The following is a 51,903-nucleotide window of genomic DNA, read 5'->3' as shown; positions in this document are numbered from 1 at the left end:
CATCTCTGCCTCGCCTTAGGGCCGACTCACCCTACGCCGATGAACGTTGCGTAGGAAACCTTGCGCTTACGGCGAGGGGGCTTTTCACCCCCTTTAACGCTACTCATGTCAGCATTCGCACTTCTGATACCTCCAGCATCCGTCTCCAGACACCTTCACAGGCTTACAGAACGCTCTCCTACCACGTGCAATAAATTGCACATCCGCAGCTTCGGTAACTGGCTTAGCCCCGTTACATCTTCCGCGCAGGACGACTCGATCAGTGAGCTATTACGCTTTCTTTAAATGATGGCTGCTTCTAAGCCAACATCCTGACTGTTTTAGCCTTCCCACTTCGTTTCCCACTTAGCCAATTTTAGGGACCTTAGCTGGCGGTCTGGGTTGTTTCCCTCTTGAGTCCGGACGTTAGCACCCGGTGCTCTGTCTCCCAAGCTGTACTCGTCGGTATTCGGAGTTTGCATAGGTTTGGTAAGTCGCCATGACCCCCTAGCCTAAACAGTGCTCTACCCCCGACGGTAATACTTGAGGCACTACCTAAATAGTTTTCGGAGAGAACCAGCTATTTCCAAGTTTGTTTAGCCTTTCACCCCTATCCACAGCTCATCCCCTAATTTTGCAACATTAGTGGGTTCGGACCTCCAGTACCTGTTACGGCACCTTCATCCTGGCCATGGATAGATCACTTGGTTTCGGGTCTACACCCAGCGACTGTTCGCCCTATTCGGACTCGATTTCTCTGCGCCTCCCCTATTCGGTTAAGCTTGCCACTGAATGTAAGTCGCTGACCCATTATACAAAAGGTACGCAGTCACCCCTTACGAGGCTCCTACTTTTTGTAAGCATACGGTTTCAGGATCTATTTCACTCCCCTCCCGGGGTTCTTTTCGCCTTTCCCTCACGGTACTGGTTCACTATCGGTCGATGATGAGTATTTAGCCTTAGAGGATGGTCCCCTATATTCAGACAGGGTTTCTCGTGCCCCGCCCTACTTGTCTGCAGCCTAGTACCACCGATCGGTTTTCACATACGGGACTATCACCCACTATGGTTGGCCTTTCCATGCCATTTTGTTAACCGGTCGACTATCACTGCAAGGCTCTTCCGAATTCGCTCGCCACTACTATCGGAATCTCGGTTGATGTCTTTTCCTCTGGGTACTTAGATGTTTCAGTTCTCCAGGTTCGCTTCGCATACCTATGAATTCAGTATGCGATACCTATTGCTAGGTGGGTTCCCCCATTCAGAAATCTCCGGATCAAAGCTTATTTGCCAGCTCCCCGAAGCTTATCGCAGGCTATCACGTCTTTCGTCGCCTATCATCGCCAAGGCATCCACCATATGCTCTTAGTCACTTGACCCTATAACTTTGACGTCTCTTGCGAAACACAAAGCTCTAGAACTTCAAAGACTGGTGAGGTCTTACACCTCACGCGTTATGCCGTAATGTGAATATCTTTGGCTGTATCTTTCGACACAGCTTTGAGAATATTCGTCATTACTAAATATCTTTGCTTTCGCAAAATATTTGTTTTGACGCAATCAAAAAGTTGCTGATGGCACGGTGCATTAACCTTGGTTAATGCTTTCCACCAGCAACGCTGATTTCGACTCTATGAATTTTTAAAGAACAGCCTATTGATCAAAGATCAATATAAAAGCAGTCTGCTTCAGACTGCTTTTATATTGAATTTCTGTTTTCGCCTTCTCAACCCATGCTTTGTAGCACTTGCTGAGCCCACGATTATAGCATCACTGGACGCTATCATTTTTAACCTGGTGGAGGATGACGGGATCGAACCGACGACCCCCTGCTTGCAAAGCAGGTGCTCTCCCAGCTGAGCTAATCCCCCGGGATTGTCAATCCAGATGTTGGATTCAGTACCGAAGTACTGGTGGGTCTAGTTGGGCTCGAACCAACGACCCCTGCGTTATCAACACAGTGCTCTAACCAGCTGAGCTACAGACCCATTCCAATTTCTTGCTCGCATCGATTTCTCAATACAAACCCGTTTTGGCTTGTTCCAACAACCGATAAGTGTGGACGTTCAACTTAAAGCAGCATTTTTCCAGAAAGGAGGTGATCCAGCCGCACCTTCCGATACGGCTACCTTGTTACGACTTCACCCCAGTCACGAACCCCGCCGTGGTAAGCGCCCTCCTTGCGGTTAGGCTACCTACTTCTGGCGAGACCCGCTCCCATGGTGTGACGGGCGGTGTGTACAAGACCCGGGAACGTATTCACCGTGACATTCTGATCCACGATTACTAGCGATTCCGACTTCACGCAGTCGAGTTGCAGACTGCGATCCGGACTACGACTGGCTTTATGAGATTAGCTCCCCCTCGCGGGTTGGCAACTCTTTGTACCAGCCATTGTATGACGTGTGTAGCCCCACCTATAAGGGCCATGAGGACTTGACGTCATCCCCACCTTCCTCCGGTTTGTCACCGGCAGTCCCATTAGAGTGCTCAACTAAATGTAGCAACTAATGGCAAGGGTTGCGCTCGTTGCGGGACTTAACCCAACATCTCACGACACGAGCTGACGACAGCCATGCAGCACCTGTGTTACGGTTCTCTTTCGAGCACGAAACCATCTCTGGTAACTTCCGTACATGTCAAAGGTGGGTAAGGTTTTTCGCGTTGCATCGAATTAAACCACATCATCCACCGCTTGTGCGGGTCCCCGTCAATTCCTTTGAGTTTCAACCTTGCGGCCGTACTCCCCAGGCGGTCAACTTCACGCGTTAGCTTCGTTACTGAGTCAGTTAAGACCCAACAACCAGTTGACATCGTTTAGGGCGTGGACTACCAGGGTATCTAATCCTGTTTGCTCCCCACGCTTTCGTGCATGAGCGTCAGTACAGGTCCAGGGGATTGCCTTCGCCATCGGTGTTCCTCCGCATATCTACGCATTTCACTGCTACACGCGGAATTCCATCCCCCTCTACCGTACTCTAGCTTTGCAGTCACAATGGCAGTTCCCAGGTTGAGCCCGGGGATTTCACCACTGTCTTACAAAACCGCCTGCGCACGCTTTACGCCCAGTAATTCCGATTAACGCTTGCACCCTACGTATTACCGCGGCTGCTGGCACGTAGTTAGCCGGTGCTTATTCTTACGGTACCGTCATGACTCCGGGGTATTAGCCCAGAGCTTTTCGTTCCGTACAAAAGCAGTTTACAACCCGAAGGCCTTCATCCTGCACGCGGCATTGCTGGATCAGGCTTTCGCCCATTGTCCAAAATTCCCCACTGCTGCCTCCCGTAGGAGTCTGGACCGTGTCTCAGTTCCAGTGTGGCTGGTCGTCCTCTCAGACCAGCTACAGATCGCAGGCTTGGTGAGCCTTTACCCCACCAACTACCTAATCTGCCATCAGCCGCTCTAGTAGCACAAGGCCCGAAGGTCCCCTGCTTTCATCCGTAGATCTCATGCGGTATTAGCTACTCTTTCGAGTAGTTATCCCCCACTACTAGGCACGTTCCGATGTATTACTCACCCGTTCGCCACTCGTCAGCATCCGAAGACCTGTTACCGTTCGACTTGCATGTGTAAAGCATGCCGCCAGCGTTCAATCTGAGCCAGGATCAAACTCTATAGTTCGATCTTGAATTTAAAGTCTTTCGACTGCTCACTCACTTGACGGAATTAAGAAGAATAAATTCTTCCATAATTACTGTTTTCGTGAGCGCTTGATACTCCGAAGAGTTTTGTTCCGAAGAACTGGCTGCTTGCCATCAAACGCCCACACTTATCGGCTGTATTTTTTTAAGGATCTGAGAACTCAAACAGCTTTAAAACCACTTGAATTTCGTTGCTTGCTGTGATCAGCGAAGCCTTAGATTGTAGCACTGTTTTCACAGTACTTTTAAAACGTTTTTGCGTTTTCTTCTCACCCCTCTTGCGAAGAGAGAGAAGAAAACGCCTGGCGTGAGCCAGGCGTTTTGGCGTAAGAGCCTGACGATGACCTACTTTCACACGGGAACCCGCACTATCATCGGCGCTAAGTCGTTTCACGGTCCTGTTCGGGATGGGAAGGAGTGGTACCAACTTGCTATGGTCATCAGGCATAAACTTTTTGTCAGATCGATCGCTTATTTTCTCGATTAACTTCTTAATCGATTGCTTTCAATCCAACGAATTCATAGAGTCTTAATCAGCTTATTCGATTGCGCCTATTTGGCATAACTTGAATGATCGTTTTCACAATTCATTCTGTCTTTTATTTTCTGAGCTAAACCCAAAGTTATAGGGTCAAGCCTCTCGGGCAATTAGTACTGGTTAGCTTAACGCATTACTGCGCTTCCACACCCAGCCTATCAACGTCGTGGTCTACAACGACCCTTCAGGGGGCTCAAGGCCCCGGCAGATCTCATCTTGAAACGAGTTTCCCGCTTAGATGCTTTCAGCGGTTATCTCTTCCACACTTAGCTACCCTGCGATGCCACTGGCGTGACAACAGGTACACCAGAGGTGTGTCCACTCCGGTCCTCTCGTACTAGGAGCAGGCTTCCTCAAATCTGCAGCGCCCACGGAAGATAGGGACCAAACTGTCTCACGACGTTTTAAACCCAGCTCACGTACCTCTTTAAATGGCGAACAGCCATACCCTTGGGACCGACTACAGCCCCAGGATGAGATGAGCCGACATCGAGGTGCCAAACACCGCCGTCGATATGAACTCTTGGGCGGTATCAGCCTGTTATCCCCAGAGTACCTTTTATCCGTTGAGCGATGGCCCTTCCATACAGAACCACCGGATCACTATGTCCTGCTTTCGCATCTGCTCGACTTGTCAGTCTCGCAGTTAAGCACGCTTATGCCATTGCACTATCGTCACGATGTCCGACCGTAACTAGCGTACCTTCGAACTCCTCCGTTACGCTTTGGGAGGAGACCGCCCCAGTCAAACTGCCTACCATGCACTGTCCCCGATCCAGATAATGGACCAAGGTTAGAACCTCAAACGCACCAGGGTGGTATTTCAACGTTGGCTCCATGTGATCTAGCGACCACACTTCAAAGCCTCCCACCTATCCTACACAGATCCGTTCAAAGTCCAATACAAAGCTACAGTAAAGGTTCATGGGGTCTTTCCGTCTTTCCGCGGGGAGATTGCATCATCACAAACATTTCAACTTCGCTGAGTCTCAGGAGGAGACAGTGTGGCCATCGTTACGCCATTCGTGCAGGTCGGAACTTACCCGACAAGGAATTTCGCTACCTTAGGACCGTTATAGTTACGGCCGCCGTTTACTGGGACTTCAATCAAGAGCTTGCACCCCATCATTTAATCTTCCAGCACCGGGCAGGCGTCACACCCTATACGTCCACTTTCGTGTTTGCAGAGTGCTGTGTTTTTATTAAACAGTCGCAGCCACCAATTTTTTGCAGCCCTTTTTAGCTCCGTTTGTTCAACTTCACTGACTTAGGGCACACCTTCTCCCGAAGTTACGGTGTTAATTTGCCGAGTTCCTTCTCCTGAGTTCTCTCAAGCGCCTTAGAATACTCATCTCGCGCACCAGTGTCGGTTTGCGGTACGGTCGTCAATAGCTGAAGCTTAGTGGCTTTTCCTGGAAGCAGGGTATCACTCACTTCGTGTGCAAGCACACTCGTTATCACGCCTCATCTTAGCTCTCCGGATTTGCCTAAAGAGCACGACTACACGCTTGAACCAACATATCCAACAGTTGGCTGAGCTAACCTTCTCCGTCCCCACATCGCACTATTGATCGGTACAGGAATATTGACCTGTTTCCCATCAGCTACGCATCTCTGCCTCGCCTTAGGGGCCGACTCACCCTACGCCGATGAACGTTGCGTAGGAAACCTTGCGCTTACGGCGAGGGGGCTTTTCACCCCCTTTAACGCTACTCATGTCAGCATTCGCACTTCTGATACCTCCAGCATCCGTCTCCAGACACCTTCACAGGCTTACAGAACGCTCTCCTACCACGTGCAATAAATTGCACATCCGCAGCTTCGGTAACTGGCTTAGCCCCGTTACATCTTCCGCGCAGGACGACTCGATCAGTGAGCTATTACGCTTTCTTTAAATGATGGCTGCTTCTAAGCCAACATCCTGACTGTTTTAGCCTTCCCACTTCGTTTCCCACTTAGCCAATTTTAGGGACCTTAGCTGGCGGTCTGGGTTGTTTCCCTCTTGAGTCCGGACGTTAGCACCCGGTGCTCTGTCTCCCAAGCTGTACTCGTCGGTATTCGGAGTTTGCATAGGTTTGGTAAGTCGCCATGACCCCCTAGCCTAAACAGTGCTCTACCCCCGACGGTAATACTTGAGGCACTACCTAAATAGTTTTCGGAGAGAACCAGCTATTTCCAAGTTTGTTTAGCCTTTCACCCCTATCCACAGCTCATCCCCTAATTTTGCAACATTAGTGGGTTCGGACCTCCAGTACCTGTTACGGCACCTTCATCCTGGCCATGGATAGATCACTTGGTTTCGGGTCTACACCCAGCGACTGTTCGCCCTATTCGGACTCGATTTCTCTGCGCCTCCCCTATTCGGTTAAGCTTGCCACTGAATGTAAGTCGCTGACCCATTATACAAAAGGTACGCAGTCACCCCTTACGAGGCTCCTACTTTTTGTAAGCATACGGTTTCAGGATCTATTTCACTCCCCTCCCGGGGTTCTTTTCGCCTTTCCCTCACGGTACTGGTTCACTATCGGTCGATGATGAGTATTTAGCCTTAGAGGATGGTCCCCCTATATTCAGACAGGGTTTCTCGTGCCCCGCCCTACTTGTCTGCAGCCTAGTACCACCGATCGGTTTTCACATACGGGACTATCACCCACTATGGTTGGCCTTTCCATGCCATTTTGTTAACCGGTCGACTATCACTGCAAGGCTCTTCCGAATTCGCTCGCCACTACTATCGGAATCTCGGTTGATGTCTTTTCCTCTGGGTACTTAGATGTTTCAGTTCTCCAGGTTCGCTTCGCATACCTATGAATTCAGTATGCGATACCTATTGCTAGGTGGGTTCCCCCATTCAGAAATCTCCGGATCAAAGCTTATTTGCCAGCTCCCCGAAGCTTATCGCAGGCTATCACGTCTTTCGTCGCCTATCATCGCCAAGGCATCCACCATATGCTCTTAGTCACTTGACCCTATAACTTTGACGTCTCTTGCGAAACACAAAGCTCTAGAACTTCAAAGACTGGTGAGGTCTTACACCTCACGCGTTATGCCGTAATGTGAATATCTTTGGCTGTATCTTTCGACACAGCTTTGAGAATATTCGTCATTACTAAATATCTTTGCTTTCGCAAAATATTTGTTTTGACGCAATCAAAAAGTTGCTGATGGCACGGTGCATTAACCTTGGTTAATGCTTTCCACCAGCAACGCTGATTTCGACTCTATGAATTTTTAAAGAACAGCCTATTGATCAAAGATCAATATAAAAGCAGTCTGCTTCAGACTGCTTTTATATTGAATTTCTGTTTTCGCCTTCTCAACCCATGCTTTGTAGCACTTGCTGAGCCCACGATTATAGCATCACTGGACGCTATCATTTTTAACCTGGTGGAGGATGACGGGATCGAACCGACGACCCCCTGCTTGCAAAGCAGGTGCTCTCCCAGCTGAGCTAATCCCCCGGGATTGTCAATCCAGATGTTGGATTCAGTACCGAAGTACTGGTGGGTCTAGTTGGGCTCGAACCAACGACCCCTGCGTTATCAACACAGTGCTCTAACCAGCTGAGCTACAGACCCATTCCAATTTCTTGCTCGCATCGATTTCTCAATACAAACCCGTTTTGGCTTGTTCCAACAACCGATAAGTGTGGACGTTCAACTTAAAGCAGCATTTTTCCAGAAAGGAGGTGATCCAGCCGCACCTTCCGATACGGCTACCTTGTTACGACTTCACCCCAGTCACGAACCCCGCCGTGGTAAGCGCCCTCCTTGCGGTTAGGCTACCTACTTCTGGCGAGACCCGCTCCCATGGTGTGACGGGCGGTGTGTACAAGACCCGGGAACGTATTCACCGTGACATTCTGATCCACGATTACTAGCGATTCCGACTTCACGCAGTCGAGTTGCAGACTGCGATCCGGACTACGACTGGCTTTATGAGATTAGCTCCCCCTCGCGGGTTGGCAACTCTTTGTACCAGCCATTGTATGACGTGTGTAGCCCCACCTATAAGGGCCATGAGGACTTGACGTCATCCCCACCTTCCTCCGGTTTGTCACCGGCAGTCCCATTAGAGTGCTCAACTAAATGTAGCAACTAATGGCAAGGGTTGCGCTCGTTGCGGGACTTAACCCAACATCTCACGACACGAGCTGACGACAGCCATGCAGCACCTGTGTTACGGTTCTCTTTCGAGCACGAAACCATCTCTGGTAACTTCCGTACATGTCAAAGGTGGGTAAGGTTTTTCGCGTTGCATCGAATTAAACCACATCATCCACCGCTTGTGCGGGTCCCCGTCAATTCCTTTGAGTTTCAACCTTGCGGCCGTACTCCCCAGGCGGTCAACTTCACGCGTTAGCTTCGTTACTGAGTCAGTTAAGACCCAACAACCAGTTGACATCGTTTAGGGCGTGGACTACCAGGGTATCTAATCCTGTTTGCTCCCCACGCTTTCGTGCATGAGCGTCAGTACAGGTCCAGGGGATTGCCTTCGCCATCGGTGTTCCTCCGCATATCTACGCATTTCACTGCTACACGCGGAATTCCATCCCCCTCTACCGTACTCTAGCTTTGCAGTCACAATGGCAGTTCCCAGGTTGAGCCCGGGGATTTCACCACTGTCTTACAAAACCGCCTGCGCACGCTTTACGCCCAGTAATTCCGATTAACGCTTGCACCCTACGTATTACCGCGGCTGCTGGCACGTAGTTAGCCGGTGCTTATTCTTACGGTACCGTCATGACTCCGGGGTATTAGCCCAGAGCTTTTCGTTCCGTACAAAAGCAGTTTACAACCCGAAGGCCTTCATCCTGCACGCGGCATTGCTGGATCAGGCTTTCGCCCATTGTCCAAAATTCCCCACTGCTGCCTCCCGTAGGAGTCTGGACCGTGTCTCAGTTCCAGTGTGGCTGGTCGTCCTCTCAGACCAGCTACAGATCGCAGGCTTGGTGAGCCTTTACCCCACCAACTACCTAATCTGCCATCAGCCGCTCTAGTAGCACAAGGCCCGAAGGTCCCCTGCTTTCATCCGTAGATCTCATGCGGTATTAGCTACTCTTTCGAGTAGTTATCCCCCACTACTAGGCACGTTCCGATGTATTACTCACCCGTTCGCCACTCGTCAGCATCCGAAGACCTGTTACCGTTCGACTTGCATGTGTAAAGCATGCCGCCAGCGTTCAATCTGAGCCAGGATCAAACTCTATAGTTCGATCTTGAATTTAAAGTCTTTCGACTGCTCACTCACTTGACGGAATTAAGAAGAATAAATTCTTCCATAATTACTGTTTTCGTGAGCGCTTGATACTCCGAAGAGTTTTGTTCCGAAGAACTGGCTGCTTGCCATCAAACGCCCACACTTATCGGCTGTATTTTTTTAAGGATCTGAGAACTCAAACAGCTTTAAAACCACTTGAATTTCGTTGCTTGCTGTGATCAGCGAAGCATTGGATTGTAGCACCACTTTAGGGCACTCAAATCAAAGATTCTTGAAACCTTTTGTTAGAGCTCTTGGAGAGCTCTAACAAAAAGAAAAAGCCTTTCGGCTTTTTCTTTGATTTGGCGGAAACGGAGGGATTCGAACCCTCGATGAGGCTCTACACCCCATACTCCCTTAGCAGGGGAGCACCTTCGGCCACTCGGTCACGTTTCCAGTATGTCGCTATTGTAAGCAGCTTTTTGAGACGTTTTTGAAAAGTCGCAAAAATTATTCCGTTTTATCCAAACCGAAGGCTGTGTGCAAGGAGCGCACAGCCAATTCCAGGTACTTCTCGTCGATCACGACCGAAGTCTTGATTTCAGAAGTAGAGATCATCTGAATGTTCACGCCTTCCTTACTCAAAGTGCGGAACATCGTCGATGCAACGCCTACGTGGCTACGCATGCCGATACCAACGATGCTGACCTTGGCGATGTTGGGATTGCCCACTACTTCAGAAGCGCCCAGAGCAGGAGCTACTTTTTCGCTCAGCAACTCCAGCGCACGCTGGTAGTCACCTTGGCTAACGGTGAAGCTGAAGTCAGTCTTACCGTCTTTAGAGATGTTCTGGATGATCACATCGACTTCGATGTTGGCATCAGCCACTGGGCCCAGGATGCCAGCAGCGATACCGGGGGTGTCGGGCACGCCCAGCACGGAGATCTTGGCTTCACCACGGTTAAATGCGATGCCGGATACGACAGCCTTTTCCATTTTTTCGTCTTCCTCAAAAGTAATCAGGGTGCCGGACTTGGCTTCTTCTTGCAGATCGATGTCCCAAGGGGTGAAGCTAGAGAGCACGCGCATAGGCACTTTGTACTTGCCAGCAAACTCTACGGAGCGGATCTGCAGCACCTTGGAGCCAAGGCTTGCCATTTCCAGCATTTCCTCGAAGCTCACGGTACCCAGGCGCTTAGCCGCAGACACCACACGGGGGTCGGTGGTGTAGACACCATCCACATCGGTGTAGATCAGCACTTCAGCAGCCTTCAGCGCTGCGGCCACAGCCACAGCCGAGGTGTCAGAGCCGCCACGACCCAGCGTCGTGATGTTGCCATCAGGATCGATACCCTGAAAGCCCGTCACGATCACCACTCGGCCTGCATCCAGATCAGCGCGAACACGCTTATCGTCAATGGATTCAATGCGAGCCTTGGTGAAGCTGCTGTCTGTGCGCACCGGTACTTGCCAGCCAGCGTAGCTGACGGACTCAACACCTTCAGCCTGCAAAGCAATCGCCAGCAGGGCTGACGACACTTGCTCGCCTGTGGAGGCCAGCATGTCGAGCTCACGGTAGTAGGAATTCTTGGCTTGACTGGGAGCCAATTCGCTGGCCAAACCCAGCAGACGATTGGTTTCGCCACTCATGGCGCTGGGAACAACCACCAACTGGTGACCTGCCCGAGCCCACTTAGCCACGCGCTTGGCGACATTGCGGATGCGCTCTGTCGAGCCCATCGAGGTGCCGCCGTATTTATGAACGATCAGTGCCATTGGATACTAAAGGGTGACGAAACAGCTGCCACGGCGCAGGTCACAGAGGTTTTGGCGCGCCGGCGATTTTTCGTGCAAGTAAGAAGACCAAAACCTAGGAATTGTACCAATCAAGAGCCGCACCCCGGCGCTCAACAAAGCCCCGCCCCACCTTGATATGGATACGGTGCCCTCGTGTAGTACAAACCCTCAGCTGATGCATGAGCTGCGAAAGCTGGGCCGCCGTAGGTGTTGTGCCATAGCTAGAGCGCAGCCAATAGCGCAGAACATTGCCCAATCGCACCGCATTTAAAGCCTGCAACGCCTTAATAGACGGAGGAATACCTACCGCCAGAGAATCAGCCGCCGCCTGCTCATCGAGCAATTCAGACGCTTGTGCGCAATGCGCACTGCTGCGAGCAAACGTGCTGCGAAACTGCGGAAAGACCTGTTCCAATACCGGAAGCAATTGCGCACGGATGCGGTTGCGCGTGTAGGTTTCATCAGTATTGGTCGGGTCTTCAACCCAACTCACACCACGAACACGCAGCCAATCTCTGAGGGTTCGAGCAGGCGCCGCCAACAAAGGCCTAAACCATTCAAGCTGCGCCCGCTGCCAATGCGCAGGCATGGCCGCCAAGCCCGCCACCCCAGCGCCGCGTGACAGCGCCAGCAGCAAAGTCTCCACCTGATCGTCGGCATGCTGAGCCAGCGCCATAGAGCGCACAGGCTCTTGCGCTACGCCATCCACTGCCAGCCAATCTTGCTGAGCGGCATGAATCAGCGCTTGGTACCGTCCTTGACGGGCTGCATCTTCCGGGCTTTGACCGGCTGCATTTCTCGCATCAATCGCGCAGACCTTGAGCGCAATGCCGTGCTGAGCGCACAACTGCTCGCAATGCTTTTGAAAATCATCGGCCGCTGCCTGCAAACCGTGGTGCACATGAATCGCCCTCACCTGCCCCGGCCAGCGCGCATGGCAAGCCAGCAGCAAGGCGGTTGAGTCAGCACCACCGCTTAACGCCACCGCCAGCGGCAAAGGCGGATGGAAAGCGGCAATCGCAGCATCGACCTGCGCAGACGAAGCGCTCAACAAGTCAGCATCAGACTTGGTTTGCATTGCAAATAGACTCCAGATTCATATTTCGATAGCAACTAGTCAAGGAAACATAAGGACTAGAGGCCAATTTCACTTAAAAATTCAGCATTACCCAGCGGGAAACAAGCACAAAAGCAAATGGCTCCCGAAGGAGCCATTGTGCGCAAGTAACCACTAAGCAGCGGCTTAGCTGTTATCCGCCTTGGTATCAGAGAACTTGCCGTAGCTCTGAATACGCTCGTAGCGGCGGTCTTGCAGCTCTTTGGGCTTCAGATCAGACAGCTGACGCATAGCATCGCCCAGGGCTCGCTTGAGGAAAGCGCCCATTTGCTTGGTATCGCGGTGTGCGCCACCCACGGGCTCGTTGACGATCTTGTCGACCAGACCCAGCGCCTTCAGGCGGTGAGCAGTGATACCCATGGCGTCCGCCGCTTCTTGAGCCTTTTCGCCTGTCTTCCACAGAATGGAAGCGCAGCCTTCAGGGCTGATGACGGAGTACACGGAGTACTGCAGCATGAGCACTTGATCAGCCACCGCAATCGCCAGCGCGCCACCCGAGCCACCTTCACCGATGATGGTGGTGATGATGGGGGTTTGCAGCTGAGCCATCTCATAGATGTTGCGACCAATCGCTTCGGATTGACCACGCTCTTCCGCGTCAATGCCGGGGAAGGCGCCGGGGGTGTCCACAAAGGTGAAAACGGGCAGCTTGAACTTCTCAGCCGTCTTCATCAGACGCAAAGACTTGCGGTAGCCCTCAGGGCGCGTCATACCAAAGTTGCGCAGTGTGCGCTCCTTGGTGTCGCGGCCCTTTTGGTGGCCAATCACCATGCAAGGCTGGCCGTTGAAGCGGGCCAGACCGCCGATGATGGACTGGTCATCCGCAAAGTGACGATCACCGTGCATTTCGACAAAGTCGGTAAAGCACTCACGCACATAGTCGAGCGTGTAAGGGCGCTCCGTATGACGGGCAATCTTGGTAATCTTCCAAGGGGTCAGATCACTGTAGATGTCCTTGGTCAGCTGCTGACTTTTTTTGCTCAGCTGATCAATCTCTTCCGAGATATCGACTGCGCTTTCGGTCTGCACATAACGCAGTTCTTCAATTTTGGTTTCGAGTTCTGCAATAGGCTGCTCAAAATCCAGAAAGTTCTTTTTTGCCAACGTATTTCTCCTTGTGCCAGCCTGTTGCAACACTTGCAATCGGCCAGTGGATAGATGTCATCAAGCCACAGGCTGCGCTTCGAGCGAGCGCCAAATATACCAAGTTGCCACCGTGCACCACGGTTTCCAAGCCTCGGCGACCTCACGGGCGTCACTGCGACTGACAGGGTCGCCCGAAAAATAATTAAGCGAGATGCCCTGTATCAAACCGGGATCATCCAGCGCCAGCACATTGGGGCGTGCCAGGTAGTAAATCAAAAAGTTCTCAGCCGTCCAGCGACTGAGACCGCGAATGGACATGAGCTCGGCAATGATTTCGTCATCACCCATCTCAGGCCACTGCGCCATGCGCAGGCGATTTTCGGTGAAGTGCAGCGCCAGATCGACCAAATAGTCCACCTTGCGCGCCGACAAACCCGCGCCGCGCATATCGTCCACCTTGAGCTTGAGCACTTGCTCAGGCTGCATCTCAACGAGCAGCTTGGCAAACTTGTTCCACAGCGTCTTGGCGGATTTGGCCGAAATTTGCTGACCCACGATAGAGCGAGCCAACGTGGTGAAGGCCTGGTCCGAGCAATGCTCCTGACCGCTTGGCAGCAGCGCTTGGCTGCTGAGTTGCGGAATCAAGCGTTTGAGCACGCGATCACGGCGCATGAGCTGGCGGCAAGCCTCTTCCCAGTACGCGGGAACGCCTTCAGGCAAAGCCAGATGGACCTTGGGCGCTGGCGCTTTAGCCACGGCGGGCTTGGCTGCCGCTTTATTAGCTGCAACCTCAGATTCAGAATGGGACACCACACCAGAGGCACCCAAAGGAGCCACAGGCAGAGGCGCTGCAGGGCCCATGGGGACAGGCAGATCAGCCACCAAAGGCAGCTGCTCAAAATCCATGGTGTCCAGATGCTTGACCGCGCTCATGCACGGCCCTTCGCAGCAGGCACAGTGCACATTGGCACAGTGTTGATGAAACTTTGCATCACGCCTTAACCCTTAGCCGCAGCTTCCCAAGTCGTGCCAGCGGCAGAGTCCTTGAGGACAATGCCCTGCTCCAGCAGTTCTTTGCGGATGCGATCGGCCTCAGCCCAGTTTTTGTCAGCCTTGGCGGCTGCGCGTGCAGCAATCTGCGCCTCAATGGCGGCAGCATCCACGCCTTCAGCGCCAGCTTGCAAAAACTTCTGAGGCTCGCCTTGCAGCAAGCCCAAGCTTGCGCTCAGCGCCTTGAGCAAGCCAGCCACTTCGGGCGACTTGCTGCGATTAACTTCAGCGGCCAAGTCAAACAATACGGCCACCGCTTCGGGCGTGCCAAAGTCCTCATCCATCGCGGCCTTGAAACGTGCAGCGTAAGGATTGTTCCAGTCCACCTGCACGGCAGCGGGCGCTACCAAATCCAGAGCGGTATAGAGGCGCTTGAGGGCCACACGCGCATCATCCAAGTGCACGTTGGAGTAGTTCAGCGGGCTGCGGTAATGGCTGCGCACCACGAAGAAACGAATAGTTTCCGCGTCGTACTCTTTAAGCACATCACGAATGGTGAAGAAGTTGCCCAGCGACTTGGACATCTTTTCGTTGTCCACGTTGATGAAGCCGTTGTGCATCCAGGCCTGGGCAAACGGCTTGCCGGTGGCGCCTTCACTCTGGGCAATTTCGTTTTCGTGGTGGGGGAACTGCAAGTCAGCACCGCCGCCATGAATGTCAAAGCTCTCGCCCAGCAGCTCGCAGCCCATGGCCGAGCATTCGATGTGCCAGCCGGGACGGCCTTCGCCAAATGGGCTTTGCCACTTCACATCTGCAGGCTCATCGGCCTTGGCAGACTTCCACAGCACAAAATCCAGCGGGTCGTGCTTGCCATCAGCCACCGCAACACGTTCACCCGCATTCAGCTCATCCAGCGACTTGCCAGACAACTTGCCGTAGCCGGGGAATTTGCGCACGGCAAAGTTCACATCACCATTGCCCGCCTGATAGGCCAAGCCATTGGTCTGCAACTGACCAATCATGCTCAGCATCTGCGGCACATATTCGGTGGCGCGCGGCTCTAGCGTGGGGCGCTCAATGCCCAGCGCATCGGCATCCTGATGCAGCGCGTCGATCATGCGATCAGTCAGACTGCGGATGGTTTCGCCGTTTTGCACAGCACGCTTGATGATCTTGTCATCAATGTCGGTGATGTTGCGCACATAGGTCACTTGGTAACCTGTCGCACGCAGCCAGCGCTGCACCACGTCAAATGCCACCATAGAGCGCGCATGGCCCAGGTGGCAAAGGTCGTAAACCGTCATGCCACAGACGTACATACGCACATGGCCCGGCTCAATCGGCGAAAACGATTCCAATGCACGCGACAGCGTGTTGTAGATACGCAAACTCATGAATCTTGAAATAGGGAGAGAGGGTGGCGACTAGCAGCACTTGTATGCCTGTCATGCATAAACCGTGCCGGCCATACCCTAAAACTGAAAAATGCACACTAGCAACCAGACACATTCCGGTCAGACCAGACGCCTAAGCGCAGCGCACCCCTCAGCTACAATTCCTCTCAGTATAAGCCCCGCCGCAGGGCAGTTCTTGCGGCCTATTGAAAGCACCTACATGCCTGTACGCAACTTGTTTAGTACCGCAGCGCGCATGGCCGCTTTGGCCATCATGCTGACCGCTGGCAGCGCCTATGCCGATGATTATTCGGATGTGGCCCAGTTGCTCAAAAGCGGCAAAACCCAGCAAGCGCTGCAAAAAGCCGATACCTATTTGGCCAAGAATGCACGTGACCCGCAGATGCGTTTTCTGCGCGGCATTGCACTGACCAATGATGGCAAGACGGAAGAAGCGATCAGCAGCTTTCGCCAGCTGACCGAGGACTACCCAGAGCTGCCCGAGCCCTATAACAACTTGGCGGTGATCTATGCCCGCCAAGGCGATTTGGAACGCGCCCGCACCGCACTCGAATCCGCCGTGCGCAACAACCCTAACTACGCTGTGGCGCATGAGAATCTGGGCGACATCTACGCCCGCCTCGCCTACCAGTCCTATGCGCAGTCTCTGGCCAAGGGCGGCCGCCCCGCCGCCTTGAACCCTAAGCTCAAGCAACTCAAAGACATGTTGCAGCCTGCAGCCACCCTCTCGGCACCTGCCAACGTCTCTGCACCTGCGGCTCCCACAACTCCAGCAGCCCAGCCTGCACAGCGCCCCCAAGGCGCAGCGAACTAAGGATCATCACATGCTGAACTTTCGTCGAAATAGCCTTAAAGCCCTTTTATCTATTGGACTAACAGTTACAGTTTTTGCAGCACCCAGCTTAGCGCAAGCCCAGTCCAAGGTACAAATCAAAACCAGCATGGGCGATATTGTTCTTGAGCTCAACGATGCCAAAGCTCCCAAAAGCGCGGCCAACTTTCTGCAATATGTGCGCGATAAGCACTATGACGGAACCATCTTTCACCGCGTCATGGATGGCTTCATGATTCAAGGCGGCGGCATGGATGCCAACATGAATGAAAAAGCCACCCGCGCGCCTATTGCGCTAGAAGCAAGCAACGGCCTCAAAAACGACCGCGGCACCATCGCCATGGCGCGCACCGGCAACCCAAACTCGGCCACCTCGCAGTTTTTCATCAACGTGGTGAATAACGACATGCTCAACGCCCCCAAGCCTGATGGCCACGGCTACGCCGTGTTTGGCAAGGTCACCAAGGGCATGGATGTGGTGGACAAAATCCGCGCAGTGGCTACGGGCAACCGCGGCATGCACCAGAATGTGCCCACAACGCCGGTGACAATCCTCTCGGCCACCGAAATCAAATAAACCAGCTGTGCGGCATTGAGACAAACGCTTAAGTGCCAGTCTCAGTGCCAGCGCCAGCCTTTCCCCTTAATCCTCAAGAAAGACAGACATGAGCAACCCACAAGTCGAACTGCACATCACCATCAACGTGGCTGACACCGCTACTCAAGGCGTGATCACACTGGAACTGGACGCAGTGAACGCGCCAAAGTGCACAGAAAACTTCCTGAGCTACGTTAACAGCGGCTTCTACAACGGCACCGTATTCCACCGCGTCATCAAGAACTTCATGATCCAAGGCGGCGGCATGACTGCTGACATGAAGCAAAAAGAAACTCAGGCACCTATCGAGAACGAAGCCAAGAACGGCTTGAAGAACGACAAGTACACCATCGCCATGGCACGTACTGGCGACCCCCACAGCGCTACCGCTCAGTTCTTCATCAACACTGTGGACAACGCTTTCCTGAACCACACATCGCCCACCCCCAAGGCTGGGGCTACGCCGTGTTTGGCAAGGTGGTCAAGGGTGAAGACACTGTGGAAGCCATCAAGAAGGTTCGTACTTCGCGCAAGGGCGGCCATGACGACGTGCCTTTTGAAGCAGTGGTGATCGACAAGGCTGTTGCCCTGTAATTGACACCCCCTGAGCCGCTTTGCGGCTTCCCCCCTCTCTTCGGGATAGGGACGACGGCCTCGCCGCGAGGCGGCTCTTGCTTGCCGCCCTCGCGTGAGGCCGTTATTGTTTTCAGGCTGCATCTCCGTTTACCCATGACTGAAACTTCAGATCCCCGCACTTCAGATCCCCGCACAATTGCACCTCAGGTGGCACAGCTGCAAGGCGCGCCCCACTGGCGCACGATTGACTTTATTTCTGACCTGCACCTGCAGCCATCCGAGCCGCAAACCGTGCAGGCTTGGCGCGACTATCTGCAGCGCAGCTCAGCAGATGCCATCTTCATGCTGGGCGATTTGTTTGAAGTCTGGGTGGGCGACGATGCGCTGGATGAGCCCGGCAGTTTTGAAGCCGAGTGCGCGGCGCTGTTGCGCGACGCTGCGCAAAAGCGCCCCTTGTTCTTCCTTGCAGGTAACCGCGACTTTTTGATTGGCGATGAATTTTTCAAGCGCAGCGGCATCACAGGCTTGGCGGAGCCCACCGTGCTGCACTGGGCTGGCCCAAACATTTTGCTCAGCCATGGCGATGCACTCTGCCTTGATGATGTCGAATACCAGCAGTTTCGCGCCGTATCGCGCAGCGCCGCTTGGCAGCAGCAATTGCTCGCCCAGCCGCTAGCCGTGCGCCGCGCCATTGGCAAATCGGCCCGCACAGAGAGCGAGCAGCGCAAACAAAGCGGCACACCTTATGCAGATGCCGACGCGCAAATGGTCGCCACCTGGATGCAGGCTGCGCAAGCTCCCTGGCTGATTCACGGCCACACCCATCAGCCCGCAGACCATGCACTTAGCAAGACGTTAGGCAAAGATCAATGGCGCATTGTGCTGAGCGACTGGCATATCGACGCCGACACGCACCGCGCTGAAGTACTGCGGGTCACGCCCGAAGGCAGGCAACGCCTTGCGCCTGAGCGGGCCTAGCTTTCTTAATTTGCTACAACTTTGAAAGCTGATAGTCATTGATATTCATAGAGTTCAACATTAAACATACTGAAAATCTATGAATAAAGAAGACAAGCAGCTATCGATTTCATAAGACTGACTTGAACAATAAAAGCCCGAAGCCCTTTGCCTCGGGCTTTTTTATGGGTCAGTAATTTGACTCGCTCACCAAGAGCTACATAAAGCCGCTCTACACACCAGTAGAAAATCTAACGATTGAGCCTTCAGAATGCTCAAAAGTCGCGGACTCCGCACACCAAATAACATGAATAATAAAAAGGTCATTAGTCAAAACAGTACTTTCAGCACATTCTGAAAGTCAATAAATTTCTTAAAAATCAATTGATTAGAGCTTTTATAGATTTCATAGTCATGCCTTATTCGATCGAAAGTTATGCAAGTCATCTATAAGATATCTTTTATTAGAGTGTTCCCTCTCGCAGGCTTCAAATCGCTTTTAGAATTCGTCCATGCTTTGAAGCGATGGCTGCCCATTTAGTGGCAGACAAGACTGGAATCTCTCCCCGCACGGAACCGGTCTTGCAGCTTCAAAACAGTGAGGCGGAGGAGACATTTAGAGGAGTGCCTGGCAATGATCAGGCATCTGGAGACCTAAGCCTGCGCCTACTGGTGCAGGCTTTTTTTTGCCTACTCGCGCTTTCCTCTCGCGCCCTCAGTCATTGCCGATAAAGGCAGAATACGGGGGTGGCTATTCCCCAATCATTCATCCAAGAGTTGCTTTCCCGCGTCGATGTCGTTGATATCGTGGGTCGCTATGTGCAACTCAAAAAGGGCGGCGCCAATTTCATGGGCTTGTGCCCGTTCCATGGAGAAAAGTCGCCCTCCTTCACCGTCAGCCCTAGCAAGCAGTTCTTTCACTGTTTTGGCTGCGGCAAGAACGGCAATGCCATCGGCTTTCTGATGGAGCATGCCAGCATGGGCTTTGTCGAAGCCGTGCAGGAACTCGCCAACCAGTGCGGCCTGCAAGTGCCGCAAGACGATATCAGCCCCGCCGAGCGCCAGCGCCAAGCCCAGCAAAAGCAAAAGGCCGAGAGCCTGAGCGATTTACTTGAAAAAGCAGGCGAGTCGTATTGCAAACAACTCAGAGGCGCACCCAAGGCGATTGAGTATTTAAAAAAGCGCGGCGTTTCGGGCGAAGTCTCCAAACGCTTTGGTCTGGGCTACGCACCTGCAGGCTGGCATGGGCTGGCTAGCGTCTTTCCTGAATATGACAACCCGCAGCTGGAAGAAGCAGGCCTGGTCATCGTCAGCGAAGAAGACAGCCGCCGCTACGACCGCTTTCGCGACCGCCTCATGTTCCCCATTCGCAATGTCAAAGGCGAATGCATAGGCTTTGGCGGGCGCGTGTTTGGTGATGAAAAGCCCAAATACCTGAACTCACCTGAAACCCCGGTCTTTCACAAAGGCCGCGAGCTGTATGGCCTGTTCGAAGCCCGCACCGCCCTGCGCGACATGGGCTATGCCCTTGTCACCGAAGGCTATATGGACGTGGTGGCCTTGGCTCAGCTCGGCTTTGCCAATGCCGTAGCCACATTGGGGACAGCCTGCACGCCTGAGCATGTGCAAAAGCTGTTTCGCTTTACCGAAGCCGTCGTCTTCAGCTTTGATGGCGACAATGCCGGGCGCCGCGCAGCGCGCAAGGCGCTGGATGCTGCGCTGCCACTGGCAACCGATACGCGCTCCATCAAGTTTCTGTTTTTGCCGTCCGAGCATGACCCGGATACCTTTATCCGTGAATTCGGCAGCGAGGCCTTTGCCCGCTATGTAGGTGATGCCACACCCCTGAGCCGCTTTTTGATTGAGTCTGCCAGCGATGGCTGTGATCTCGGCCAGACCGAAGGCCGCGCCCGCATGGCGAGCAACGCCCGCCCGCTGTGGTCGCTGCTGCCTGATGGCGCGCTCAAACGCCAACTGCTGTCTGAAATTGCATCGCTAGCGCAGCTAAGCACACAAGATCTGACCGATATTTGGGCGCAAGAGACGGCACGCACCGCCCCAATCGAGCGCCGCGCACCTGCCGCCTCTAACAGCCAAGCGCCGCAATGGGATGCCCCGCCCAGCCACTGGGACAACACCCCTGACTGGGGAGAATCCAGCGCCCCCGCCCAATACGCTTACCAGCCGCCACCCAACAGCGGCGGTAACTGGGCTGGCCGCAAAGAGTTTGGCCGCCCACGCAAACCCTGGGGCAAAAAAGGTGAAGACTGGAATCCGCCACAACTGGGGCCACGCCCCACGCCTGTCAGCCGGGAAGATCAGGCGGCGCGCCTGTTGATGTGTCACATGGAGTTCATGGAAGAGATGACCCATGAAGACTTTGATGCGCTTGCGCGCTGCAATCAAAGCCACGCCCCCTTGTTTCGCTGGCTGGAAGCCCAATTTACTGAATCAGGCCCGCGCTCTTGGGCCCTGCTGCGCGAGCAATTACAAGGCACGCCCTGCGAGCCACTGGCTAACAAATTAATGGGCGGCGGGGCGCATTCCCAACCCGAAGGCGAAATCGATGAATTACGCAAGGAATTGCGTGGCACTTTGAATCTAATTCTGGTCGATCACCTCAAGCGCGAGGAAGGGCAAGCTCTTAAAGAGATAGCTACAGACCCAACTGCAGCAAGGAGATATATCGAATTTCAGGAGCGGCGAAAAAAATTATCTGTAATTATTAGCACCAGCTCTTGACATCTTTTTAAAAGGTATAATTTATATATCTATAGGCAAGAGCGACAGCAACACCTCCGACCCGGGCCCCGTGACTAAGTCACGAGATTGCAGCAACTGCATGGCCCAATATTCGCAAGGATTGCATACCAAATGATCGCCCCAACATCTTGCCTGGGAGTCATCGGCTTCCAATGGATTGGCTGAGCCAGTCCATGCGCCAGCATGTGTGGCGCTTGTTTGCAAATTTCGTTTTCCTTTGTGTGTTTGTGTGTGTTCGTACCCCGAGAGGTGTTCATGCCCGTTTCAAAGTCCGAGAAGTCCAAGCAGGCTCCAGCAGCTTCCGCGAAGCCCAAGACCTCTAAAACTTCTACCTCCACTGCAGCGCCCGTCAAGGCCAGCGCCAGCAAGCCTGCTGTGAAGAAGAGCGCCGCAACTGCGGCCGATGCAAAGAAAGACACCACCGTGGTTACCAAGTCACAAGCCGAACTCAAAGCCATGGCCGATGCGCTGCTGGCTCAGGCAACTCCTAAGCGCAGCCGCAAGAAGGCTGAAGACGACGAAGGAGCCGCCGCTCCAGCAGCCAAGAAGACTGTCGCCAAGAAGGCCCCGGCCGCGAAGAAAGCTGCTGCCGTCAAAGCTCCTGCCGCTAGCGCTGAGGCTGACAAAGCCCCCGCCAAGCGCGGTCGCAAGCCCAAGGCCAAAGAGTCCGGCGAAGGCATGGATGATGCAGACCTGTCGGATATTGACAGCGATCTGGAAGGCGAAGTTGAAGAGGAAACATCGACTGGTGCGGCTGCCGCGCCTGTCGAAAAGGTTAAGCCTCTGCGTATGAAGATCAGCAAGGCCAAAGAGCGCGCCTTGATGAAGGAATTTGGTCTGGACGAAACCGTTCTGACTGAAGACGAATTGAATACCCGCCGTCAGCGCCTGAAGACGTTGATCAAGCTGGGCAAGACCCGCGGCTACCTGACCCACGCTGAAATCAACGACCACTTGCCCGACAAGCTGGTCGATGCCGAAACGCTGGAAGTCGTGATCTCCATGTTGAACGACATGGGTGTGGCGGTGTACGAGCAAACGCCCGACGCCGAAACCCTGCTGCTGAACAACACCGGCCAGTCCGCTGCCACCGAAGAAGAAGCGGAAGAAGCGGCCGAAGCTGCGCTGTCTACCGTGGACTCGGAATTCGGCCGTACCACCGATCCCGTTCGCATGTACATGCGTGAAATGGGCACGGTTGAGCTGCTGACCCGCGAAGGCGAAATTGAAATCGCCAAGCGTATCGAAGGCGGCCTGATGGACATGATGGAAGCCATCTCGGCTTCCCCTGCCACCATCGCCGAAATCCTCAACATGTCTGAGGAAATTCGCGAAGGCAAGGTTGTCATCACTACTGTGGTCGACGGTTTCGTCAATGCGAACGAAAACGATGACTACGTGGCCGAAGAAGACTTCGACGAGTACGACGAAGAAGACGACGACGACGGCAAGGGCGGCTCCAAGGCCCTGACCAAGAAGCTCGAAGAGTTGAAGGTTGAAGCGCTAGTTCGCTTCGACAACATGCGCGAGCAGTTCGACAAAATGCACAAGGTGTATGACAAGGAAGGCTACGGCACCGAGGCATACATGAAGGTGCAAAAGGCCATCACTGAACAGCTGATGACCATCCGATTCACAGCCAAGACCATTGAGAAGCTGTGCGATCTGGTGCGCGCCCAAGTGGACGACGTGCGCAAGAAAGAGCGTGAGCTGCGCAAGATCATCGTGGACAAGTGCGGCATGTCGCAGGAACAGTTCATCAAGGACTTCCCGCCAAACTTGCTGAATAAAGAGTGGGTTATCAAGCAAGTCGCTTCAGGCAAGCCTTACAGCGCCGTGCTGGCTCGCAATATTCCGCCCGTGCAAGAGCTGCAGCAAAACCTGATCGATCTGCAAGCCCGCGTGGTTGTGCCGCTGGATGAACTCAAAAGCATCAACAAGCGCATGAACAATGGCGAGCGCTCCAGCCGCTTTGCGAAAAAGGAAATGATCGAGGCCAACTTGCGTCTCGTGATCTCCATCGCCAAGAAATACACCAACCGTGGTCTGCAGTTCCTGGACTTGATTCAGGAAGGCAATATCGGTTTGATGAAGGCCGTGGACAAGTTTGAATACCGCCGCGGCTACAAGTTCTCGACCTATGCCACATGGTGGATTCGTCAGGCCATCACGCGCTCCATCGCTGATCAGGCCCGCACGATTCGCATCCCTGTGCACATGATCGAGACCATCAACAAGATGAACCGCATCTCGCGCCAGCACTTGCAAGAGTTTGGTTTCGAGCCCGATGCGTCCATCTTGGCAGCCAAGATGGAAATCCCAGAGGACAAGATCCGCAAGATCATGAAGATCGCCAAGGAGCCGATTTCGATGGAAACACCCATCGGCGACGACGACGATTCTCACCTGGGCGACTTCATCGAGGACGGCAACAACACCGCTCCTATCGATGCTGCCATGCAAGCCGGCCTGCGCGATGTGGTCAAGGACATCCTCGATGGCCTGACTCCCCGCGAAGCCAAGGTGCTGCGTATGCGCTTCGGTATCGAAATGTCCACCGACCACACGCTGGAAGAAGTGGGCAAGCAGTTTGACGTGACACGCGAACGTATCCGTCAAATCGAAGCCAAGGCACTGCGCAAGCTCAAGCACCCTTCGCGCTCCGACAAGCTGCGCAGCTTTATCGACACGCTGTAAAGCCTGCACCTGGAGTCAGCCTGCTGATTCCTCGTTGCCAAAAGCCCCAACTTGCCCCAGGTTGGGGCTTTTTTATTGGAGCCATCGAAGTAACGCTCCAGCGTCTCAAGCACAAGCAAAAACACTCCCCACAAGGCTATGCTTCGATGTATGAACTCTGCTGCAGCCGCCACTACCCGCCCTCTCTCAATCGCCGTAATGGGGGCAGGCTCCGTCGGCTGCTATTTTGGCGCCCTGCTCGCCCAAGCAGGCCACGCAGTCACACTCATTGGCCGCGTAGTGCATATGCAGGCCATCAACGAGCATGGCTTGAGGCTAGAGACGGCGACACAAGACGTTTATGTGCCGGTAGCCACCAGCACATCGGCCGATGCCGTCTCGGGTGCTGATGTGGTGTTGCTCTGCGTTAAATCCACAGACACAGAAACCGCCGCAGCGCAGATCAAGCCTCACCTTGGCGCACACACCCATGTGCTGAGCCTGCAAAACGGTGTGGACAACGACCAGCGCTTGCGCCAAGTTCTAAACACGCAACTTGGCAGTCAGCCCATAGCCGCAGCCGTAGTCTATGTGGCCACCGCTATGGCAGGGCTTGGCCATGTGCGCCACTTTGGCCGGGGCGAATTGGTCATCGCGCCCTGCCCGCTAGGCAATGTGATTGCCCAGCAGTTCAGCGCCGCGAACATACCCACCCAAGTATCAGATGCAGTGCAAGCTGCGCTCTGGCAAAAACTCATCATTAACTGCGTGTACAACGCACTCTCTGCCCTCACTCAGCAGCCTTATGGCTGGTTGGTAGCACAAGAGGGTGTACCTGCCGTCATGCAAGACATTGCCCATGAATGCAAGGCCGTGGCACTGGCCGATGGCGTGCAGTTACCCGCCAATGTAGATGAGGCCGTGGCCACCATTGCGCGCACCATGCCCCTGCAGCTATCGTCCACCGCACAAGATTTGGCGCGTGCCAAGCCCACGGAAATCGACCATCTCAACGGCTATGTGGTGCGCCGCGGGCAGGCGCTTGGCATTGCCACACCAGCCAATCGACTGCTGCAAGTGCTGGTACAGCTCAAACAGACTGCTGCAAAAGCAGAATAACTATGATTTTCATAGCTTCAATCGCTTATCAATAAAGCGATTTCGTGTGTTTGTTGTTCAAAATAATCAATAAGCCAGTGCTAACACAGTCTGCAAACCGTGCCATATCGGCCTGAAGCCTGCCCACGCTCTCTTTGTATTGCTATAAACCCTGAAGCAGCGCGAATCTGACTGAGGATTCGTGGCTGCTCTGCAACACTTCACGCTAGTTTGCGATGTTATCGCCTTAAGGCATTGCAGTAGAAGATTTGAAGCTACTAAACTTGTAGCAAGACAAATTAGTCGCTATAGTCTTTTGACCGTAGCATGCACTCACCAGTGCAACCAGATCTACAACATCATTGCGCAAGGAGAAGCGTCCATGAGCTCCAAAGAAAACGCCGCCATCAACCAGCTGTTCGAGAAGCTCGAATGTCGTTATGCGCTGCGCGTGCTGTGGGCTCTGCGGGATGGACATCCCCAGACCTTCCGCTTGCTGCAAGACAGCGTCGGTGGCATCACCCCAATACCTTGAACACCCGTATCAAGGAGTTGCGTGAGTGCGGCCTGCTGGAGCACGGCAGCGACGGCTATACCGTTACTTTGACAGGCCAGGACCTGCTCAAGCGCCTGTCTGACGTGCAAGCCTTTGCCAACCGCTGGGTTGCCGCACGCGCCAAGAAGTAAACCTTGCCGCTGATGCGGCCGGCTCACCTATCATCCTAGGGCCCCAAGCATGCTTGGCCGGCCCTTTTTCAATCGCTTTTTCTGCTTTGCGCTGAAAGGAAATACATCATGGCTTTCAACACTACCGCCTCAGGCCTGCAATACGAAGACACCGTGGTCGGTGAAGGCGCCGAAGCCATCAGCGGCGCTGACGTGAAAGTGCACTACACCGGCTGGCTGTACCAAGACGGCGTGCAAGGCGCCAAGTTTGACTCCAGCAAAGACCGTCGCGAGCCTTTTGAATTCACACTGGACGATGGCATGGTCATCCGCGGCTGGGACGAAGGCGTGCAAGGCATGAAGGTGGGCGGCAAGCGCACCTTGATCATCCCTGCAGAGCTGGGCTATGGCGCCCAAGGCGCTGGCGGCGTGATCCCCCCCAATGCCACACTAAAGTTTGACGTAGAACTGCTGGGCAGCAAGGCTGCGCCCGTACTGCAAATCGAAGACACCGTCGTGGGCGAAGGCGCTGAAGCCACTCGCGGCGCACGCGTGACCGTGCACTACACCGGTTGGTTGTACAAAGACGGCGTGCAAGGCGCCAAGTTTGACTCCAGCAAAGACCGCAATGACCCCTTCGTGTTCCAACTGGGTGCGGGCATGGTCATCAAGGGCTGGGACCAAGGCGTGCAAGGCATGAAGGTGGGCGGCCAGCGCACCTTGATCATTCCTGCAGAGTTGGGCTACGGTGCTCGCGGTGCTGGCGGCGTGATTCCTCCTAACGCAACTTTGAAGTTTGATGTGGAACTGTTGGCTGTCTAAGCCTTCGTTTGCGCAATGACAAAAGCGGCTTTCGAGCCGCTTTTTCTTTGTCCAAATGTTCAGGTCGGGACTATTCAGCCTCAGCTGCAAACAACACCTTGTGCAGCGGCGCATAAGCCTTGTCGCCCACCGCATCACGGATACGCGGGGCAATCTCCGCGAGCTGCTCGTAGCCCATTGCGGCTTCAACAGCCAAATTCAGCCTGAAACCTTTTAGCCCCAACCCACCAGTGATAGAGACAGCGACAGGATATGCCTGCTGATAACGGCGCTTTGTGCTGGCCGGGTCTACATTGGCAGGGGCCAAGGACGGCACAGCACTCTTGCTGACCTGCGCTGGAGCAACCATAGCAGCACCCCCAGCCATGGCTGGAGCTTCTTTTTGCACAAGCCAGCCCTTGCTTACCAGAGCCAGAACATCGTCCTTACTCACGCCCATGGCCGCTGTCGCTTCAAGCACCTGCGCCAAACTACGAAAACCATCAAATAGCAAAAAAGCCGAGCGAAGCCGCTGGCTTAAATCTGCATGGCGCTCTTTGAAGGCCTGCTGCCCTTCAGGTGTTTTAATTAAATACATCAACCCATGCCTCTACTGGTCTTTTGTTCTGAAAAGCTTTACTCCAGAGTGGCAGCGATGCCCAAAACTGCAAAGCGGGTTTACCTGCAAGTAAAAGTGGGCGGCAATGGCATTACTTTGATAAAAACAAGCCAAAAGTCCAATGCAGACAAGCATGAGTAGCTATCAATTTTGTATTTTTTTAGCTTTCATTCGGCGCAACTCCCAGCCACTCACGACCAAGATCACCATAAAGCCGGCAGGCACACCAAACACTCCGGCCGATATGGGCTGAATGCCCCACCAAAGAGCTTCACCACGAACCGAGGCAGGCAACACGCCTTGCAGACCCTGCACATTAGCGAGCATGTAATACACGGTGACCGCCAGCCCCAATAGCATTCCTGCCACTGCACCACGCCGTGTGGTGCCGCGCCAAAAGATGCCCATCAACATGGCGGGGACAAAGGCCGATGCTGCCAACGAGAACGAAGCCGAGACCATCGGCAAAATGTCTGACGAGCGCCTCGCTGCCACAAAAGCCGCTGACAGCGCGACCAGCAGCAACGCAAACTTGGACAGAATCACCCGCTGCTCAGGCGAGATGCGGCGTTTGCGAGAGGTGTCTGAGCGCTGGCGCTCTTGAAAATACAAATCGCGCACCAGCGCATTGCTAATCGTCAAAAGCAAGCCATCAGCCGTCGACAGCGCCGCAGCCAGCCCGCCAGCAGCTACCAAGCCCGAGACCACATAAGGCATGCCACCCAACTCAGGCGTGGCCAGCATGATGAGATCGCCGCCCATGCGAATCTCAGCAAACTGCAAAATGCCGTCGCGGTTGATATCTTCTACCCCCAGCAGCGAGCCATCGACTCTGGACCACTGCGCCATCCAGTTTGGCAAAGCATCAAAATGTGTGCCCACCAAGTTATTCATCACCTCGTACTTGACCAGCACGGCCAGTGCCGGTGCGAAAAGGTAGAGCAAGCCAATAAAGAATAGCGACCAAGCTACAGAGCGGCGCGCAGCCGACACTGTTGGCACGGTGTAATAGCGGGTGAGCAAATGAGGCAGGCCCGCCGTGCCCACCATCAGGCAAAACATCAGCGCTAAGAAATTGCGGCGACTGAGTTCATAAGTCTGCTGCTCCTCAGGCGTGCCATTCGGATCACCTGCAAAGGGCTGGCTTTGCAGCGGCATGCCGCCTAGCGGCCTGGCACGCTCGTGGGCTTCACGCAGCTCTCGCGTCCAGCGCTCGCGTGCTTGCGCTTCATCCTTGGGCATAACGGCCAGCTCGCGGCTGGCGGACATGATGGCGCTGATATTGCCGCTGCTGGTACGCAGCTCCCGAATATGTTCACTCAGTGCTTGGCGCTCGGCCATCAGCACATGGGGCACATCGCGCAACTTGGCCTGCAGCAGCTGTGCGCGAGCCTCATAAGCTTCAAGCACCGATTTTTCAGCTTCAGACGCCAGCAATTGCTGCTCCAGCAGCGTGATCTTGCCCAGTTGCTGGGTATAGGCTGCTGGTGCCCAAGGGTTGCCCAGTTGCTTATAAGCCAGCCAAGACACAGGCAGCATAAAAGCCAGCAAGATCACCACATATTGCGCCACTTGGGTCCAAGTAATCGCACGCATACCGCCTAAGAAGGAGCACAACAATACGCCGCCCAGCCCCAGCATGATGCCGATCTCGAACTGCACGCCCGTTAGCCGCGCGGCAATCAGGCCCACGCCGTAGATTTGCGCCACCACATAGGTAAACGAGCAAGTAATAGCCGCCAACGCCGCAATGATGCGTGGCCAACGCCCGCCAAAGCGCGCCTGAAAAAAGTCAGGCACGGTGTAGAGATTCATGGCCCGCAGGTAAGGGGCAATCAGCATGCCGACGAGGCAAAATCCGCCCGTCCAGCCCAGTACGTAAGCCAAGCCACCGGGCTGGGTTCCCGAACCTGAAAAACCTTGTAAATACAGAGCGCCTGACAGGCTAATAAAGGATGCCGCACTCATCCAGTCAGCCGCGCCCGCCATACCGTTGTAGAAGGCGGGTATACGCCGCCCCGCCACAAAGTACTCCTCTGCATTGCTCGTGCGCGTATAGACACCAATGCCGGCATACACCATCACGGTGCTAAACAAAAAGATGGGCCCTATCCAGTGACGTGACAGTCCGCGACCCTCGGCCCAGAGCATGGCCAGCACAAAGCCCAGCACACCCAGCACATACAGAAAAAGAATGCGGTGCAGTCGCCAGTCTGAGGCGCTGCCCAAAGAGCTACCAGTAGAGCCGCTTGGAGCAACCCGCTCAGGCATGAAAGTCTGTGGCGGATGAAGTTGCGTCCCCCACCAAGGTCGCTTGATGAACCTTGTCACGTGCTTGTTGGCGCTCAAAATAATCCATGGCCACACAATAGACCACGATGATGAGCAAGAACATCAGGATCGCCCCTTGGGCCACCATCCAGTAAGCCGCAGGCCAACCCGGCATCAGCGCCTGAATATCTCGGGCGAAATAGCTGGTGCCAAATGAAAACACCACCCAGACCGTCAGCAGCAAGGCTTTAAGTCTTAGGTGGTGTGTTTCAAGCAAATCCGGCGGGAAAATAACTTCTGGCGAAGTAACTTCAACCGGCTTGCCTAGTGGGTCAAAAGCATCGAATGCCTGCAATGAGACATTGGACACTACATCGTCATGCTGAGGCGCTTGCTGCGTCTGCATGACGATGTTGCAGCCTTACTTAGCCAAGCGTTGCCAAGTGGCAACCACGCTGTCGGGGTTCAGGGAGATCGACTTGATACCCTTTTCTGCCAGCCAAAGAGCGAAGTCGGGATGGTCGGAAGGGCCCTGACCGCAGATACCCACATACTTGCCTTGCTTGAGGCAGGCGCCAATCGCCATCTCCAGCATCTTCTTGACGGCGGGGTCGCGCTCGTCAAAGTCAGCGGCCAGCAACTCCAGACCCGAGTCGCGGTCCAGACCCAGTGTCAGCTGAGTCAAGTCGTTAGAGCCAATGGAGAAGCCGTCGAAGTATTCGAGGAATTCGTCCGCCAAAATAGCGTTGGAAGGCACTTCGCACATCATGATGAACTTCAAGCCGTTCTCACCGCGCTTGAGACCGTTCTCAGCCAGCAACTCTGTCACGCGCTTGGCTTGACCCAGGGTACGCACGAAGGGGATCATGATCTCGACGTTCGTCAGGCCCATGTCTTCGCGCACGCGGTGCAGGGCTTCACATTCCATCTTGAACGCTTCGCCGAACTCCTTGGAGATGTAGCGAGCTGCGCCACGGAAGCCCAGCATCGGGTTCTCTTCTTCGGGCTCGTAGCGGCTGCCGCCAATCAGTTTGCGGTATTCGTTGGACTTGAAGTCCGACATGCGCACGATGACGGGCTTGGGCCAGAAAGCGGCGGCAATAGTAGCCACGCCTTCAGCAACCTTGTCCACGTAGAAAGCGCGAGGCGATGCATGACCACGGGCTACGGACTCCACGGCCTTCTTCAGATCGGCATCTACAGCGGGGTAGTCCAGGATGGCCTTGGGGTGCACGCCAATGTTGTTGTTGATGATGAACTCAACACGGGCCAGACCCACGCCTTCGTTAGGCAGCTGAGCAAAGTCAAACGCCAGCTGGGGGTTGCCCACGTTCATCATGATCTTGGTCTTGATGGCAGGCATTTCACCGCGTGTGACTTCAGTCACTTCGGTATCGAGCACGCCGTCATAGATCTTGCCGGTATCGCCTTCGGAGCAAGACACGGTCACCAGAGTGCCGGCCTTGAGCAGGTCAGTGGCATTGCCACAACCCACAACAGCGGGGATGCCCAACTCACGCGCAATGATGGCCGCGTGGCAGGTACGGCCGCCACGGTTAGTAACGATGGCCGAGGCCTTCTTCATGACGGGTTCCCAGTTAGGGTCGGTCATATCGGTCACCAGCACGTCGCCGGCTTGCACTTGGTCCATCTGCGAGATATCAGACACCAGACGCACAGGGCCGGTACCAATCTTCTGACCAATGGCGCGGCCTTCGGCCAACACGGTGCCGGTGCTCTTGAGTTTGTAGCGTAGCTCGGCCTGGCCCTTGGACTGGCTCTTCACGGTTTCAGGGCGTGCTTGCAAGATGTAGAGTTGACCGTCGGTACCGTCCTTGCCCCACTCAATGTCCATGGGACGACCGTAATGCTCCTCGATCACCAAAGCGTAACGAGCCAGCTGCTCGACATCAGCGTCGGTCAGCGAGTAACGGTTGCGCAGTTCGTGAGCCACATCAGTGGTCTTGACCAGCTTGCCGTCTGCAGCCTTCTCTTCAGGCGAAGCGAAGACCATCTGGATCAGCTTGGAGCCCAGATTGCGGCGAATCAAAGCCTTTTTGCCGGCCTTGAGCATGGGCTTGTGCACATAAAACTCGTCAGGGTTCACAGCACCCTGCACCACGGTTTCACCCAGACCATAGCTGGAGGTGATGAAGACCACGTCTTCAAAGCCGGACTCAGTGTCGATGGTGAACATCACGCCGGCAGCGCCCAAATCGGAGCGCACCATGCGCTGCACGCCAGCGGACAAGGCCACCACGTCGTGCTCAAAGCCCTTGTGCACGCGGTAAGAGATGGCGCGGTCGTTGTACAGGGACGCGAACACTTCCTTCATCTTGTGCAGCACGTCTTCGATGCCCACCACGTTCAAGAAGGTTTCTTGCTGACCGGCGAACGATGCATCGGGCAAGTCTTCCGCAGTGGCGGAAGAGCGCACGGCGAACGAAGCGGCAGGGTTGCCCGCTTGCAGCGTGATGAAGTCTGCGCGGATGGCCGCTTCCAGATCAGCGGGGAAAGGCTGGCTTTCCACCATGGCGCGGATTTCAGCACCCACTGCGGCCAGAGCGCGCACGTCTTCAACGTCCAGCGCAGCCAGCTTGGCGGAGATCTTGCCAGCCAGACCTTCAAAGGCCAGGAATTCGCGGAAAGCGTGAGCTGTCGTCGCAAAGCCAGTAGGAACGCGCACGCCCTGTGGCAGTTGCGAGATCATTTCGCCCAGCGAGGCGTTTTTGCCGCCGACCGACTCTACGTCGGTCATTCGCAGTTTTTCAAATGGAACGACTAATGCGGTCGCTTCAAACAGTTGAGACATGGGAAAGCTCCAAAGGTAAAAACTGACACGCTTGCAGCGTCTTGGCTCGATGGCCTAGCGCCGCAAACCCATGCTGCTTTGAAGCAGTGCTTTGCTGTTCTGGATGTTGACCGTCAACGAGCATGGGTGGAAATTTGGGAATAATGGGCGCAATTGTAGGCTTAGCTACGACTTCTCGCGTGGCTCAAACCTGTTATACCGTGCAGGAATTGGCATTGCCAGACCCGCCCCCACCTAATCACTGCGCTCACCATGCATACCCATACGATTTTTGTCATTTCTGACGGCACAGGCATCACGGCTGAAACCTTTGGCACGGCCATCATGGCCCAGTTCGACAGCAAACCGCGTCTGGTCCGCATTCCTTTTGTGGACTCGATGGACAAGATTCATCAGGCCGTTCGCCAGATCAACCATGTGGCGGAAGTGGAAGCCAAAAAGCCCATCATCTTCACCACACTGGTCAATCAGGAGATGCTGGAGTTCCTGGAAGCCAATAGCAAGGGCAAGCTATTTGACATGTTCGGCACCTTTGTGCGCCCGCTGGAAGTAGAACTGGGCCAAAAGTCGCTGCACCGCGTGGGCCGCTTCGCCGATATCAGCGAAAGCAAGGAATACCTGGAGCGCATGGAGGCCATCAACTACACGCTGGCCCACGATGATGGTCAGACTCATACCGACCTGACGGGCGCGGACGTGATCTTGGTGGGTGTGAGCCGCAGCGGCAAGACGCCAACCAGCCTGTATCTGGCCATGCAGTTTGGCCTGAAAGTAGCCAACTACCCGCTGATTCCTGAAGACTTTGAACGCAAGCAATTGCCGCCTGCGCTGGAGCCTTTCCGCAAAAAGCTGTTTGGCCTGACGATTCAGCCCGAGCGCCTGTCGAGCATCCGCAACGAACGCCGCCCTGACTCCAAGTACGCCAGCCTGCAAAACTGCCGCTACGAAGTGGCCGAGGCCGAGTCCATGATGCGCAGAAGCGGCATTCGCTGGTTGTCCAGCACCACAAAATCGATTGAAGAAATCGCGACGACCATCTTGCAGGAAGTATTGCCTCAGCATCTGGGATATTAAGAGCGCTGAACACAACTCAGCAAATCGAAGGTTTTCGGTTGAGACGAGAAGCCGCAGGCAGTACAAGCGTACGACAAGGCGAAGTAACGACGTATCAAGGGTTGTGTTAGCGACACTAATTACACACTGTGCCCAAGGCACTCATATGAGCACTCCACAAATTAGCTGCATTATTCCTGTTTACAACGGGCAGGATTGCCTTGAGAGAGCCGTTCAGTCGGTACTCCGTCAACACAATGTAGATGTGGAAGTGCTGCTTATCGATGACTTCAGTTCTCAGCAACAAGCTCGGGATTGCGCCACCGCACTCGCCCAAAGTGACAAACGCGTGCGCACCTTTTTCTTGCCAGAAAACGGCGGACAAAGCCGCGCTCGCAACTTAGGTGGCATGCTCGCCAGCGCACCACTGCTAACGTTTTTAGATCAAGACGATGAGCACGTACAAGACTGGTACTCCACTGCGGTGAACTTTCTTCTGCAAAACCAGGATACAGGCGGGATCTCTGGAGCGGCTCAAGTCGTCGATTTACCAATGCGTCTGGGTTTGCAAGAAGACGATTTGCGCATCCGCGGCTTGTCTTACGTCTTCATGACCAATGTGATCTGTAGGCGAAGTGTTTTTTTGGCTTCTGGTGGCTTCCCCACCGCAGCGGCGTGGCGCACCTCTGCCGCAGGAGAAGATGGCCACTACCGCTCAATGCTGTTAAAGCATTGGAATTTTTTAGGCTGCAACCAAGCTGCGCTCATTCACCATGCTCGCGAAGGTGGTGCGACCGTTTTTTTCCTCGATCGCAGCCGTGTTGAGAACGGTCAGGTGGTGATGGAACTCACTGAGTCAGAAAAAAATGGCGTCATGCAAAACGCTGTTGATCAATACCAATATTTCATCGATAGCTCGGTCAACGAAATTCAGCACTGCCTTAAGAGCGGCTAACACCACTCAGCAAACCGAAGGTCTGTGCTTAAACGAGGCCGTAAATTTGAGAGCAGAGTATCCTTATACAGCGTGGAATTTCAGCGTTTTGTTTCTGAATATCAAGCAGCAAAAGAACTCCCTGCTACAAAAATATATTGCAGCGCACCGTCGCTGCTGCGCACCGGGTCACATTGCATGCCCCACACGCGCTCAATTAACTCAGGCTGCAGCACCTCTTGCGTTGCGCCCCAACTCACACCGGCTGTTCCGCCCAGCACCAGCACATCGTCGGCATAGCGCAGGGCCAGATTCAGGTCATGAATTACCGCTACCACGCCCGCGCCCTGCTCGGCTGACCACTGGCGCAGCAGGCGCATGGCATGGTGCTGGTGGGCCAAATCAAGGGCAGCCGTGGGTTCATCCAACAGCAGCCAGCGCGCAGCGCCATCGGCCGGTGCCTGCCAAATCTGCGCCAAGGCTCTGGCCAGATGGGCCCGTGCGCGCTCGCCGCCTGACAAAGTATTGATGCTGCGCTGGGCCAGATGATCGACACCAGTCAGCGCCATGGCGCCCTGCACGATTTGCGCCTCCTGTGCGCTGGCATGTTCGCGGTGCGGGTAGCGGCCCAGTTCCACCACTTCCTGCGCGGTGAAGTCAAATGCCACGCTGCAGTCTTGCGGCATGACAGCGCGCCGTCGCGCCAAAGCCTGCATAGATTGACTGGGCAGCGCCAGCCCATCCAGCAGCACCTGCCCGGCCTGCGCAGCGCGCTCGCCCACCAGCATGGACATGAGCGTGGACTTGCCCGCGCCATTGGGGCCGAGGATAGCGGTAAAACGCCCGGCCTGAATCTGCACATCCACGGTGGCCAGACGCGGGCCTTTGGCCACGCCTACGCCCAGATTGCGGCATTCGATGCTCGAAGCTGCCTTCATACCTTGCTCCTGAACTGGCGCAGCATGGCCAGAAATAGCGGCACGCCAATAAAGGCAGTGAGCACGCCCAGCGGCAGCTCCGCCGGTTTGACGAGGGTGCGCGCCACCGCATCCGCGCTGACCACCAGCGCCGCCCCAAGCAAGGCCGAGCCCGGTAGCACCACACGGTGATCTGGCCCGGCAATCAGTCGCACCCAGTGGGGTGCCACAAGACCGATAAAGCCAATGATGCCGGTTGTTGCCGTCACCGCGCCCACCGCCAGAGCTGCCACCATCACTGCACGTCGCTTGGTTTTCTCGACTGCGACGCCCAGCAAATTGGCCTGCGCCTCGCCCAGTGCAATCGCATTTAAAGGCCTTGCCAGCACCAGCGCGGCCAACGTGCTTAAAGCGACCGCTGCGCCCACCAAGCCCACAGCACTCCAGCGCGATGCGCCCAGACTGCCAAGCAGCCACATCTGCAAATTGCGCAGCTGCTCATCCGTCGAAATAAAGCTCAAAAAACCCAGCCCAGCACCGGCCAGCGCATTAATCGCAATGCCAGCCAGCAGCATCAGACCGATGCGGGTAGTGCCCTGCACTTGACCCAGCACATAGACCACGGCCGTGACGGCCAGACCGCCACCAAACGCCATGACCACCAGCGCCCAGCTGCCCAGATGGCGCGGCAGCCACGGCAGATACATGCCGCCCAGCACGATGGTGATACCCGCAGCCAGCGCAGCGCCGCTGCTCACGCCAATCAAACCGGGGTCTGCCAGCGGATTGCGAAACAGGCCCTGCATCAATGCCCCCGCCAGCCCCAGACCTGCACCCGCAGCCACGCCCATCAGCAGCCGCGGCAGGCGAATATTGAGAAAGACCAGATGCTCAGGGCCGGTCTCTACTGCGCTGCCGAAAAGACTGCGAGCCCCATCCCAGACAATGCCCGGCAACTGCGCGGGCGCAATCGCATAAGCACCGCTGGCCGCCCCCCAGACCATAGCCAGCAGCACCAGCACCGCGCCCAGCAGCAACGCGGCACTGCGGCTGAGCCGCCCGGCAGGCGTGCGCCAGCGCGATGCGGCCATGGGCGCGCTAGGCAGCGGCGAGGCCGATTGAGCCGATGTGGCCGGCTTAGCGAGCACCACACTCATCTCATGCCACCCATTGCAGGCTGCGCATATGCAGCGCCTGCACCGCCGTAGGCAGGCGCGGACCAAAGCCCAGCAGGTGGCTGGCCTCCAGCGTTACCAGCGCCTTCTTGGCAAAGGCGGGAGTCAAGGCCAGCTCGGGTCGCTTCCAGAAAGCCATCTCACCGCCCATAGCGTCAATGCCCTGCGTGGTGATGACGATGACTTCTGGCGCGGCGCTGGCCATGGCCTCTGCCGTCAGCGGCTTGTAGCCATCGAACTGGTTGATGGCGTTGGCGCAGCCTGCGTACTCCATCAGCGCATTGGCAGCTGTGCCCCGCCCTGCGACCTGCGGGCTACCGCTATGCGCCAGCACAAACAGCACGCGCGGCTTGCGCTGGGCCTTGGCGACTTGGGCCTGCACCGCGCTCCACTGCGCATCAAGCTGGGCCAGCAACTTGTCTGCATCGGCTGTGCGGCCTGTTTCGCGGCCCACAACCTTGACCTTTTCCTGCACCTCAGCCCAGTTGTGCTGGGCCTTGACCAGCGCCACACGCACGCCAGCCTGCCGAATCTGATCGAGCACCACGGGCGGCCCGGCATCGCTGGTGCCCACCACCGCATCGGGTTTGAGGGACAGCAGGCCTTCGGCCGAGAGCTGGCGCACATAACCGACCTTGGCCGTTTTCTGCGCGGCTTCAGGGAACAGGCTGGTGGTGTCCGTGCCCACCAGCAGGCTCTGGGCATTGAGCAAATAGACCACTTCGGTCAACGCGCCGCTGAGCGACACCAGGCGGCGGGCAGGTGAAATCGATTGCGTAGAAGCTTGTGCAGAGTTTTGTGCGAATGCAGGCATGGCCGAAGCCAGTGCCGCACCGCCCAGCCACTGCAGGCCGCCGCGCCGTGACAGCAATATGTCGTTCATACAGCCTCCGCCACCGCAGCATGGCGCTGCAGGCCTGCAACCAGATCGCGCCAGCTTTGCAGCTCGGGCTGGCCGGGCTTGCGCTCGCCAAAGAACATGGCCATGTTGTTGCCTTCGGCATCAAACACTTCCACCGAAGTCACCACGCCATCGCTGGTGGGCTTTTGCACCACCCACACATTGGCAATCATGTCGGTGCGCAGATGCAGGCTGAAGCCCTTGTCCAGCACATTGATCCAGCGCACGCCGTCCTTACCATCCATAGGTTGGATGTTGCTCACGGCGCCGGTGTGAATCTGAATACAGCCGCCGCTGCCCACAAATACCATGATGGAGACACCATCCACCGCCGCATTGCCCAGCAACTCGGTGACGGCAACGGCGCTCAGGCGCTCGCAATACTGAGGCACCAGACGCAAGGCCTGCTGGCGCTCAGCACCAAACTTACGCAGCATCTCGAAGAACTCGTGCGTGTCCTTGAGCGCAGTCCATGCCTGCGTCAGCGCGGGCACATCAATCTCAGCATCGGCCTTGATGGCGGGCTTGGCTGCGCGCTCGCGAAACACATAACCAGCGGACGGCTCGGCAAAACGTTCCACCAGCGCATTCCACGCTGCCATATCGGTTGCTTCACGTGCAAACACCTTGTGCACGGCGCGGCCCGCTGCATCGTAGAACTGCAGGCTGTGCATGGCCGGGCGACCGGAGTTGACGGCTTCTTCCGTCACCGCAAAACCGGCATGCCACTGCATAAAGAACAGACGAAGATCAATCTCGCGGCTCAGCGCCAGTCCAACGGGGCCTTGGGCCGATACGTTCTGGTAAATGCCGTTTTTTTCATGCACGGTAGATTCGTTGCGCGTGAGCGCCATCACCGTGCCGCAGGCCTCAAGGCCTTTGAGAATGTCTAGCCATTGAGCGCGCAGCGGCACAGCTTTCAGGCTGCGCTCATGCTCGCCACCATGGGCTGCAATCACGGCGCCTTCGCTCAATTTCAACGCCTCAGCGGCGTCTTTGGCACGCAGACCTTGCAGGCGCTTTTGCGCAAATTCTTCGCGAATCTGCACCGCAGTCATGGTCTTCATTTCGGGGGATGTGATGGCGTTCATTGCAGGATCTCCGGGCTGTGGTGCCAGTGCGTTTGTGGGTGGGTCAATGCGTTGTCAAAACTCGTCTCAGCCGCAGGCTGATCCGGTTCGGGCTGGGTCATTACTTGGGCCACCGCGCCCCAGCGCTGCCCCAGCTTTTGCAGAAAATGGCGCATGTCGCCAGAGCGGGCGTGGCCATCCAGCCCATCGGCCATGCGCACCAGTTGCTCTGACACACGCTGCGCCATGGGCGCGCGGTGCGCCGCACAGCAGCCTTGGCTAAAGCCGGTCATCAGCGCCAGCACGGTGGCCAGCTGGGCTTCGCCTTCAGTCAACAGATATTCCTCATCGCGGCTGCCAGATTCACTCTGGACATTGCCGGCGCGCTCATAAACAGACATAGCACACTCCTGCGGTTTTTGAGTAGAAATTTGAGTCAAATAGGCCTCTAGTGCTTGCTAATCAAGCACTTTTAGCTATCAAATCAGAAGTCCTGAACCAGCGACACGCGCACATTGCGACCCGCTTGGCTGTAGGCGTCGGCAATCTGGGTCGTCGCCGTCAAGCTACGCACATCGGCCCAGCGCCAGTGCTTTTTGTCGCTCAGGTTGTAGATGCCCACGTTCAAACGTGTGCCGGGGCGAATGCGCCACTGCGCGCTCAAGTCCAGCACCGTGGCGCTGGGGCTGAGCCAGGCGTTGGCCACAGACACATCCTTGGCCTTTTTGCCCGCCCAGTGCGATGCGCTGAGCTGCACACCCACCTTCGAGCTGTCGTAGCGCACGCCCAGCACCAGTTGCTGGGGCGAGATGGTGTCCACCCCCTTACCGGTGCTCTTGTCCGTGCCCTTGGTGTAGCCATAGGCGGCATTGGTGCGCCAGTTGCCACCGGCAAATTGGCCCCAGTCGTAATCAGCCTTCAACTCAAAGCCGCTGATGTGCACGCGGCTTAAGTTGACCGACTGGAAGATGGCCGGGTTGTTGCGATTGCCATAGGCGCCCGAGACCAAGACCTGATCTTGAATAAAGTCTTTGTAGCGACCGCTGAAGACGGCTGCATCGAGACGCAGCGCGCTCATGCGGCCACGCAGCCCCAGCTCAAAGGTATTGCTTTTTTCAGCCTTGAGATTGGCGTTGGGAATGCTCTTGTAGAACGCAAACGGGTTCTCGAAGAAAGCATTGATCTGACCGGCGTTAGGCGCTCTAAAGCCTGCGGCGTAATTGCCGTAGACCGACCATGCCTCATTCATCTGGAACATGGCTCCCAGCTTGGGCGAGACTGCCGAGTCCGAGTTACTCACAACCGCTGGCGCAAAGCCCGCCTGTTTGGGCTTGATGCTGTAGTGCTCGGCCCGCACGCCAGGCGTCAGGCTGAATGCGCCGTAGGCCAGCTCGGCCTGCGCAAATAGTGCTGTCGATGTTTCGGTGGTGTCGGGGAAGCGCTTGAGCGGAAAGCTCTCGCCCGCTGGCGGCGAAATACCGTTTTGCGTGTTGATGACCTTGCCGCGCAGATAGTCCACGCCATACGTCAGCTTACCGCTGACGCCGCTGTCAAAGCGCAGCAACTTGCCCGCCTGCGCATGCAGTTGCAGTGCGTCCTCGTCATAGGTCACATCGCGCTCGCGGTAGGGCAAGCCGATGCGGGTTTCGGTCACAAACTCGCGCGAATCGGAGCTTTGGTAGCTGGCCATCAGCTTGATCTCATCGGCCAGTGCCGTATCCAGCTGCTGCCACTGGCCTTGCCAGGAGGCACGCCAGCGCTTCATGGTGGTCTGGGCCTGCGAATCCGCCACGCTGACGCTGCGAGCAGTCAGCAGGTTGTAGTCGGCGCGCTTGTCTACGTTCTCCAGCGTGAACACATGCTTTTGCACCGCTGACGGCGTGTAGACCAGACGGCCAAACAGCGAATGACTCTTGTCTTTTTCTGGGTTGGGCGTGGTGCGGTTGGCCCCAACGATATTGTTGGTGCCCATGTTCTCCAGCGCGCTGGCACGGCCCATACCAGCTGACAGCAGCCAGCTCCATTCAGGGCTGGCACGGCCAGCAATCGTGGCGCCCACGCGCTTGCCGTTGTCCGCACCGTCATAGCTGACCGAGGCACGGCCTGCAATGGTTTTGCCGTCTTTGAGCAAATCAACGGGCTGCATGGTGATGAAGTTGACCAGACCGCCCATGCCGTCAGAGCCATAAAGCGCAGGCACCGAGCCACGCAGAATTTCCACGCGCTGCACCAGGCCCAGATCTACAGAATCTCGACCAAAGGCATTGGCGCTGAAGACATAGCTGCGCGGCAGGCGCACGCCGTCCACCAGCATCAGCACGCGATTGCCATCCAGCCCGCGGATATTGAAGCCGCTGTTCTGGTCACGTCCCGTCGATGCCCCCGCCAGCCCAAAGCGAGCCGGGCTGCGCGGCACCTGCACATTGGGCAGCTTGGCAGCCAGCTCACGAATGTCGCTGATCTGCTCCTCCTCCATCTTCTTGGCGTCAATCACGTCAATGCTCATGGGCAGGCTGTCAGCGTCCTGCTCGTCACGCGACGCACTGACCACCACGTCGCGCATCAAGGGCGCACTGCGGTCTGCATGGGCGGCGGCAACTTGAACAGCGGCAGGCGTTTGCACCGCCCCTTCAACTTGCGCCTGCGCAGCAATAGAAGCACAGGCCAGCGCACAAGCCAAAGCTAACGGACGAATGTTGGCACGAAAGTCAGAGCGCGGCGCCAACGCGGCGTGGGCGTGCGAAACAGTGGCGTAAGCCATACCAGAAACCCTCTTTATTCATTGAAATGGACAAGAGCTGGCTTCTGATAGTTGCACTGACTGCCACAGGTTGAAACGGTTGAGTTTTCATGACCTGTAGCTGGCACTCATTTGCTGGCTGAACGGGAAGAAGTATATGCGAATAATTCTCAACCGCATAAAGAAGAGTTACAAAAAGAGGAAAAACAGCCTGAACAAGTGCTTGTCACTCACAGGCCTCAGGTTCATGATCCGCCCTGTTTTCACAGCTATTTCTTGATGACCATGAACCCTGACCGAAGTCACGGGTCCATCTCGTCCCAGCGCTGAAGTCACGGCCACAGGCCTTGCAGCAGAGTCCGGGACAGAGGGGCCCATCCTCAACCCGGAGAGTCTGCTGCGCAGCCAAGTCGCATGCCCGCTCCCCGACCGCCACTGATGCGGCCATGCCTTGTGCAAGGCTGCCGGGAGCCGCCCATGAAACACCTCTTCACCCGGATCTTCACCCGAAAATTTCCTCACGGATTTCTACTCATTCCACGCACCATGGCCGCTGCCCGCCGCCTTGGACCCGGCCTGATTACCGGCGCCGCCGACGACGATCCAAGCGGCATTGCCACCTACTCGCAAGCCGGCGCTCAATGGCGCTTTGGTCTTGTGTGGATGCTGCTGTTGACCACGCCGCTGATGATTGGCATTCAGATGCTGTCCGCCCGCATCGGCTGGGCCACTGGCCGTGGGCTGGCTGCCAATATGGTGACGCTGTGCCCACGTTGGCTCACACGCAGCCTGATTGCCCTGCTGGTCGTTGCCAACACCATCAATATTGCGGCTGACATTGGTGCTATGGCCGAGGCTGCACGCCTCATCGTTGGCGGCTCGACCATTCTCTACAGCCTGTTGTTTGGCGCAGTGTGCTTGCTGGCGCAAGTCTGCTTTTCATATGAACGCTCGGTGCGCCTGCTCAAATGGCTGACGGTGTCACTGCTGGCCTATTTCGCCGTGGTGATGGTGGTGCATGTGCCCTTCAGGCAAATGACGATGGAATCGCTGCAGCCCTGGCGCTTTATGCCGGCCCACGCCACGCTGAGCGACTACGCCGCCATGATGGTGGCGGCACTGGGCACGACCATCAGCCCCTATCTTTTCTTCTGGCAAGCCTCGCAGGAAGTAGAAGACTTGCGCCTGCGCCCTGACGCGGCTGCGCTGCGCAAGTTCCCCGCCTATGTGCAAGAGCACCTTGCACGTATCCGACTCGACACCATGGTGGGCATGCTGCTATCTAACGCAGTGGCGCTGAGCATTGTGGTGGCCACCGCCGTCACGCTGAATCTCAATGGCATCACCGAAATTCAGACCTCGGCCCAAGCTGCCGAAGCACTTCGCCCTGTGGCGGGAGACTTCGCTTTTGTGATCTTCGCACTGGGCATCATCGGCACGGGCTTGCTGGCCGTGCCTGTACTGGCAGGCTCCGCTGCTTATGCCGTCAGTGAAGTGCTGGGCTGGAAGGCCAGCCTCTCGCACGGCTTTCAAGAGGCTCGCGGTTTTTACGGTCTCATCATCGCTGCCACAGGCCTTGGCACCGTGCTGGGCATGCTGGAAGTGGATCCCATCAAGGCGCTGGTGTGGAGCGCTGTCGTCAATGGCGTGATCTCCGTGCCCATCATGGCGGTGATGCTATGGCTGGGTCAGTCGCCACGCATCATGGGTGATTTGACGATTTCAATGCGCCACCGCTGTCTGGGCTGGGGCGCTACGCTGCTGATGGCAGTTGCCGTGGTGGTGATGTTTGCCACGCTGTAGCGCGGCGCAAGCCCAGCTGGGTTGAACGCCAGCCCACAAAAAAGAGGACTGCCTAAGCAGTCCTCTTTTGATAGCTTCTAGTCCTTATACATAAAGGACCAGAAGGCGATTTAGTTGCGAATCATGTGATCAAAGGCAGACAAAGCAGCCGTTGCGCCAGCACCCGCAGCAATCACGATTTGCTTGTAGGGCACAGTCGTGCAGTCACCAGCGGCGAACACGCCGGGCACATTGGTGTGGCCCTTGGCATCAATGATGATTTCGCCGAACTTGCTCAGCTCAACCGAGCCCTTGAGCCACTCAGTGTTAGGCACCAGACCGATCTGGATGAACACGCCTTCAAGCTCGACCAAATGCTCGGAACCCGCTCCACGGTCCTTGTACTTCAGGCCGTTGACTTTGCCATTGGCACCGGTGATTTCGGTGGTCTGCGCGTTCTTCAGGATGGTCACGTTGGGCAGGCTTTCCAGCTTTTTAACCAGTACAGCATCGGCCTTGAGCTGATCACCGTACTCGACCAAAGTCACGTGCTTGACGATACCGGCCAAGTCAATCGCGGCCTCAACGCCGGAGTTACCGCCACCGATCACGGACACGCGCTTGCCCTTGAACAAAGGACCATCGCAATGCGGGCAGTAAGCCACGCCCTTGTTCTTGTACTCGGCTTCGCCGGGCACGTTCACATTGCGCCAGCGGGCACCGGTGGACAAGATCACGGTCTTGGCCTTGAGCGAGCCGCCATTTTCCAGCTGCACCTCTACCAAACCGCCGGGAGTAGCCGCAGGAATCAGCTTCTGGGCGCGCTGCAAGTTCATGATGTCCACGTCGTAAGCACGCGCATGGGCTTCCAAAGCCATAGCGAACTTGGGGCCGTCGGTTTCCAACACAGAGATGTAGTTCTCAATGGCCAGCGTGTCGTTAACCTGACCACCAAAGCGCTCAGCAGCAACACCCGTGCGGATACCCTTGCGAGCAGCGTACACAGCCGCTGCGGCGCCAGCGGGGCCACCGCCAATGACCAACACATCGAAAGCGTCCTTAGCAGACAGCTTGGCGGCTTCGCGGGCAGCGGATCCAGTATCCAAACGGGCCAACACTTCTTCCACGCTGGTACGACCGGCATGGAACATCTGGCCGTTCATGAACACCATTGGCACAGCCATAACTTCGCGCTCTTCCACTTCCTTTTGGAAAGCGCCGCCCTCAATGATCGTGGTCTTGACCTTGGGGTTGATTACCGCCATCAGCGACAAGGCTTGCACCACGTCAGGGCAGTTGTGGCAGCTCAGGCCCATGTAGACGTCGAAGTTGTAATCGCCGTCCAGCGCTTGGATCTGCTCGATCACTTCGGCAGACACCTTCGGTGGGTGACCACCGGTCCACAGCAGCGCCAGCACCAGCGACGTGAATTCGTGACCCAAGGGCAGACCGGCAAAGCGCAGGGAGTTCGTCGCGCCTACGCGTTGCAGGGTGAAAGATGGCTTGCGGGCATCGCTGCCATCAGTGCGCAGGGAAATCTTGTCGCTGCGCAGAGTTTGGATGGTTTGCAGCAGATCGAGCATTTGCTTCGAAGTCTCGCTGTCATCCAAAGAAGCCACCAGCTCAAACGGCTGCTGCACACGCTCCAAATAGGCTGCGAGTTGGGCTTTGAGTTGATCGTTAAGCATGGTGGATTCCTTAAAATTTTTGAGTTGTTTGATGCGTTTGCGCAAACTGACTTTGAGCCGTTTGCCCACCCATAAAAGCAAAAAATGGGCGAAAAAAAGCCGGACGGGTGAGCCAAGGCCCAAACGTCGTCCGGCTTTGTGAGCGCCTAAGCGCTCAGCCGATAAAAATCAGGCTTAGATCTTGCCAACCAGATCCAGGGAAGGTGTCAGGGAAGCAGCGCCTTCCTTCCACTTAGCTGGGCACACTTGACCGGGGTTAGCGGCGGTGAACTGAGCAGCCTTGAGCTTGCGCAGAGTTTCGGACACGTCACGAGCGATTTCGTTGGAGTGCACTTCAGCGGTCTTGATTTGACCTTCTGGGTTGATGATGAAGGTGCCGCGCAGAGCCAGGCCTTCTTCAGGGATGTGCACGCCGAAAGCGTTTGTCAGAGTGTGAGTTGCATCGCCGATCAGGGGGAACTTAGCCTTGCCCACTGCGTCGGAAGTCTCGTGCCACACCTTGTGCGAGAAGTGTGTATCGGTAGTCACGATGTACACCTCAGCGCCAGCGGCTTGGAAAGCTGCGTAGTTTTCAGCTGCGTCTTCGATTTCTGTAGGGCAGTTGAAAGTGAAAGCGGCTGGCATGAAAATCAGCACAGACCACTTGCCCTTCAGGCTTTCTTCGGTCACGGTGATGAAGTCACCCTTACCGTCACGGTTCACGAAAGCGTTGGCCTTGAAAGGTTGGACTTGTGTATTGATCAAAGACATTTAAGGTTTCCTTGTGGTTAGTGGTGATTACGGAGTTAAGTTTAGATCCACTCAATCAATAAAACCAATCAATTGACTTTATTGAATCGATTGCGCAAATCTATCAACCTTGTTCCGTTCAATCTAAAGACAAGCCGCATCACTTTGCAGCCCAGCTTTGTATTGTGAAGCGAATCTGTCTACATCAGACCAACTCTCTTTCAATCAAGCCCATAGCTTTTGTTGTCATGAAGCCGACACTGCAGCGGTTTAGTGCTTAGGAAACTATTCGTAAACTAAACGAGAACGCGCATCAGATGCAGCCAATCCGCCCTGGCATGGACTTTGTTTGATTTGCCTCATAAAGCATGGACAATCCATACGACACAACACATTGCCCAAGAAGGAGTCCACCATGAAAGGTGATGCACAAGTTATTTCCTGGCTGCAAGCCCAACTCAAAAACGAGCTGACTGCCATCAACCAGTACTTCTTGCACTACCGCATGTACAAGCACTGGGGCTTCGACAAGCTGGCCAAGAAAGAATACGAAGAATCCATCGGCGAGATGAAGCACGCTGACTGGCTGATGGACCGTATCTTCACGCTCGACGGCCTGCCCAACCTGCAAGACCTGGGCAAGCTGCAAATCGGTGAAGACGTGCCAGAAGCATTGGCCTGCGACCTGCGCTTGGAGCAAGGTGCCCAGCAAACCGTCAAGGACGGCATTGCCCACTGCGAATCCGTGCGTGACTATGTCTCGCGCGATCTGCTGCAAAAGATTCTGGACGACACCGAAGAGCACATCGACTTTTTGGAGACCCAGCTTGATTTGATCGACAAGGTCGGCACGCAAAACTACCTGCAATCGCTGATGGGCGAGATCAAGTAATCAGGCAGTAAATAGACAGTGATCAGGCAGCGCCCTGATCGCCAAAAAAAAGCGGTCCCAAGTGGACCGCTTTTTTTGTCTACCCTGAACACTAATGCTATTAGTTTGGTATCAAGAAGTCCTTGCTAATGCCTGACCCTAGGTCATTCACACGGTCCAAAAACTGCGTGAGATAGGCGTGCAGGCCGGTGGTCAAAATCTCGTCAATACGGCCGTATTGCAGATCAGCCAGCAAACGCCCGGCCTTGCGCTGGGTTTCCTTAGATTGGCTGTTGCTCACACGTTCTAGGTTTTTGACCACCTCATGCATGCTCGCCAGCAGCGACCTGGGCATGTCGGCGCGCAGCATCAACAACTCGGCCACACGCTCTGGCGTAATCACATCGCGGTATACCTTGCGGTAGACCTCGAAGGCCGAGACGCTGCGCAACAAGGCGCTCCAGTGATAGAAGTCGAAGTTCATCAACGCACGGCCACGCGGCGTGCCGTGATAGTCACGCTCGATAGAGTGAAACTTCACATCCAGCAGCCGCGCCGTGTTGTCGGCGCGCTCTACAAACGTGCCCAGGCGCACAAAGTGCAGCGCCTCGTCTTTAAGCATGGTGCCCAGCGATACACCGCGCCACAGGTGCGAGCGGTATTTGACCCATTCAAAAAACTGCGCCGGGTCTTTCTTCCATGCATCGTTGTCATAGTTGCGTTGTAGCGCCAGCCAAGTCTGGTTTTGCGTCTCCCACGACTCCGTCGTCAATGCACCGCGCACAGCACGGGCGTTCTCTCTGGCCGCCCTCAGGCAGGCGAAGATTGAAGAGGGGTTGGCCTCATCCGTCACCATGAACTGCAGCACAGAGTCACGGTCAAGCTCTGGGTACTTGGCCTGAAAAGCCGGTATCAATTCGCTAATCGACAACACACTTTGCCAGCCCCGGCGCGCATCATGAATGCCCTGCGGCAGCATGTCGGTTTCATAAGCCACGCTCAACATGCGCGCAGTGTTCTCTGCCCGCTCTGTATAGCGGGACATCCAGTAAAGGTGATCGGCGGTACGGCTCAGCATAGGCACTCCTTGAGCAGAGAACCCCACACACGCGGATCACGCGCGCAGTTTTCTGGTGAAAAAATGCCTGCAGCATTTTTTTCTGCCCGCTCTGTGTAACTAGACATCCAATACAAATGGTCTGCGGTACGTGAAAGCATCAGCGGCCTCCCTTGTCGTCTTCTTGATTTTCTTGCGCTTGCAGCACCCAGGTGTCCTTGGTGCCGCCGCCTTGCGAAGAGTTCACCACCAGCGAGCCTTCTTTCAGCGCCACGCGCGTTAAACCGCCAGCCACCATATTGATATCAGTGCCGCTCAACACAAAAGGCCGCAAATCAATATGACGCGGGGCAATGCCCTGCTCCACCATGGTGGGGCAGGTAGATAGGCTCAGCGTGGGCTGGGCAATATAGTTACTGGGGTTGCCCACCAAGACGCGGCGGAAGGCCTCAATCTCGGCCTGCGTGGCCGTGGGGCCAATCAACATGCCGTAACCGCCCGCGCCGTGTACTTCTTTCACGACCAGCTCATGCAGGTGGTCCAGCACGTAATTCAGGTCATCTTCTTTGCGGCACAGCCAAGTCGGCACGTTCTGCAAGATGGGCTCTTCCTTGAGATAAAACCGAATCATCTCCGGCACATAGGGGTAGACCGATTTATCGTCAGCGATGCCCGTGCCCACGGCGTTGCAGATGTTGACGTTGCCCGCACGGTAGGCACGCATCAAACCCTTGCAGCCCAGTGTGGATGTGGGGTGGAAAACCTCAGGGTCCAGAAAATCATCATCGACGCGGCGGTAAATCACATCGACTCGCTGCAGGCCTTGGGTGGTGCGCATGTAGACAATGTCTTTTTCCACCACCAAGTCTTGCCCCTCAACCAGTTCCACGCCCATTTGCTGGGCCAAGAAAGCATGCTCAAAGTAAGCGCTGTTGTGCATGCCCGGCGTCAGCACCACCACCGTGGGCTCCAAAGCGCCAGATGGGGCACTGCTATGCAAGGTGTCCAGCAACATATCGGGGTAATGCGCCACCGGGGCCACGGAGTGCTTGCCAAACAGATCGGGGAACAGGCGCATGGTCATGCGGCGGTTTTCCAGCATGTAGGAAACGCCAGAGGGCACGCGCAAATTGTCTTCCAGCACGTAGTAGACGCCGTTGCCATCGGCATCCGGCGCACGCACGATGTCGATGCCGGCAATGTTGGCATACACATCGTTGGGCACTTGAATGCCTTCCATCTCTGGACGGTACTGGCTGTTACCGCCTACCAGCTCGTGCGGAATCAGGCCTGCCTTGACCATCTCTTGGCCGTGATAGGCATCGCGAATAAAACAGTTCAGAGCTTTGACACGCTGGGCCAAACCGGCCTGCATGCTCTCCCACTCATGGGCCGGGATGATGCGGGGAATCAAGTCAAAAGGAATCAGGCGTTCCGTGCCTGCGCCGCTTTCGTCCTTGTCGCCGTACACCGCAAAGGTGATACCTACGCGGCGGAAAATGATTTCAGCCTCGGCGCTGCGGGCACGCAGGTAATCCGGCGACTGATTGGCCAGCCACTGCGCATAGTCCAGATAGTGGTCTCGCACCGCACCAGATTCGGCGGGGGAGTTCAGATACATCTCATCAAATGTGCGCATTCTGTCCTCTACATATAGCCCGGCTCGCGTGTGCAAGCCACTGTTTTAGTTTAGCCACCCTGAGCGCTCTCCAACGCAGGCATAGACCCGTAGACTCATCACCTACAGAGTGACATCCAAGTCACGCAAGCCCCGTGCCAGTTCCGGCCCACTTTAAGGGGGTTGGCGATGAACATCCCAATATCGCGAATGAAGCTGACGCTCACATTGCAAAGATACCGCTTGCTCAGAGCGCCAAAGCGCCGCGCCGCAGCGCTCTTGCAGCACTAACTCGCTTGCTGCGGCCTTGTACCGGTCAACCACCGCCGCCACCGGGTGGCCAAAGCGATTGAGATAACCAGCTTGCACCACCGCCCAATGCGGCTGCAGTGTTTTGACCCAAGCCTCGGTCGAAGAAGTTTTGCTGCCATGGTGCGGCACCTGCAGCCAGTCCACAACATCTGTAATGCGGGTCTGCAAAAGCAACTGCTCTTGCGCGGCTTCAATATCGCCCACCAGCAAAGCCACGCTGCCGCTGACTGAGCGTATGCGCAGCACACAGCTGCCAAAGTTGGGCTGGGGCTTGCGCCCGTTCAACCATGCATCGCCTGCAGGTGGGTGCAGCACCTCAAACGTCACCCCATCCCACTGCCAGTGCTGGCCTTGGGTGCAGCGCTCTACGGGAGCAGAACTTGCCAGCGCCGCCAGCAGCGGGTCTTCAATCACAGAGTCAGATCCCCAAACCTTCATCTGTGGCTGAGCCGCTTTAACAGCCAGCGCACCACCTGTGTGGTCGCTGTCGCGGTGGCTCAGCATCATGGCGTCTAGCCGCATGCCTTGGGCAGCCAGCAGCGGCACAATCACGCGTTCACCCGCATCGCTTTGGCGGCTGTATTGCGGCCCTGCGTCATACAAAAGCCTGTGGCCTGCTGTGCTGATGATGACGGCATTGCCCTGCCCAATGTCCACCGCTTGCAGCTCAAACTCGCCCACTTTCGGCCAGGCCTGCGGCCACAGCAAGGCAGGCAGCGCAAACAAAGCAGCCACCACGCGCAGCCGCACAGGCAATGGTGCGATAACGAGCAAGCCCGCCGCAATCGCCAGCACACTGGCCCACCATGCGGGCTGAGGCATGCACCAAACCGCCCAAGGCAAATCTGCCAGCCATTGCAGCAACCCCATCAAAGGCAGCATGGCCAGCGCCGCTGCGGCTGCACCCACAGGCACCAAAGCCGCCAATAAGGCCAGCGGCGTAACCAGCAAAGTCACCCAAGGAATAGCCACCAGATTGGCCAGCAAGCCGACGATGGACACCTGCCCAAACAGCAGCAAACCCAGTGGTGCTAACGCCAGCGATATCAACCACTGCTCACGCGCCAAAGCATAGATTTTTGAAAGAAATCTGGCTGTAGTCTTTTCACCATCTGGACTAGTAGCTACAAAATTAGAAGCAAGCAGCACCCCCACAGCCACAAAGCTCAGCCAGAACCCGGCCTGCCAAAGTGCCCACGGATCGAGCGCCACAACCACTGCCAGCGCCAGCAGCCACACACAAGCCCAAGGCCAGCGCGCACCCAGTGTTTGCAGCAGCGCCACCACCGCCAACATGCACACCGTGCGCTGCGCAGGCAGCCCCCAGCCGCTAAACAGCGCATAGCCCGTAGCCAAAAGCACACCCACCCACAAAGCCGCACGCGGCGCGGAAATGATGCTGCAAGCCCGCGCACTGCGGCGCCACAAGCGCCCCACTATCAAAGCCGCCAGCCAAGCGAACATGGTGATGTGAAGGCCCGAAATACTCATCAAATGCGCCACACCCGTCTGGCGAAACATGGCCCAGTCTTTGCGCTCAATCGCTTGCTGATCGCCCACCGCCAAGGCCGCGACCACACCTAGCGCGCCCTGCTGGCTTTCAAGGTCCATACCCGGCAAATCAGCCCCCTGCAACCACGTTTGTAAATGCGCAGCCTGCGCCTGAATCCGGTCACGCAGCCACTGGCGCCAGCGCTGCAGCGGGTATTGCGCCGTTACTTCTAACAGTTGCTGCGGCGCTTTATCGCGCACATAGCCTGTGGCCTGAATGCCTTGCTCCCACGCCAGCAATTCATAGTCAAAGCCATGCGGGTTGCGCGCCCCGTGCGGGCGTTTGATGCGTACCGTCAACCGCCAGCGCTGGCCGGGGCTCAGCGCCACGCCTTGTGCCCAAGGGGCAATCAAGGGCTGGCTGGTGTCCATCTCTTTTCCGTAAGGGCCGTACCAAGCCAGTTCGAGCAAAGGCGGCACCCCGGCTGGAGCCTCATCGACGGCAAAGCGCCAGCGCTGCCCGTTGCTGGTAGTTTGCAGCATGGATGCAATCCGGCCCTGCACTTGCAGATCAACCGACTCCAGCGACTTAGGTAAGGTCTGCGCCAGATAGGCATGGGCGCGCCAGCCTGTGGCCCCAGCTACGCAGCAGGCGGCGGCCCACACCAGCAGCAACCAGCACAGCAGCGGCCTGCGCTGCAATGGCCTAACCATCAGCAGCATGAGCAAGCCCAGCACCAGCAGACTTTGGTAGACCCACAAGCCCCACAACTGCGCCTGCGTGACCTGCCACGCAGCACCCAGCACGCAACCCCATAGCGGAGCCAGCCAAGACAGGCGGGCGCGCTGCATGGGGTGGGCGAGCTGAATAGCGCTTTGCTCCATCTCGCCATGCTAGGCGCGGCGCGCACGCGCCAGAACTGCGGCTATCCCTGCCCTGCACTTAACCCCTGCATTCAAGGTAAAACGGCTTCAAGTCCATATAGCTATTGGACTATCAGCTATCAATTCAAAAGATCGGCAGGCCGCAGGCACTGTGTCAAACTTGCCAGTCTTTCATCCACTCACCATTGCCCTATTTTCGGAGCCAGACATGAGCATCAACGACACCCTCAAAGCCCTGAACATCAC

The 51,903-nt window shown here is 56.0% G+C and carries 33 protein-coding genes, 5 tRNA genes, 4 rRNA genes, 3 pseudogenes and 1 other annotated feature (1 of these 46 cut by a window edge); of the genes and pseudogenes, 15 read left to right on the top strand and 30 right to left on the bottom strand.

Annotation, left to right across the window (positions count from 1 at the left end):
* Positions 1–1,358, bottom strand: a sequence feature (23S ribosomal RNA rRNA prediction is too short).
* 416 nt (positions 1,359–1,774) lie between these two features.
* From KUF54_RS17320 to cysS, 14 genes are all read right to left on the bottom strand, one after another.
* Positions 1,775–1,850 (bottom strand) — tRNA-Ala (locus KUF54_RS17320).
* A 40-nt stretch (positions 1,851–1,890) separates the two neighbouring features.
* Positions 1,891–1,967 (bottom strand) — tRNA-Ile (locus KUF54_RS17315).
* Positions 1,968–2,070: 103 nt separating this feature from the next.
* Positions 2,071–3,603: ribosomal RNA gene (locus KUF54_RS17310) — 16S ribosomal RNA — on the bottom strand.
* Positions 3,604–3,955: 352 nt separating this feature from the next.
* Positions 3,956–4,068: ribosomal RNA gene (gene rrf, locus KUF54_RS17305) — 5S ribosomal RNA — on the bottom strand.
* A 182-nt stretch (positions 4,069–4,250) separates the two neighbouring features.
* Positions 4,251–7,130: ribosomal RNA gene (locus KUF54_RS17300) — 23S ribosomal RNA — on the bottom strand.
* 416 nt (positions 7,131–7,546) lie between these two features.
* Positions 7,547–7,622, bottom strand: a tRNA-Ala gene (locus KUF54_RS17295).
* 40 nt (positions 7,623–7,662) lie between these two features.
* Positions 7,663–7,739: transfer RNA gene (locus KUF54_RS17290), tRNA-Ile, on the bottom strand.
* Between the two features lie 103 nt (positions 7,740–7,842).
* Positions 7,843–9,375 (bottom strand): 16S ribosomal RNA (locus tag KUF54_RS17285).
* Together the 16S, 23S and 5S rRNA genes with 5 tRNA genes alongside form the textbook arrangement of a ribosomal RNA operon.
* Before the next feature lie 348 nt (positions 9,376–9,723).
* Positions 9,724–9,816, bottom strand: a tRNA-Ser gene (locus KUF54_RS17280).
* A gap of 54 nt (positions 9,817–9,870) precedes the next feature.
* Positions 9,871–11,136, bottom strand: a complete 1,266-nt coding sequence (locus tag KUF54_RS17275; protein ID WP_219344103.1) for an aspartate kinase — start codon at positions 11,134–11,136, stop codon at positions 9,871–9,873.
* 94 nt (positions 11,137–11,230) lie between these two features.
* A complete protein-coding gene (tilS, locus tag KUF54_RS17270; RefSeq protein WP_219344101.1) occupies positions 11,231–12,235 on the bottom strand; it encodes a tRNA lysidine(34) synthetase TilS in 1,005 nt (334 codons plus the stop codon).
* A gap of 165 nt (positions 12,236–12,400) precedes the next feature.
* On the bottom strand, positions 12,401–13,378 hold the full coding sequence (locus tag KUF54_RS17265) for an acetyl-CoA carboxylase carboxyltransferase subunit alpha (protein ID WP_219344099.1): 978 nt from the start codon (positions 13,376–13,378) through the stop codon (positions 12,401–12,403).
* Between the two features lie 60 nt (positions 13,379–13,438).
* Positions 13,439–14,293, bottom strand: coding sequence for a DNA-3-methyladenine glycosylase (locus KUF54_RS17260; protein ID WP_219344097.1), 855 nt, complete (start codon positions 14,291–14,293; stop codon positions 13,439–13,441).
* Between the two features lie 65 nt (positions 14,294–14,358).
* Entirely contained in the window at positions 14,359–15,744 is a 1,386-nt protein-coding gene (cysS, locus tag KUF54_RS17255) for a cysteine--tRNA ligase (RefSeq protein ID WP_219344095.1), read from the bottom strand.
* Positions 15,745–15,964: 220 nt separating this feature from the next.
* Between cysS and KUF54_RS17250 the strand changes: the two genes are divergently transcribed.
* The 10 genes and pseudogenes from KUF54_RS17250 to KUF54_RS17500 all read left to right on the top strand — a co-directional run bounded on the left by KUF54_RS17250 (position 15,965) and on the right by KUF54_RS17500 (position 26,753).
* Positions 15,965–16,579: a tetratricopeptide repeat protein gene (locus KUF54_RS17250; protein WP_255576194.1), complete on the top strand. Its 615-nt coding sequence runs from the start codon at positions 15,965–15,967 to the stop codon at positions 16,577–16,579.
* Between the two features lie 10 nt (positions 16,580–16,589).
* Positions 16,590–17,174, top strand: a complete 585-nt coding sequence (locus KUF54_RS17245) for a peptidylprolyl isomerase (protein ID WP_219344093.1) — start codon at positions 16,590–16,592, stop codon at positions 17,172–17,174.
* An 88-nt stretch (positions 17,175–17,262) separates the two neighbouring features.
* Positions 17,263–17,789, top strand: a pseudogene (locus tag KUF54_RS17240) (peptidylprolyl isomerase).
* A 135-nt stretch (positions 17,790–17,924) separates the two neighbouring features.
* The gene (locus tag KUF54_RS17235) at positions 17,925–18,749 is read left to right on the top strand and encodes a UDP-2,3-diacylglucosamine diphosphatase (protein ID WP_219344091.1); all 825 of its coding nucleotides are present in this window, start codon (positions 17,925–17,927) and stop codon (positions 18,747–18,749) included.
* Between the two features lie 726 nt (positions 18,750–19,475).
* Entirely contained in the window at positions 19,476–21,470 is a 1,995-nt protein-coding gene (gene dnaG, locus KUF54_RS17230) for a DNA primase (RefSeq protein ID WP_219344089.1), read from the top strand.
* Between the two features lie 276 nt (positions 21,471–21,746).
* Positions 21,747–24,188, top strand: a complete 2,442-nt coding sequence (rpoD, locus tag KUF54_RS17225; RefSeq protein ID WP_219344088.1) for an RNA polymerase sigma factor RpoD — start codon at positions 21,747–21,749, stop codon at positions 24,186–24,188.
* Between the two features lie 150 nt (positions 24,189–24,338).
* A complete protein-coding gene (locus tag KUF54_RS17220; RefSeq protein ID WP_219344087.1) occupies positions 24,339–25,286 on the top strand; it encodes a ketopantoate reductase family protein in 948 nt (315 codons plus the stop codon).
* Between the two features lie 361 nt (positions 25,287–25,647).
* Positions 25,648–25,952, top strand: a pseudogene (locus tag KUF54_RS17215) (winged helix-turn-helix transcriptional regulator).
* A 108-nt stretch (positions 25,953–26,060) separates the two neighbouring features.
* Positions 26,061–26,405: pseudogene (locus tag KUF54_RS17505) on the top strand (FKBP-type peptidyl-prolyl cis-trans isomerase); the annotation flags it as partial.
* Positions 26,400–26,753, top strand: coding sequence for an FKBP-type peptidyl-prolyl cis-trans isomerase (locus KUF54_RS17500; protein WP_255576464.1), 354 nt, complete (start codon positions 26,400–26,402; stop codon positions 26,751–26,753). The pseudogene KUF54_RS17505 and the gene KUF54_RS17500, both read left to right, overlap by 6 nt.
* A gap of 70 nt (positions 26,754–26,823) precedes the next feature.
* Here KUF54_RS17500 and KUF54_RS17205 read toward each other — a convergent pair whose 3' ends face one another.
* From KUF54_RS17205 to ppsA, 4 genes are all read right to left on the bottom strand, one after another.
* Positions 26,824–27,330: a hypothetical protein gene (locus KUF54_RS17205; RefSeq protein ID WP_219344085.1), complete on the bottom strand. Its 507-nt coding sequence runs from the start codon at positions 27,328–27,330 to the stop codon at positions 26,824–26,826.
* A gap of 165 nt (positions 27,331–27,495) precedes the next feature.
* Complete coding sequence (locus KUF54_RS17200) at positions 27,496–29,622, bottom strand: VC_2705 family sodium/solute symporter (RefSeq protein ID WP_219344083.1); 2,127 nt, start codon at positions 29,620–29,622, stop codon at positions 27,496–27,498.
* Positions 29,615–30,028, bottom strand: a complete 414-nt coding sequence (locus tag KUF54_RS17195) for a DUF4212 domain-containing protein (protein WP_219344082.1) — start codon at positions 30,026–30,028, stop codon at positions 29,615–29,617. Before KUF54_RS17195 ends, KUF54_RS17200 begins: the two co-directional genes overlap by 8 nt.
* A 15-nt stretch (positions 30,029–30,043) precedes the next feature.
* The gene (ppsA, locus tag KUF54_RS17190; protein ID WP_219344080.1) at positions 30,044–32,434 is read right to left on the bottom strand and encodes a phosphoenolpyruvate synthase; all 2,391 of its coding nucleotides are present in this window, start codon (positions 32,432–32,434) and stop codon (positions 30,044–30,046) included.
* Positions 32,435–32,686: 252 nt separating this feature from the next.
* Between ppsA and KUF54_RS17185 the strand changes: the two genes are divergently transcribed.
* On the top strand, positions 32,687–33,508 hold the full coding sequence (locus tag KUF54_RS17185) for a pyruvate, water dikinase regulatory protein (protein ID WP_219344078.1): 822 nt from the start codon (positions 32,687–32,689) through the stop codon (positions 33,506–33,508).
* Between the two features lie 145 nt (positions 33,509–33,653).
* The gene (locus tag KUF54_RS17180) at positions 33,654–34,442 is read left to right on the top strand and encodes a glycosyltransferase family 2 protein (protein WP_219344076.1); all 789 of its coding nucleotides are present in this window, start codon (positions 33,654–33,656) and stop codon (positions 34,440–34,442) included.
* Between the two features lie 101 nt (positions 34,443–34,543).
* Here the strand turns inward: KUF54_RS17180 and KUF54_RS17175 are convergent, their stop codons facing one another.
* The 6 genes from KUF54_RS17175 to KUF54_RS17150 all read right to left on the bottom strand — a co-directional run bounded on the left by KUF54_RS17175 (position 34,544) and on the right by KUF54_RS17150 (position 41,245).
* Positions 34,544–35,359 (bottom strand): heme ABC transporter ATP-binding protein, encoded by an 816-nt coding sequence (locus KUF54_RS17175; RefSeq protein ID WP_219344074.1) that lies wholly within the window; start codon positions 35,357–35,359, stop codon positions 34,544–34,546.
* Positions 35,356–36,429 (bottom strand): iron ABC transporter permease, encoded by a 1,074-nt coding sequence (locus tag KUF54_RS17170; protein WP_219346455.1) that lies wholly within the window; start codon positions 36,427–36,429, stop codon positions 35,356–35,358. Before KUF54_RS17170 ends, KUF54_RS17175 begins: the two co-directional genes overlap by 4 nt.
* A gap of 67 nt (positions 36,430–36,496) precedes the next feature.
* A complete protein-coding gene (locus KUF54_RS17165; RefSeq protein WP_219344072.1) occupies positions 36,497–37,396 on the bottom strand; it encodes a hemin ABC transporter substrate-binding protein in 900 nt (299 codons plus the stop codon).
* Complete coding sequence (locus tag KUF54_RS17160; protein ID WP_219344070.1) at positions 37,393–38,505, bottom strand: hemin-degrading factor; 1,113 nt, start codon at positions 38,503–38,505, stop codon at positions 37,393–37,395. Before KUF54_RS17160 ends, KUF54_RS17165 begins: the two co-directional genes overlap by 4 nt.
* Positions 38,502–38,885: a hypothetical protein gene (locus KUF54_RS17155; RefSeq protein ID WP_219344068.1), complete on the bottom strand. Its 384-nt coding sequence runs from the start codon at positions 38,883–38,885 to the stop codon at positions 38,502–38,504. Before KUF54_RS17155 ends, KUF54_RS17160 begins: the two co-directional genes overlap by 4 nt.
* 83 nt (positions 38,886–38,968) lie before the next feature.
* Positions 38,969–41,245: a TonB-dependent hemoglobin/transferrin/lactoferrin family receptor gene (locus tag KUF54_RS17150; protein ID WP_219344066.1), complete on the bottom strand. Its 2,277-nt coding sequence runs from the start codon at positions 41,243–41,245 to the stop codon at positions 38,969–38,971.
* A 525-nt stretch (positions 41,246–41,770) separates the two neighbouring features.
* Between KUF54_RS17150 and KUF54_RS17145 the strand changes: the two genes are divergently transcribed.
* Entirely contained in the window at positions 41,771–43,027 is a 1,257-nt protein-coding gene (locus KUF54_RS17145; RefSeq protein WP_219344064.1) for an NRAMP family divalent metal transporter, read from the top strand.
* A gap of 110 nt (positions 43,028–43,137) precedes the next feature.
* Here the strand turns inward: KUF54_RS17145 and ahpF are convergent, their stop codons facing one another.
* Positions 43,138–44,694, bottom strand: a complete 1,557-nt coding sequence (gene ahpF / locus KUF54_RS17140; RefSeq protein WP_219344063.1) for an alkyl hydroperoxide reductase subunit F — start codon at positions 44,692–44,694, stop codon at positions 43,138–43,140.
* A gap of 174 nt (positions 44,695–44,868) precedes the next feature.
* Positions 44,869–45,444: an alkyl hydroperoxide reductase subunit C gene (gene ahpC / locus KUF54_RS17135; protein WP_219344061.1), complete on the bottom strand. Its 576-nt coding sequence runs from the start codon at positions 45,442–45,444 to the stop codon at positions 44,869–44,871.
* A gap of 394 nt (positions 45,445–45,838) precedes the next feature.
* Between ahpC and bfr the strand changes: the two genes are divergently transcribed.
* On the top strand, positions 45,839–46,315 hold the full coding sequence (bfr, locus tag KUF54_RS17130; protein WP_219344059.1) for a bacterioferritin: 477 nt from the start codon (positions 45,839–45,841) through the stop codon (positions 46,313–46,315).
* A gap of 100 nt (positions 46,316–46,415) precedes the next feature.
* Here the strand turns inward: bfr and KUF54_RS17125 are convergent, their stop codons facing one another.
* From KUF54_RS17125 to KUF54_RS17110, 4 genes are all read right to left on the bottom strand, one after another.
* Positions 46,416–47,372, bottom strand: a complete 957-nt coding sequence (locus KUF54_RS17125) for an alpha-E domain-containing protein (RefSeq protein ID WP_219344057.1) — start codon at positions 47,370–47,372, stop codon at positions 46,416–46,418.
* Positions 47,366–47,512 (bottom strand): alpha-E domain-containing protein, encoded by a 147-nt coding sequence (locus KUF54_RS17550; protein WP_219344055.1) that lies wholly within the window; start codon positions 47,510–47,512, stop codon positions 47,366–47,368. Before KUF54_RS17550 ends, KUF54_RS17125 begins: the two co-directional genes overlap by 7 nt.
* Positions 47,512–48,990, bottom strand: coding sequence for a circularly permuted type 2 ATP-grasp protein (locus KUF54_RS17115; protein WP_219344054.1), 1,479 nt, complete (start codon positions 48,988–48,990; stop codon positions 47,512–47,514). The genes KUF54_RS17550 and KUF54_RS17115 overlap by 1 nt, the downstream gene beginning before the upstream one ends.
* Before the next feature lie 153 nt (positions 48,991–49,143).
* Positions 49,144–51,657, bottom strand: coding sequence for a DNA internalization-related competence protein ComEC/Rec2 (locus tag KUF54_RS17110; protein WP_370627564.1), 2,514 nt, complete (start codon positions 51,655–51,657; stop codon positions 49,144–49,146).
* A 208-nt stretch (positions 51,658–51,865) separates the two neighbouring features.
* On the opposite strand from KUF54_RS17110, the gene KUF54_RS17105 reads away from it, so the two are divergent.
* A protein-coding gene (locus KUF54_RS17105; protein WP_219344052.1) for a RidA family protein crosses the window boundary here: on the top strand, positions 51,866–51,903 show its beginning. The gene runs 424 nt beyond the window's last position; the window shows 38 of its 462 coding nt (coding positions 1–38); the start codon lies at positions 51,866–51,868; its stop codon lies beyond the right edge, outside the window.

Origin of the sequence: Comamonas sp. Y33R10-2 (genome assembly GCF_019355935.1) — a bacterium.
Classification (GTDB): domain Bacteria; phylum Pseudomonadota; class Gammaproteobacteria; order Burkholderiales; family Burkholderiaceae_C; genus Comamonas.
Note: the sequence above shows the minus strand (reverse complement) of the source record. Positions and strands in the feature narration are given on the sequence as shown.

What these genes read in the sequence shown, in the direction of transcription:
- KUF54_RS17275 (WP_219344103.1), bottom strand. Translation starts at nt 11,136, where the DNA reads ATGGCACTGATCGTTCATAAATACGGCGGCACCTCGATGGGCTCGACA.
- tilS (WP_219344101.1), bottom strand. Translation starts at nt 12,235, where the DNA reads ATGCAAACCAAGTCTGATGCTGACTTGTTGAGCGCTTCGTCTGCGCAG.
- KUF54_RS17260 (WP_219344097.1), bottom strand. Translation starts at nt 14,293, where the DNA reads ATGAGCGCGGTCAAGCATCTGGACACCATGGATTTTGAGCAGCTGCCT.
- cysS (WP_219344095.1), bottom strand. Translation starts at nt 15,744, where the DNA reads ATGAGTTTGCGTATCTACAACACGCTGTCGCGTGCATTGGAATCGTTT.
- KUF54_RS17250 (WP_255576194.1), top strand. Translation starts at nt 15,965, where the DNA reads ATGCCTGTACGCAACTTGTTTAGTACCGCAGCGCGCATGGCCGCTTTG.
- KUF54_RS17245 (WP_219344093.1), top strand. Translation starts at nt 16,590, where the DNA reads ATGCTGAACTTTCGTCGAAATAGCCTTAAAGCCCTTTTATCTATTGGA.
- KUF54_RS17235 (WP_219344091.1), top strand. Translation starts at nt 17,925, where the DNA reads ATGACTGAAACTTCAGATCCCCGCACTTCAGATCCCCGCACAATTGCA.
- rpoD (WP_219344088.1), top strand. Translation starts at nt 21,747, where the DNA reads ATGCCCGTTTCAAAGTCCGAGAAGTCCAAGCAGGCTCCAGCAGCTTCC.
- KUF54_RS17220 (WP_219344087.1), top strand. Translation starts at nt 24,339, where the DNA reads ATGAACTCTGCTGCAGCCGCCACTACCCGCCCTCTCTCAATCGCCGTA.
- KUF54_RS17205 (WP_219344085.1), bottom strand. Translation starts at nt 27,330, where the DNA reads ATGTATTTAATTAAAACACCTGAAGGGCAGCAGGCCTTCAAAGAGCGC.
- KUF54_RS17200 (WP_219344083.1), bottom strand. Translation starts at nt 29,622, where the DNA reads ATGCCTGAGCGGGTTGCTCCAAGCGGCTCTACTGGTAGCTCTTTGGGC.
- KUF54_RS17195 (WP_219344082.1), bottom strand. Translation starts at nt 30,028, where the DNA reads ATGCAGACGCAGCAAGCGCCTCAGCATGACGATGTAGTGTCCAATGTC.
- ppsA (WP_219344080.1), bottom strand. Translation starts at nt 32,434, where the DNA reads ATGTCTCAACTGTTTGAAGCGACCGCATTAGTCGTTCCATTTGAAAAA.
- KUF54_RS17185 (WP_219344078.1), top strand. Translation starts at nt 32,687, where the DNA reads ATGCATACCCATACGATTTTTGTCATTTCTGACGGCACAGGCATCACG.
- KUF54_RS17180 (WP_219344076.1), top strand. Translation starts at nt 33,654, where the DNA reads ATGAGCACTCCACAAATTAGCTGCATTATTCCTGTTTACAACGGGCAG.
- KUF54_RS17175 (WP_219344074.1), bottom strand. Translation starts at nt 35,359, where the DNA reads ATGAAGGCAGCTTCGAGCATCGAATGCCGCAATCTGGGCGTAGGCGTG.
- KUF54_RS17170 (WP_219346455.1), bottom strand. Translation starts at nt 36,429, where the DNA reads ATGGCCGCATCGCGCTGGCGCACGCCTGCCGGGCGGCTCAGCCGCAGT.
- KUF54_RS17165 (WP_219344072.1), bottom strand. Translation starts at nt 37,396, where the DNA reads ATGAACGACATATTGCTGTCACGGCGCGGCGGCCTGCAGTGGCTGGGC.
- KUF54_RS17160 (WP_219344070.1), bottom strand. Translation starts at nt 38,505, where the DNA reads ATGAACGCCATCACATCCCCCGAAATGAAGACCATGACTGCGGTGCAG.
- KUF54_RS17155 (WP_219344068.1), bottom strand. Translation starts at nt 38,885, where the DNA reads ATGTCTGTTTATGAGCGCGCCGGCAATGTCCAGAGTGAATCTGGCAGC.
- KUF54_RS17150 (WP_219344066.1), bottom strand. Translation starts at nt 41,245, where the DNA reads ATGGCTTACGCCACTGTTTCGCACGCCCACGCCGCGTTGGCGCCGCGC.
- KUF54_RS17145 (WP_219344064.1), top strand. Translation starts at nt 41,771, where the DNA reads ATGGCCGCTGCCCGCCGCCTTGGACCCGGCCTGATTACCGGCGCCGCC.
- ahpF (WP_219344063.1), bottom strand. Translation starts at nt 44,694, where the DNA reads ATGCTTAACGATCAACTCAAAGCCCAACTCGCAGCCTATTTGGAGCGT.
- ahpC (WP_219344061.1), bottom strand. Translation starts at nt 45,444, where the DNA reads ATGTCTTTGATCAATACACAAGTCCAACCTTTCAAGGCCAACGCTTTC.
- bfr (WP_219344059.1), top strand. Translation starts at nt 45,839, where the DNA reads ATGAAAGGTGATGCACAAGTTATTTCCTGGCTGCAAGCCCAACTCAAA.
- KUF54_RS17125 (WP_219344057.1), bottom strand. Translation starts at nt 47,372, where the DNA reads ATGCTGAGCCGTACCGCCGATCACCTTTACTGGATGTCCCGCTATACA.
- KUF54_RS17550 (WP_219344055.1), bottom strand. Translation starts at nt 47,512, where the DNA reads ATGCTTTCACGTACCGCAGACCATTTGTATTGGATGTCTAGTTACACA.
- KUF54_RS17115 (WP_219344054.1), bottom strand. Translation starts at nt 48,990, where the DNA reads ATGCGCACATTTGATGAGATGTATCTGAACTCCCCCGCCGAATCTGGT.
- KUF54_RS17110 (WP_370627564.1), bottom strand. Translation starts at nt 51,657, where the DNA reads ATGGAGCAAAGCGCTATTCAGCTCGCCCACCCCATGCAGCGCGCCCGC.